Source organism: Pseudolactococcus plantarum, from assembly GCF_002441715.1.
Lineage (GTDB): Bacteria > Bacillota > Bacilli > Lactobacillales > Streptococcaceae > Pseudolactococcus > Pseudolactococcus plantarum.
Genome location: NZ_JXJX01000004.1, coordinates 115,344 through 173,014, shown reverse-complemented (window position 1 = coordinate 173,014; position 57,671 = coordinate 115,344). Strand labels below are relative to the sequence as shown.

The window sequence follows — 57,671 nt, the reverse complement described above, 5'->3', positions numbered from 1 at the left end:
ATAACGGTGGAAACGGTAATCAAAAAGCAAAAGGATTATTAGAAGAATTTGGTTTTAATGTAACGGAAAGTGCACGTAAAGGTGAGATAGATCCTGTTATTGGTCGAGATCAAGAAATCACTCGTGTGATTGAAATTTTAAATCGACGGACCAAAAATAATCCTGTACTTATCGGAGAACCCGGTGTTGGTAAAACAGCAGTTGTAGAAGGATTAGCACAAAAAATTGTCGATGGTGATGTGCCACAAAAACTTCAAAATAAAGAAGTCATCAGACTAGATGTTGTCAGCTTAGTCCAAGGTACGGGTATCCGAGGTCAGTTTGAAGAACGGATGCAAAAATTAATGAAGGAAATCTCAAGCCGTAAGGATGTGATTTTATTCATTGATGAAATACATGAACTTGTTGGTGCTGGTGCTGCTGGCGACGGTAATATGGATGCTGGTAATATTTTAAAACCGGCACTTGCACGAGGAGAACTACAACTCGTTGGTGCGACAACCTTAACTGAATATCGTATTATCGAAAAAGATGCAGCATTAGAACGTCGGATGCAACCTGTTAAAGTAGATGAGCCATCTGTTGAAGAGACAATCACTATTTTAAAAGGGATTCAAAAACGTTATGAAGACTATCATCATGTGACCTATACAGATGAGGCTATCGAACAAGCTGCTATCCTGTCAAATCGTTACATTCAAGATCGATTTTTACCAGATAAAGCGATTGACTTGTTGGATGAATCTGGCTCAAAGAAAAATTTAACCTTAAAATTTATCGACCCAGAAGATATCATGAAACGCATCCAAGCATCTGAGGATGCCAAAAATGAAGCGTTACGTTCTGAGGATTTTGAGAAAGCTGCTTATTTCCGTGATCAAATTACGAAATTACGTGAGCTATCTAAACAAGAGTTAGCAGATGAAGAAACACCGCTAATCACAGAAAAAGATATTGAAGCGATCATAGAAGAGAAAACGCATATACCAGTTGGTGATCTGAAAGAAAAAGAGCAAACACAGTTAATCAACTTAGCAGATGACCTTAAACGTCATGTGATTGGGCAAAATGAAGCGATTGATAAAATTGCCAAAGCAGTCCGTCGTAATCGTATTGGTTTAGGTAAGGCAAATCGTCCGATTGGTAGTTTTATGTTTGTTGGCCCAACTGGTGTTGGGAAGACAGAACTGGCCAAACAACTTGCAGTGGAACTATTTGGTAGTGAAGATAGCATGATTCGTTTTGATATGAGCGAATACATGGAAAAACATAGTGTGGCAAAATTAATTGGTGCGCCTCCTGGATACGTGGGTTATGATGAAGCTGGTCAATTAACAGAAAAAGTACGTCGTAACCCATACTCGTTAGTCCTACTAGATGAAATTGAAAAAGCACATCCTGATGTGATGCATATGTTTTTACAAATTTTAGAAGATGGTCGTTTGACGGATGCACAAGGTCGTACCATTAGTTTTAAAGATACGATTATTATCATGACATCAAATGCTGGTACAGGAAAAGTAGAAGCAAACGTTGGATTTGGTGCGGCACGTGAAGGCTTAACAAACTCTGTTTTAGGCCAATTAGGTGATTTCTTTAGTCCTGAATTTATGAATCGATTTGATGGGATTGTTGAGTTTAAAACACTTAGCAAAGAAAATTTACTTAAGATAGTTGATTTAATGTTATCTGATGTAAATGCACAAATTGCACGAAATGAGATTCATTTAGATGTAACAGCTGCTGTGAAAGAAAAGTTAGTAGAACTAGGTTATGATCCTAAGATGGGTGCACGACCATTGCGTCGGACAATTCAAGAACATATCGAAGATAAGATCGCTGATTTCTATCTTGAACATCCTGAATACAAAACACTCTTAGCAGATTTAGTTGATGATGAAATCGTCATTTCAGTTCAAGAAAAAACTGATACACCAGAGTCAGAAAATCATGAGACATCAGTGGTGGATCATGATGCTGAATAAAAAAAGGCTTGAGGGGTTCCTCAAGCCTTTTTCTTATTCAATAATTAGCATACCTTCTTTAATGGCAAAAGGATTTTTTTCATTGATGTGGTCATAAAACATAATCCCATTTGTATGGTCGATCTCATGTTGTACAACCATGGCATCATAGCCTCTTAGTTTAAGACGTTGTTTTTGACCATCTTTGTCAAAGTAGTCGACAGTGACACGTGCATGACGTACAACATAACCAGGAACTTCACGATCGACTGATAAACAGCCTTCACCGTCTGCAAGCGCAGCGTCCTGAACAGAATGTGCAACGATTTTTGCATTGTACATAATCGTTGCTATACTGTATGCTTCGGGTGCTTTTTGTGTATCTTCTTCAGTTTCAAGGTCTTTTGGAACCAAGCAAGCTAGGATTTTTTTAGAAATATCAAGTTGTGGCGCTGCGATACCAACACCCCCACGTAATCCCATTTTTTCAGCCATGACTGGATCTTGAGAATGACGTAAAAATTGGAGCATTTTTTCTCCGAGAATGATATCCTCATCAGAGAGTGGTAAAGATACCTCTTCACCAACTTGGCGTAAGGTTGGATTGCCCTCACGAATGATATCATCCATATCAATCAAGTGGCTGGCTTTTATTAAACGTTCTTGTGCTGTCATTATTGCCTCTTTTTATAAATTTAGATTTGCTTGTAATCACGATACATACTCTGAGACGATGTCAAAAAGTCATAGATAATCAATGATTATAATGTGTTGCAGTTGATTCTATTATATCACAATTTGATGATCAAAAATGGTAAAATGAACCTATGATAGAAAAAGACATAACAAAGAAATTTGAATTGATTTCAAAATATAATCCATCAGGAGATCAGCCCACTGCGATTGAAGCGTTATGTGAGGGGATTGAAAACGGTGAGAAAGCACAGATTTTACTCGGAGCTACAGGAACGGGTAAAACGTATACGATGAGTCAGGTGATTGCTAGGGAAAATAAACCTACCTTGGTCATCGCACATAATAAGACACTTGCAGGTCAGTTATATGGAGAGTTTAAGGAGTTTTTCCCGAATAATGCGGTAGAGTACTTCGTCTCTTACTATGATTATTACCAACCAGAAGCTTATGTACCGTCTAGTGATACTTATATAGAAAAGGATTCATCTGTTAACGATGAGATCGATAAACTACGTCACAGTGCGACAAGTTCTCTTTTAGAGCGTAATGATGTCATTGTTGTCGCATCTGTCAGCTGTATTTATGGATTGGGTAATCCTAAAGAATACGCGGATAATGTCGTCAGCCTACGACCGGGGTTAGAAATTTCACGAGATCATCTGCTCAATAGTCTTGTAGATATTCAGTTTGAACGTAATGATATCGACTTTCAGCGTGGTAAGTTTCGTGTACGTGGCGATGTTGTCGAAATTTTTCCAGCATCACGTGACGAGAATGCTTTTCGTGTCGAATTTTTTGGAGATGAGATTGAAAGGATTCGTGAAATAGAGGCTTTGACAGGTCATGTACTTGGTGAAGTAGAGCATTTAGCAATTTTTCCAGCGACTCACTTTGTCACAAATGACGAACATATGGAAGACTCTATCGCTAAAATAGAGGCAGAACTTGAAGAGCAACTCAAAAAATTCAATGCAGAAGGCAAGCTCCTTGAAGCACAACGTCTAAAACAAAGAACTAACTATGATATTGAGATGTTGCGTGAGATGGGTTATACAAATGGTGTTGAGAATTATTCTAGACATATGGATGGCCGTAGCGAAGGTGAACCACCGTATACGCTATTAGATTTCTTCCCAGACGATTTTTTGATTATGATTGATGAAAGTCATATGACAATGGGACAAATCAAGGGCATGTATAACGGCGATAGATCTCGAAAAGAAATGTTGGTAGATTATGGTTTTCGATTACCTAGTGCCTTGGACAACAGACCCTTAAGACGAGAAGAATTTGAAAGTCATGTACATCAGATTGTTTATGTTTCGGCGACACCTGGTGATTATGAATTAGAACAGACAGATACAATCGTTGAACAAATCATACGACCGACAGGGTTGCTCGACCCAATCGTTGATGTGCGTCCTAGTATGGGACAGATTGATGATTTGTTAGGTGAAATTAATGAACGCGTGGAACGTCATGAGCGTACCTTTGTCACAACCATGACCAAAAAAATGGCTGAGGATTTAACCAATTATTTTAAAGAAATGGGAGTAAAGGTTAAATACATGCACTCAGATATCAAAACCTTAGAGAGAACAGAGATTCTGCGTGATTTGAGATTAGGGGTATTTGATGTGTTAGTCGGTATTAATCTCTTACGTGAAGGGATAGATGTACCTGAAGTTTCTTTGGTTGCGATTTTAGATGCTGATAAGGAAGGTTTTTTGAGAAATGCAAGGGGACTCGTTCAAACGATAGGCCGTGCTGCACGTAATTCAGATGGGCGTGTGATCATGTATGCCGACAAAATGACCGAGTCTATGCGTATTGCAATCGAAGAAACAGCCAGACGTCGTGAGATACAGATGACTTATAATGCAGAGCACGGTATTATACCTACAACGATTATCAAAGAAATACGCGATAAGATTGGCATCACTAAAGTCGCTGATGATGGACAAGAGGTTGAAGTTGACTACAGCACATTAAATCGTAAAGAACGCGCAGCAGCTATTAAAACACTTACTGAGCAGATGAATGAAGCAGCAGGAAACTTAGACTATGAATTAGCAGCGCAAATTCGAGACACGATTTTGGAGATTAAGGCGATTGATTAAACAATTATATAATCGATTGATGTCGTATTTGATTGGACAAGCTGAATGTCCTCATGGCGTATTAGGACGTTTCATTACCTTGATTTGGACTGTCTATTTTAAAAAGTTATCACTATGGACGCTATCTCATACAGTGTTAGAGGATCATAGCAAAGTATTAGAAATTGGTTATGGTGGTGGTGCCACGATTAAAAGACTTGTAGCGTATCAAAAGAAATTGAAAATTTATGGTATTGATCCATCTTATAATGCTTATCAAAGAACATTAAAAAATAATAAGAAAGCTATCAAATCAAAAGAGGTCAAACTATCAATAGGTAAGGTTGAAGATTTAACTTATGAAACGATGAGTTTTGATACTGTTTTTGCTATTCAAACACATATTTTTTGGTCTAATTTGTCTCAAGGAATAAGTGAAATTTATCGTGTTATACGAGATGGGGGACAGCTGATTATCTCTTGTGAAATAAGTAAAATCGCTTATCATCAAGGCCAATATGCTGATCCCAGTATATTTATTGAGCTATTAGAGACTATTGGCTTTAAAAAAGTAACTGTTTTGAAAACACCAATGTGGGTTTATTATTGTGCACTAAAATAAGTGTCATATTAATAAAGAAATGACAAGCACAATCATTTGACTTTGGTCATGAAATAGGTATAATTAGCAGTGTTGTGATAATTGAAATCATGAATAATGATAGGTGAAAGAAGAAAAAAATGAAATTAAAAAAATTAGCATTAATGACGATGGCTTTTGGGTTACTTGTGACACTTGCTGCATGTGGTAGCTCTAACAAAAATCAGTTAACTAAGATTAAAGATAAAGGGACTTTGACAGTTGCGGTGAGTCCAGATTATGCACCATTTGAATTTCAAATGTTAAAAGATGGCAAAAATACAGTTGTCGGCTCAGATATTGACTTAGCTAACGAAATTGGTAAAGCTTTAGGTGTTAAAGTAAACACTCAAGCTATGGATTTTAATAATGTGCTTGCCAGCGTAACAAGTGGTAAAGCAGATATCGCTATTTCAGGAATTTCTGCTGATGAAGATCGTAAAAAAGCGTATGATTTTTCTGATAGTTACTACTCTGCTCAAAATGTGATTGTCGTTAAAAAAAATAATCAAGATAGCTTAGCAAAACTAGAGGCGTTCAAGGGTAAAAAAATTGCAGCTCAAAAAGGGTCAGTACAAGAAAAAGTAGCTACTGACCAGATCAAAGATGCATCCTTAGTTGCTTTGATTAAAACTGGACAAGCCATTAATGAATTAAAAAATGGTACAGTTGAGGGTGTTGTACTTGAAGGACCAATCGCTAAATCTTATGTATCAGCAAACCCAGATTTAGTGATATCAGATATCAAATTAGATTCATCTGACACAGATAGTTATTGTGTCGCAATGACAAAAAAATCTGATGACCTTAGAACAGAAATTAACAAAGTCATCAAAAAATTAAAAGCAACTGATGCGATTAATAAATCTGTTGAAAAAAACTTCGAATTAGCACAAACAGCCAAATAAGATAGCTCGATTAATCTCTAACGCTTTTGTACTTTACAAGTGTATTAGAGATTTTTTAAAAGATGAGGGTGTGCTCAGGAAAAAATGATGAATAGTCATACATTTTATTTATAAAATTAAGCAAAACACTTGATTTTGTGACTAAAAAGTGTATAATTATACCTATAAACTAATAAATATACAAATCAGGAGAGATGAAATGAAAGTTAAGAAAATAGTACTTGGTGCAATCGCAATGACAGCTGTGTTAGCATTGACAGCATGTGGATCAGGTAAACAAGCTAATGCTGATAAAAGTTTAAGTAAGGTTAAAGATAAAGGAACGCTTACAGTAGCACTAAACCCTGAGTTTGCACCATTCGAGTTTCAAACAATTGAAAATGGTAAAAATAAAATTGTCGGATCAGATATTGATTTAGCTAATGAAATCGGTAAAGCGTTAGGTGTTAAAGTAAAATTTGAGGCTATGGACTTTAATAATGTTTTAGCATCTGTACAATCAGGAAAATCTGATATTGGTATCTCTGGTATTTCTGCTACTGCTGAAAGAAAAAAAGCGTATGATTTTTCGACTCCTTACTACACAGCTAAAAATGTCATGATTGTCAAAAAATCAGAAGTTGATAAATTTACAAAACTATCAGATTTTGATGGTGTAAAAGTGGCTGCACAAAAAGCTTCTATTCAGGAAAATATTTTAACAGATCAAATCAAAGGTGTAAAAGTTGTGAGTCTAGTTAAAAATGGTCAAATGATCAACGAATTGAATAACGGCACAGTATCAGGCGTTATCTTTGAAGAACCAATCGCTAAAGCTTATGTCGCAGCAAATCCTGATTTAACGATTGCAACAAGTGTTAAATTTGATAGTTCAAAATCAGATAGTTATGCGATTGCATTGCCTAAAGGATCAACAAAACTAAAAGATGAAATCGATAAAGTGGTTGATAAACTGAAATCAGAAGGAAAAATTGATCAGTTTGTAGAAAATAACTTTAAGTTATCCCTAGAAACTGCAAAATAAGCATCTACTAAATCATCAGTAGATGAAAACCGAACATTTATAAAAACACGATGGGGGTGATACATCGTGTTTTTTTGCTATCAAACGTAAGTACTGTATGTATTCATACCGTAGTTACTAATGTTCATCAAGTCGATTATTATCACGATAAAACCTGATCATTAGCAGTTATTTATGTTAAGCATAGTGGCAATTGTGTTTTTGAGGGGAAATCAAATACATACATTGATGAAAGGATGAGCCAAATACAGTAAAAGACGTACATTTAAAAAAAGAGTTAATCTTTATTGGTTCAGATACTATCAAAAAAAATAATAAGTATGATATAATAATATCAATATTTAGTCAATTCTAAATGTTACGGCAATCTTAATCTTAAGATAAATAGTAATCTAATAATGGAGGGTTCACCAGAATGACAGTTTACAACTTTTCAGCAGGTCCTGCTGTATTACCAAAACCAGTGCTAGAGCTGGCACAAAAAGAAATGCTTGATTACCGCGAAAGTGGTATGAGTGTGATGGAGCTGTCCCATCGTTCGTCTGAGTTTGATGAAATCATTAAATCGGCTGAGTCACGTTTACGTGAATTAATGGCGATTCCAGACAATTATAAAGTCTTGTTTTTACAAGGTGGTGCATCCTTACAATTTTCAATGATTCCACTTAATCTTGCACAAAAAAAGAAAAAGGCATATTATGTTGTCGGTGGATCTTGGGGTAAAAAAGCTTATACTGAAGCTGTTAAATTATCAAAAACGATTGATTTTCAACCAGAACTATTAGCTTCTTCAGAAGATAGCGTCTTTAATCATATTCCAACCTTTGATGCAAGTACAATCGATAAAGATGCTGCTTATGTGCATTTAACGACAAATAATACAATTGAAGGCACAACTGTTTATGAGTTACCAGATACAAATGGTGTCCCTATTGTTGCTGATATGAGTTCAAATATCCTTGCTGTTCGTTACAACGTCGCTGATTTTGGTTTGATTTATGCAGGAGCTCAAAAAAATATTGGCCCAGCAGGTGTCACGATTGTTATCGTGCGTGAAGATTTATTAAATGATGAGCCTGTTTTATCATCAATGTTAGACTATCGTATTCAATCTGATAACGACTCGCTTTACAACACACCACCAACATATGGTATTTATATGGCGCGTTTGGTATTCGATTATGTCGCTAGTCTTGGTGGCGTTGATGCAATGGAAACTAGAAATGTTGAAAAAGCAAATCTATTGTATGACTTCATAGATCAATCTGAATTTTACTCAAATCCTGTATCAGTTAAAGCTGACCGTAGTATTTGTAACATTCCTTTTGTTACACCAACTGATGAGTTAGATAAACTGTTCAATAAAGAAGCATTAGCGCATGAGTTTAAAAATATCAAAGGCCATAGATCAGTTGGTGGTATGCGTGCCTCAATCTATAACGCCTTTCCACTCGAAGGTGTAGAAGCATTGGTAGCCTTTATGAAGGCATTTGAAGAAAAGAATAAAGGATAATAAGATAAAAATGGTTTATACAGTAAAAACTTACAATAATATTAATCAAGTTGGGCTTCGTGAACTTGGAAACGGCTTCCAGATTGATGGGGATCAAAAAGAGAATCCAGATGCTTATATCATTCGTTCTGAAAACCTTCATGGTGTAGATTTTCCTGATAACTTGAAAGTCATTGCGCGTGCTGGTGCTGGAACTAACAATATTCCTATTGATGTCGCAACTGATCATGGTATTGTTGTCTTTAATACACCAGGTGCTAATGCTAATGCGGTGAAAGAAGCAGTTATCGCCTCAACACTTTTAAGTGCGCGTGATTACCTCGGTGCTAACAAATGGGTTAACACATTGACAGGTGATGATGTACCTAGTCAAGTTGAAGCAGGGAAAAAACAATTCGCTGGTACTGAAATTGCAGGCAAAACACTTGGTGTCATTGGTCTTGGCGCTATCGGTGCTAGAATCGCAAATGATGCTGTTCGTTTGGGTATGAACGTGATTGGCTATGATCCTTACGTGAGTGTTGAAACTGCTTGGGGACTTAATCGTGCGATTATCCGTGCGACTGAAATTCAAGAAATCTTTAAAAACTCTGATTACATCACGATTCATGTACCATTAACTCCTGAAACGAAAGAAACTTTTAATCGTGAAGCCTTTGATTTAATGGGTAAAGATGTGACAATCATCAACTTTGCACGTGGTGAACTAGTTGATAATAAAGCCTTGTTTGATGCCATTGAAACAGGCGTTGTGAAGCGTTACATCACTGACTTTGGTACAGAAGAGCTACTTAATAAAGATAAAATTATCGTGTTACCACACGTTGGTGGCTCAACCGAAGAAGCAGAGTTAAACTGTGCGATTATGGCCAGCCAAACGATTCGTCGCTTTTTAGAAACAGGCGAAATTATTAATTCTGTCAACTTTCCAAATGTTAAGCAAGTGTTGACAACACCGTTTAGAATTACCTTAGTTAACCACAATGTACCAAATATCGTGGCTCGTATCTCTACGCGTGTTTCTGATGCTGGTATCAATATTTCAAATATTATTAACCGCTCAAAAAATGACCATGCTTATACATTGATAGACTTAGATGAATCAGATGAAGAAAAAGTAAAAGCACTTGCTGCTGGTTTTGAAAGCTCAGAGCATATCATTAAAGTTAGGATTATCAAAAAATAATGAAGATATTTTATTGGTATCCAAAATGTTCGACTTGTCAGAAAGCTGCTAAAGAGCTGGCAGATTTATCTGAGGATGTCGAAAAAATTGATTTGAAAACAACGCCACCAAAAGCAGATGTGATTTTATCTTGGTTGAAAAATTCAGGACTGGATAAAAAGAAATTCTTTAACACATCAGGGATGCGTTACCGAGAACTTGAGTTAAAAGATAAAGTCGCTGATTTAACACCAGAAGCTGCTGCGGACTTGCTTGCATCTGATGGTATGTTGATCAAACGCCCTATCTTAGTTGATGAAAAAGGTCATATTTTACAAGTAGGTTATAGAACAGCTTATGCAACATTGCTAGATTAATTTAGACAAAATAAAAAACGAGCCAGACACGATATGTGTTTAGCTCGTTTTTTTATTGGTTATAAGTCAATTTCAAGTAAGATAGGGGTGTGATCTTGTCGACTACCTGAATCAATCATCTCAGATTTTTGGATAGCATCAGCAATACGTTGTGAGGTAATGAAGTAATCAATACGCCACCCTGAATTGTTCAGTTTACTTGTTTTAGAGCGTTGTGCCCACCAAGAATAGACATGGGGTACTTGACCATGAACATATCTAAAAGTATCAATAAATCCAGCAGACAGTAGGTTAGTAAATCCTTGGCGTTCTTCATCTGTAAAGCCAGCTGAATTGCGATTGTTATTTGGATGTGCTAGGTCAATCTCGTGATGTGCGACATTGTAGTCTCCAGTTGCGATGACTGGTTTTTGAGCATCTAGCGAGAGGAGATACGCTTGGTATTTGGTATCCCATAGTTGACGATCAGACAAACGTCTAAGTCCATCACCAGCATTTGGTGTGTAGACTTGTGTTAAGAAGAAGTTATCAAACTCTAGTGTGATAATACGTCCTTCGTTATCCATCGTTGATGGTGCATCTATTTCTGGCATAGTCGCTGTGACGTTAAGGTCTTTTTTATAGAGAAACATGGTACCGGCATAGCCTTTTCGAGCAGGTTCTACAGAAGAATTCCAAACGATCGTATATCTTGGAAAACGTTCTGTCAAAATATCTATATGTTTTTTTGTAGGTCCTTTAGCAGATAATTTCGTTTCCTGTAAGGCAATCACATCAGCATCAAGGACAGCAAGCTTGTCTAAAACAGCTTGTGACAATTGAGCACGTGCTGAATCACTGGTTAAAGCAGCATTAAGGGAATCGATATTCCACGAGATAAATTTCATATTCATAACCCTTATTATAACAAAAAACTAGCATTAACTAACAACAAATGTCTGAGAAGTCAGATGAGTAACCTGTTAAGGAATGAAACTGTCAAGAAATTCCTTAACAGCGTGTAGCATGAGTCATTTTTTAATGTGAGTTATCTAAGTCACGTATCAGTTTAGACTCAAGGAGGTATGTGATTTGATAACGAAATGTCATCGTTTTTAAAAAAGGTCCCAGCTCATCATGATCAGGATCTAGACTGGCTAATTTATTTAAATATGCATCCTTTTCCTCAACTGTGCATATTTTTTTAAAATAACCCCAAACATGCTGATAAGCAGTTGTTAAAGTTTTAACCGTAGGCTGTTTCTGCGCAGCTTCTTGCAGTAATTGCTCGAATTGTGCTGTTTTATCAGGTGTCCATTGGTTATATTTGAAAAGCTCTCTAATTTGATTATAATGTTGCTGGGAATGCGCCATGACCCAATATTTATGTTCTGCCCACTTACTTTGGCAAGTTCTCATGTTAGACTCCTTATGAATACTGTTAATTGTGCTTACTAGATGATACCCAGTTTAAATTATATCAAATCAGGTGTTAAACAGTATAAAATAATTACACGGAAAGTTCAGTGTTTTTGATAAATAAAACGATAGTTGTAGTGCGAATGTCTTATTAAAATGTGGTATAATATGTATGATTACGGCATCTCATCTGATGCCTTGAAAGAGGAAATTTTTTTGACTGAAACTACCCAAACAACTCCCAAAGAAACTTTTTATATCACAACACCGATTTACTATCCATCTGGTAAACTCCATATCGGTAATTCTTATACAACCATAGCTTGTGACGTTATGGCACGTTATAAACGTTTGATGGATTTTGACGTGTTTTATCTGACAGGTACAGATGAGCATGGGTTAAAAATTGAACAAAAAGCTAACGAACTTGGTATTTCACCCCAAGCCTATGTTGATGGTATGGCTGCCGACATGAAAAAATTGTGGGGAACACTCGATATTTCATATGATAAATTTATCAGAACGACTGATGATTATCATGAAAAAGCGATTGCTGATATGTTTGAGCGTTTGATTGAACAAGATGATATTTATCTTGGTGAATATGATGGTTGGTATTCAGTTTCAGATGAAGAATACTTTACAGAGTCTCAGTTAGCTGAGGTCTATCGTGATGAAAATGGTGTCATGATTGGTGGTAAAGCACCAAGTGGACATGAAGTTGAACGTGTGAAAGAAGAATCTTATTTCTTTCGTATGGGCAAATATGCCGATCGCTTGCTAGCTTATTATGAGTCACATCCTGACTTCATTCAACCTGAGTCTCGTAAAAATGAGATGATTAATAATTTTATCAAGCCAGGATTAGAAGATCTATCTTTATCACGGACTACTTTCACTTGGGGTATCCCAGTTAAATCTAATCCTAAACATGTGGTTTATGTTTGGTTTGACGCACTTGCAAACTATATTACAGCCTTAGGGTATGGCTCGGATGACTCGACTAACTTTGACAAATTCTGGCCAGCAAATGTGCATATGGTTGGAAAAGAAATCGTGCGTTTCCATACGATTTATTGGCCAATTATGCTAATGGCACTTGGGTTGCCATTACCTAAACAAGTATTTGGTCATGGCTGGTTGTTGATGAAAGACGGTAAAATGTCTAAATCTAAGGGAAATGTTGTTTATCCTGAGATTTTAGTTGAACGCTATGGTTTGGATGCTTTGCGTTACTATCTCATGCGTGCAGTACCATTTGGTAGTGATGGTATCTTCACACCAGAAGATTTTGTGAATCGCGTCAATTATGATTTGGCAAATGATTTAGGTAACTTACTTAACCGAACTATTGCCATGATTAATAAATATCAAGGTGGTTTGATTCAAACACCAGAAACACAGACTGAGTTTGATGACAGTTTAGAAGCCGTTATTCAAACGGCAATTACAAATTATCATCATGCTATGGATAAGATGGAATTTAACGTTGCTTTAAGTGAAGTGTGGACGATTATCTCTAGAAGTAATAAATATATTGACGAGACTACACCGTGGATTTTAGCTAAAGATGAGGAAAAATCTGGTGAATTAGCTAGTGTCATGTATCATTTGGCAGAAAGCCTTCGCATGACTGCGGTCCTATTACAACCATTTATGCGTACGACGTCGCAAGCGATTTTGACACAGCTTGGGTTATCCGCAACTGAGATTAATTTAGCATCTGCAACGTTTGGTATGATATATACAGCACCAGTTGTGACTAAAGGTGAGCCGATATTCCCACGTTTAGATGCAGAAGATGAAGTTGCCTATATCCAAGAACAAATGCAAGGGAATACACCTGTCGTGCAAGATACAGGCTTTGACCCAGCAAAAACAACGCTTAAGTCTGATAAAAAAGCAATTAAATTTGATGATTTCGAAAAACTAGAGATTAAAGTCGCAGAAGTCATTCATGTTGAAAAAGTAGAAGGATCTGATAAACTTTTGAAATTTGAACTTGATGCTGGTGATGATGGACATCGTCAAATCCTGTCTGGTATTGCAAAATTCTATCCAAATCCAGAAAGCTTAATTGGCTTAAAATTACAGATTGTCGCGAACTTGAAACCACGTAAAATGATGGGCTTGTTATCTCAAGGGATGATTTTATCTGCGGAATCCGAAGGTAAATTGACACTCTTAACAGTAGCGCCAGAAGTTGCCAATGGTAGTCTTGTCGGTTAAGTCATATGAAAATAATCACTGAAATTTGTGAGTTGCTGATTTTGTTCATGAGTTCTGTTGCTGTTTTAGTCTTAATCTGCGGTGTTGTGAAATCATCAGTTAAGTTCGTTAAAAATGAACTTAGTCATGCTGATAAAGCGAGTGTTTTACGTACGATTAAAAACGAACTTGGCGCTTATGTACTTTTCGCCTTAGAGCTGTTGATTGCGGCAGATATAGTTGAAAGTATTATCAAACCGACCTTTGACGATATTGCCAAGTTGGCAGCTTTGGTCGTGATTCGGACAATCATTTCTTACTTCTTAGGTAAGGAAATTGATCAGGAAATAGAGAATAAATAAAAATTAAGGAGGAGATGCCTTATTTTTTATCGAGTGTGATGACATCATGATGGGGTAAAAATCATTTTTCTTGGCCCTTATACTAGATACTGATCTAGGTTAGTCAAGTGAGTCAGGTATCTGTTGCCCCTCACGAAACTTTGTCTATAGAGACATCAGCTGTTGCGCTAACTAACATGACTCTAGCATCAAATAAGTTAACCGTATGGACATGACGACAACTGTTATGTTCGTACGGTTTTTTAATACGTTTGAAACGATTAGACCATTTTGATACCTAGCTAATTTATAGACCTATATTCATTCAAAATGGTCTAGACTTGATATTTTTGGTATAATAGAGCTAATGGAAAATTTACAAGACAAATTAAAAGCATATCATATCACCTTTAATAAACCTGAGCTTTTAGCAGAAGCTTTTACACATAAATCTTATTATTTTGAGCATAAGTCATCAAGTGTTTTTCATAATGAGCGCTTGGAATTTTTAGGTGATGCAGCCTTAGGCTTTATCATCGTTGAATATTTATATAAAGCCTATCCCGATGAGCGTGAAGGTGTATTAACTGAGAAAAAAATTTCCATCGTTCGCCGTGAATCTTTGGCTGATTTTTCTCGTCAACTTGGTTTTGACCAATTTCTGAAGCTAGGCAATGGTGAAGAAAAAAATGGTGGCCGTGAAAATGAGGCTAACTTAGAAAATTTATTTGAAGCATTTTTAGGTGCAGTTCTGATGGATCAAGGATTTAACGCCGTCAAGAACTTTATTTATGAGGTCATGATTCCTAAAATTGAAGATGGGTCTTATGATAAAGTGACGGATTATAAATCAGCACTGCAAGAAATTTTTTATACAGCAGGACATATTGATACGAATAATAAAATTCCACTTGAGTATGTCGTTGTAGGTCAGAGTGGTCCAGTACATGCGCCTATCTTCGAAGTAAATGTCGAGTTTGAAGGTCAGGTAATCGGGCAAGGTAAGGGCAAGTCCAAAAAAATAGCAGAGCAAGATGCTGCACGAGATGCCTTTGTCAATCAAAAAAAGCAACAAGAGGATAGATAAGCATGTATTTAAAGCAAATCGAGATGGTAGGCTTCAAGTCTTTTGCTGATCGTACGAAAATAACCTTCGATACAGGTGTGACTGCTATCGTGGGTCCAAATGGTTCTGGAAAATCCAATGTTACTGAGAGTCTGCGTTGGGCACTTGGTGAACAATCAGCCAAAAGTTTGCGTGGGGCTAAGATGCCTGATATTATTTTTGCTGGTACGCAAAAACGTCGTGCGCTTAATTATGCAGAGGTCATCGTCACATTTGATAACAGTGATCAGTATCTAGCTAGTGATAAAACAGTTGTTGTGACACGTAGACTTTATCGAAATGGTGATAGTGAGTTTTTGATTAACGATCGAAAAGTCCGCCTCAAAGATGTGCATGAATTGTTTATGGACACAGGACTTGGTCGTGATAGTTTTTCGATTATCTCTCAAGGTAAAATTGAGTCAATTTTCAATAGTAAACCAGAAGAGCGCCGTTTGATTTTTGAAGAAGCGGCAGGCGTATTAAAATATAAAACACGAAAAAAGGAAACAGAAAGTAAGCTTGCGAGTACGCAAGAAAATATGGATCGTCTTGACGATATTATTTATGAGTTAGATGGTCAATTAACCCCTTTACGTGCACAACGTGATGTTGCATTGAAATTTCGTGAATTAGATGAAAAGCGTGAGCAACTTGGGTTATCTGTAATTGTAGCGCAGATTATCGCTGAAAAAGTGACTTATGAACAGACACAAGTGCAGCTTAAAGCTGTCACAGAAAATTTAGATGAGTTGGCACAGGTTGAAGCAGGTCTTGAGGACCAATTAGTAGACTTGAAACAAAAACGCAGAGAAGTTGAGCGGACTCAAGAAACTTTGCAAGAAGCGTTGCTTAACCTAACGACAGCTAAATCTGATTTTCAATCCAAGATAGATATCTATAAAAATCAAGAAGAGATGTCACAAAAGTCTGTCGCAGAACGTTCAGAGCGAATTGAGCTACTCTCTCATAAACTCAATAACCTAGAAGATGAACTTGAACAACTAACGACTAAACTGTCGGAGAATCAGGCACTAAAAACGTCATTATCAGAACAGATACAGTCGCTTCAAACGAAACTAGATGGGTTAAGTGAAAATCCAGAAGAGGCGATAGAGCGTCTGCGTACTGAGTATGTTAGGTTAGTAAATGAAGAAGCACAGTTGTCTAATAAGATGACTAAGCAAACTTCTGAGTTAACTAATTTAGTCGCAAATGCTGCAAGTAGATCAGATGAACAACAGGAATTATCAGAAAAATATAACAGCTTAAAAGCTGAATTAACCGAGACAAGTCAGCATGCTAACGCCTTAAAAGAAGAGATTGATCAACTTCTGCACGACTATCAAGAAATAGATGTCGCACTCAAACACTCAGAAATGGAAAATGAGCAGTTACAAACACGACTCTTTTCTGCCATGGATGATGTGCATAAAACAAAAGCACGTTTATCTAGTTTGGAAAATATACGTGCAACACACGCAAACTTTTATCAAGGCGTTAAAGCCGTTTTACAAGCTTCTGATAGATTACCAGGTGTAATTGGGGCGATTGCAGACCTTGTCAGCTTTGATAAAAAGTATGCGACCGCACTAGATATCGCTTTGGGTGCTGGTGCACAAAATATTGTTGTATCAGATGAACAGGCAGCAAAATCAGCGATTAACTTTTTAAGAGAACAACGCTTAGGGCGTGCGACTTTTCTACCGTTAACGACAATTAAGCCAAGACAGTTTAATCAGTTAACTAAAGTTGCAAATATGACTGGTTTTATCGATGTTGCACAACATCTCGTGACCTATGATGCGCACCTATCACCTGCTATCTCTAATCTATTAGGTAGTGTATTAATCGTCGATAATAACGATAATGCTACGAAAATTGCGCGTGCAGTGAATTTTACCGCACGAATTGTTGCCTTAGATGGGACAGAGATTAGACCTGGCGGTTCATTTTCAGGTGGTGCCAATAAAAAGAATGCGACGACGTTTACAACTGTCGAAATAGATGATCTAAAACAAAAAGTATCAGCTTATGAAGCAACTGTGCTCGAGTTAGAGCAGTCACTTAAAACTGTTCAAACAACTAAAACACAGTTAATGACTCAACTTGCCGAGTTAAGACAAGTTGGTGAAACGCGTCGTCTTGAACGACAAAAATATACACTAAAAGAGCAGACACTGCTTAGTGCACAACAAGATTTAGAAAGCCGATTGATCTTATCTAAAACAGTTGATGAGCAGAGCATGATCGACAGGCTTAACGCGGAAAATGAGAGTTGTCAACATAGTCTAGCGGCTATAGCAGATAAAAAAGATCAAATTAATCGTGATATTACGCAACTTAAGAGTAGTCAAACCGAAATCAATACCTTGCTTGATACGGTGAGAAAAGAGCTACAAGCAACACAATTAACTTACTCTGAGATTATCTCTGAATTGAAACATCAGACGAGTGAGTCAACGCGTTTAATGCAAGAAAAAAACGCATTAAGTCAAGAAATGGCAGCACTAACTGCACAAAACGAGACTAGTGATGCTGAAGTCGACAAAACTCGCTTAGCGCAGTTAACAGAAAACTTAAAAAAAGTTAGCGAAAAACTTGATCAAACAAATATGCAACTTGTCAGTCTGAAGTTTGAACGTGAGGATTTAACTGCACAAATAGAAGAACTAGATGAGACACATGTAGCAGTGACGAAGGATAAACAAGAACAGTTAGCCCAGCAAACACGGTTAACACTTTCACTAGAATCGTCAGAGCAGATTTTAAGACAACGTCAGAACAAATTAACAGATGTTTATCAGATGAGTTTTGATGCTGCTAAAGCAGTAGCGCAAACTCTGACAAGTTTATCTGAAAGTGAACGTCAGCTTCAAAATCTAGAAAGTCAGATTCGTAAACTAGGACCTGTCAACTTAGCTGCTATCGAACAGTTTGATGAAGTCAATGAACGTCGTGAATTTTTAAATACACAAAAAGATGATTTACTTAAAGCGAAGTCTCTGTTGGAATCAACGATTAATGAGATGGACGACGAGGTGAAGGTTAAGTTTAAAACGACTTTTGAAGCGATCAGGCTAGCCTTCCAAACGAACTTTACGCAGATGTTTGGTGGTGGTCAAGCAGATTTAGTCTTGAATTCAGAAGATCTTTTGACGGCAGGTATCGATATCGATGTACAACCACCAGGTAAGAAACTTGCCAGTCTAAATTTAATGAGTGGTGGAGAAAAATCACTAACTGCATTAGCACTTTTGTTTGCAATTATTCGTGTGCGTACAGTACCGTTTGTCGTACTTGATGAAGTTGAGGCCGCACTTGACGAAGCTAATGTCAAACGGTTTGGTGATTACATGACGCGTTTCGATGAAAATAGTCAATTTATCGTGGTTACCCACAGAAAAGGGACGATGAAGGCTGCTAAAGTCATGTATGGGGTGACCATGCAAGAAGGTGGCGTATCCAAGATTGTCTCAGTTAAACTGAAAGATTTTGTAGCAGATGATGCGCAAGTATAAAATGACATGAAAGTTTTTCAACTAGTAAAAGCAAGTAGATCTATTGATCTACTTGCTTTTCTAATTTTGATCAGTATATCGATAATGATGCATCGGAAGATTATGCCACGATAATTGGCACATACATCAGCTGTTGTTTAGCTATAGTGATGCATTTTTATTGTAGGGATAAACTGTACCGAGTTTTGTTTCATATTCGACTATTTCTATTAGTTTATTACTCGCTTGACTGAATTTAATTTTTGACATCCCATCAAAAATATAAGATGCGTCAGCTTCTTTAGCTTGAAAAGTCCAAGTAACAAAGTAAAAAGGCTCAGTGACATGCATATCATGAATGTCCCATTTTAAGACATGTTGCTGTTTGAGCTGCTGCTTAAGCCATAGTTGTATCTGATCTATGCCTTGATAGCAAGCACCATAACATTCATGATAAAAAATATGTCTATCAAAAATAGTCTCTATTGCCGAAAACTCACGATCAAGCCACATTTGAAAATAATCTTGAATCAGTTGCTTTTGTTTGTCCATAACTCTCCCATTATAAAGAGGATTGATACTTCACAACATATTACTTCACAACTTAATATTTCAACCTGATACCTAAGACGGCATTTATTCGTGATTATCTGATGAAACAGGCATAGTATGGTATAGAATATAGTATCTTTTTTAGTTAATTGGTGTCAAGTATTGAAAGCAATACGATAAAGTATCATAAAGGCTAGCCGATTGTTGAGGCATATCCAAGCGTTGTGTTATAATGAACACATGACAAAAATAAAATTATTAGCGCTAGATTTAGACGGTACTTTATTAACACATGACAAAAAAATCTCAGATGAAAGCAAACGAGCGATAAAGGCTGCACAGGCAAAAGGTGTACATGTTGTCATTACGACAGGCCGCCCTTTACGTGCGATAGAACATATGTTAAGTGAATTAGATCTCTTGGTAGATACGGAATACTCGATTACCTTCAACGGAGGTTTGGTCCAACGTAATAACGGAGAAATTTTATCAAAGAAAACTTTCTCATATGACAATATCAAAGAAATCCATGAGGTATTTGCACAACTTGATTTACCGTTTGATGTTGTTTCTGAAGGACATTGTTATGAGACAAATCCTAACTCGCTTTATCAAAAATTCAGCCCTTTTCTTGATTTTACCATGGGAGAGTTTGACACAATCCCCAAAGATATCATCTATAATAAGGCTGTAAGTGCTATAGATGCTGATTATTTAGATCAACAGATGACTAAAATACCTGCTGAGTTAAAAGAAAAGTATGAGATTTTTAAATCACGAGATATTTTACTTGAGATTATGCCTAAAGGTGTTGTAAAATCGTTTGGACTTGAAAAACTGATCGGTATTTTAGGGATAGATAGAGAAAATGTCATGGCGATGGGTGATGAAGAAAATGATATTGCCATGTTAACATGGGCTGGATTTGGTGTGGCGATGAAAAACGCAACTGATCAGGTTAAGGCGATTTCAGATATGACGACACCTCTGACAAATGACGAGCATGGTGTTGCCTGGGCAATCAACACATATATTTTGGAGGACTAAATGGGTTTATTTGATAAAATTTTTGGTAAAAAGATAGAGGAACAAATTGAAGAAAATCAGAGTGCAGATATCTTTAAATTTGATCTAGAAGACTTAGATGAATCGGCTGAAACAGTCGCGTTGGATGCTGAGCTACAATCTGAGGTTGAGATAGTGGAAGAGGTTTCTGAGCCAGTTCACGCGACCCTAGATGTAGCAGCAGAGCAGTCTATCATATCACCTGAGTTAGAGAAGTCTGTAGATCCAGTTGTCGCAGTACCAGACCTAACTGAGATAAGAGAAGTTGAGGAAATTGAACCTGTTGTTGTGGTTGAGGAAACACCTGAGGAGATCGAAACAAAGTACGAAAAGTCATTAAAGAAAACAAGTAAATCGTTTGGTGCACGCTTTAATGAATTTTTAGCTAACTTTAGATCTGTTGATGAAGAGTTCTTTGAAGACTTAGAAGATACCTTGATCATGAGTGATGTTGGTGTAGATGTCGCGACACAACTGACAGAAGACTTACGTCATGAAGTAAAACTACAAAATGCAAAATCTAAAGATGATGTGAAGCGTGTCATTATCGAGAGAATGGTAGATAATTTTGGAGAGTCTGGTTTAGCAACAGAATTACTCATGCATGACCCTTTGACTGTCATGATGTTTGTGGGCGTAAATGGTGTAGGTAAAACGACAACCATAGGTAAGTTAGCTAACCGATTTAACTTACAGGGTAAAAAAGTGTTATTGGCAGCTGCTGATACCTTTAGAGCAGGGGCAACAGATCAGTTAGTTGAGTGGTCACGTCGTAGTGGTGTTGAGATTGTTGTCGGTAAAGAAAAATCAGACCCAGCATCAGTTGTATTTGATGCGGTGAAGCGAGCGCAGACAGAGCAGTTTGATATCTTGTTGATTGATACTGCCGGACGCTTACAAAATAAGGATAATTTGATGAAAGAACTCGAAAAAATGGGTAAAATCATCAAAAGAGAAATTCCAGATGCACCACATGAAACTTTGTTAGCACTCGATGCGACGACAGGTCAAAATGCGATTTCACAAGCTAAAGAATTTTCAAAAGTAACATCGTTAACAGGGATTGTCCTTACAAAATTAGATGGTTCTGCCAAAGGTGGTATTATCTTAACAATCCAACAAGTATTAAAAATTCCTGTAAAATTAGTTGGTTTAGGTGAAGGGATGACTGACTTGGAAAACTTTGATGAAGCATTATTTGTTAAAGGCTTGTTCCAAGATTTGATTTGATCGACTGTGTCTAAAGAAATGTTAGACGAACCTCATGTCAAGTGAGGCATCACGCTTTATCAATCAAAGTCCCTTGGTGTGATCTAATCTGGGCCAGTCATTTACAAAAGGGCTAAAAAATAGTAAAATAGAAGTTAGAAAATCTTGGAGGATGACATGTCTTACGCTAACCTGAAGTTATTTGCACTCAGCTCAAATCAAGAATTGGCAAAAAAAATTGCCAATAATATGGAGCTAGACCTTGGAAAATGTACAGTTAAAACATTTAGTGATGGTGAAATTCAAATCAATATCGAGGAATCAGTTCGGGGTAGTCATGTCTTTTTAATTCAGTCTTCTTCTAGCCCTGTTAATGAAAACTTGATGGAATTGCTGATTATGGTTGATGCATTAAAACGCGCTTCAGTAGGCACGATTAACGTTGTGATGCCGTATTATGGCTATGCACGTCAAGACCGTAAAGCAAGACCACGCGAACCAATCACATCTAAATTAGTTGCAAATATGATTCAGATGGCAGGGGTTGATCGTATGGTTACAGTTGACCTTCACGCGTCTCAGATTCAAGGTTTCTTTGATATTCCTGTCGATCATTTGATGGGGGCCCCTTTGATCGCAGATTACTTTGAGCGCATTGGGTTAACTGGTAAAGATAACGATGTTGTTGTTGTGTCACCTGACCATGGTGGTGTGACACGTGCACGTAAGTTAGCTGACTTCTTAAAAACGTCAATCGCAATCATTGATAAACGTCGACCAAAAGCTAATGTTGCTGAAATTATGAATATCATCGGAGATGTCAAGGGAAAAAAATGTGTCTTGATTGATGATATGATCGATACAGCCGGGACAATCACACTTGCTGCAAATGCCTTAAAAGAACTAGGTGCAACGGATATCTACGCTTCATGTACACATGGCGTTTTGTCAGGACCAGCACTTGAGAGAATTGAAAGCTCAGCAATTACCAAGCTAGTCGTAACTGATACGATCGAGTTGCCAGATACCATTCGTCAATCTGAAAAGATTACTGAAATTTCGATTTCAGCATTGATTGCGGATGCGATTATCCGGATTCACGAAAATCGACCACTATCACCATTATTCCAAATGCGTGTCAAAGCAGAAGATATAGTTTAAACGCCATGGGGCGTTTTTTGGTAAAGTCATGAAAATAGAAGCTTTAGAAAAAGTTTATCCTATAAAACGAGGACCAAGTCCTCATACGGCATCTGTCTTTTCTTTTGAAAACGAGGGAGGGCAGTATTATATTGAAAAGAGCGAGCTGACGACAAGAGAACTCGAGCTCTTTACTGAGGTCTTGTTTTCAAACAAAGAGAGTGCTTTTGACACATTACCTTCAGGGAGTTACCGAATTATTCAGTTTAAAACAGCTGATTTTGATATAATAGCTGAACAACTCTCCTTAATCTTTCCTAATATTGTCAAGATAAAAAAACAGTCATCAGACTATGGGATTGCGATAGAACAACTGGCCATGGATCGCTTATATGATTCTGAAATGAAACAAACGCTTATGACCTTTTGTCAAGATTTAGGAGTCATGTGTACGTACTATATAGGGTTATTTTCTGATCAAGCAGAATTACATGATATCTACCAGACTGAAAAGAGAAACTTTGATCAAGGCTTAAGTTTTTCAGAAGCACTCATTAAAGAGGGACTGCGTCAGGTCACGAATCGTCAACTCAGCAAGATCAAACAAAGCCTATTGCTTGATTTAGAAGCGCAAGAATTGATCCAGCATCTTTACCAAAATGATGGGAATCAGCTGCAAACTGCTAAAACGCTGTTTATTCATCGCAATACGTTGACACAAAAAATGAAAAAATTTGAAGCTAAATATGGTCTTAGTTTAACCGGGAGTGATCTAGTGCTACTGTATAGTTTAATGGGCTATGCCCAAAGATAAGACTGGATAAATTTGAAAAAAGACCTAAATTAGCGTAAAATAAAATAGGCTTTAGCGCTGATAAATTTTGAAATAGATAGTCTACAGCAGTGATTGGACTACTCTCTTGATTCTCTTTCATCAGCCTATAACTATATCAATTAACTAGAAATATACTAAGATAAAGAAAGAATAATATGACTTTTAATCATCAAGATATTGAGAAAAAATGGCAAGCCTTTTGGCAAGAAAACCAGACGTTTAAAACAGGAACTGATAAAGATAAACCTAAGTTTTATGCACTAGATATGTTCCCATATCCTAGCGGTGCTGGTTTGCATGTTGGCCATCCAGAAGGCTATACTGCTACAGATATTTTAAGTCGTATGCGTCGGGCACAAGGCTATAATGTGTTACACCCGATGGGATGGGATGCTTTTGGGCTTCCAGCAGAGCAGTATGCGATGGATACTGGAAATGATCCAGCAGAATTTACAGCTCAAAACATCGAAACTTTTAAACGTCAAATCAATGCACTTGGTTTTTCATATGACTGGGATCGTGAAATCAATACGACAGATCCAGATTATTATAAGTGGACACAGTGGATTTTCACTAAACTATATGAAAAAGGCTTAGCCTATGAAGCAGAAGTTGCGGTTAACTGGGTTGAAGAACTTGGGACTGCTATTTCAAATGAAGAAGTATTACCAGATGGGACTTCAGAGCGTGGCGGTTATCCTGTCGTTCGTAAACCAATGCGTCAGTGGATGTTAAAAATTACAGCATATGCTGAGCGACTACTGAATGATTTAGAAGAAGTAGATTGGCCAGAATCTGTAAAAGATATGCAACGTAACTGGATTGGTAAATCAGTTGGTGCAAATGTTGACTTTAAAATTAAAGATACTGATGAAACATTTACCGTATTTACAACACGTCCTGATACACTTTTCGGAGCTACTTACGCAGTATTAGCACCTGAGCATGAATTGGTATCACAGATTAAGAGTCATGAACAAGCAGATGCAGTCAAAGCGTATCAACATCAAGCTAGCCTTAAATCTGATCTAGCTAGAACAGATTTAGCTAAAGACAAAACAGGTGTCTGGACGGGTGCATATGCGATCAACCCAGTAAATGGTGCTGAGTTACCAATCTGGATTTCTGACTATGTTCTTGCTAGTTATGGTACAGGTGCAATCATGGCTGTGCCAGCACACGATCAACGTGACTGGGATTTTGCTAAAGCATTTGATTTAGCTATCTTGCCTGTTATAGAGGGTGGAGATGTAACTAAAGAAGCCTATACAGAAGATGGCTTACATATCAATTCTGATTTTTTAGATGGGCTTGATAAACAAACAGCGATTCACGACATGATTAATTGGTTATCAGAAAAAGGATGCGGCCAAGAAAAAGTAACTTATCGCTTAAGAGATTGGTTGTTTAGTCGCCAACGTTATTGGGGTGAGCCGATTCCGATTGTGCACTGGGAAGATGGCACAACGACGGCACTTTCTGAGTCTGAGTTACCACTTATCTTGCCTAAAACAACTGATATCAAACCATCTGGTACTGGTGAATCACCACTTGCTAACCTAACAGATTGGTTGAGTGTTGTCAGAGAAGATGGTGTTAAGGGACGACGCGAAACAAATACGATGCCACAGTGGGCTGGGTCTAGCTGGTATTTCCTACGTTACATAGATCCTAAGAATCAGCAAGCATTAGCAGATCCTGAGTTATTAAAAGAATGGTTACCAGTTGATATCTATATCGGTGGTGCTGAACATGCGGTCTTGCACTTACTTTATGCACGTTTCTGGCATAAATTCTTATACGATATCGGTGTGGTGCCAACAAAAGAACCCTTCCAGAAATTGTATAATCAAGGTATGATTTTAGGGACGAGCTATCGCGATAGTCGTGGCGCTTTAGTTGCATCTGATAAGGTAGAAGCAAGAGACGGTCAGTTCTATAACATAGAAAATGGTGAACTGCTCGAACAAGGTCCTGCCAAGATGTCTAAATCATTGAAAAACGTGATTAACCCTGATGATGTCGTTGACCAATATGGCGCTGACACATTAAGATTATATGAGATGTTTATGGGGCCACTAGATGCGAGTATTGCATGGTCTGCTGAAGGTCTGGAAGGCTCACGTAAATTCTTAGAGCGTGTTTATCGTTTGTTCACTGAGAAAACAATTACAGCTGAAAATGATGGACAACTCAGTCGTGTTTACCATGAAACAGTTAAATTTGTGACAGAACATCTGGAAGCACTTAAATTCAATACAGCTATTTCACAATTGATGATATTTGTTAATGCTGCTAATAAATGCTCTGAAATTCCTGAAGCATATGCTAAAGGATTCATCCAGCTGCTTGCACCATTTGCACCACATTTGGGAGAAGAACTCTGGGAAACAATAACAGGTGAAAAAGGCATTTCTTATGTTGCCTGGCCAACATTTGATGAGAGTAAACTCGTTGATGATGAAGTTGAAATCGTGCTTCAAGTTTTAGGTAAAAATAAAGCTAAGCTTATGGTACCAACAGGATCTAGCAAGGCTGATCTTGAAAAACTTGCATTAGAAAATGACGTGATCCAGTCATTAATTGCTGGAAAAACAGTTAGAAAAGTCATCGCTGTGCCTGACAAATTAGTCAACATCGTGGCAAATTAATATAAAAAAAGCAAGAGTCATTATGATGTGTACGACATCATAATGACTCTTGCTTTTTTATATGTGATAGTTTGTTGGTATTAAGGTTTACTTGTCCTTAAATCTACAATTTGGACATTGCTATCGATCAAGGCACCGGCATCTTTTAACTGAATGCGAAAATCTGCGGCTTGCGTTAGTGTCATATCTTTTGTTAAAAACATTTCGCCATCTTTCTTAAAATAGATGGGGCCAAGATTTGAGTCGATAATGACTGCAAATATATCTGGAACTGAATTTTGGTCAATGGCAACAAGTCTAAAGCGTGTACCAATCGCACACCCATCTACAGGTCTGCCATTTTCACCTAGCGTTTGATCGTAATCTAAAACGATATCAGCTTTTTCCCAATCATTTAAGCGATTTAAGACAGCTTCATCAACTGTGAGTTTCATGAGCTTACCTCCTTACTAATAGTATACGCTTTGCTGCTGATATTTACAAAGTACTCGTTTATAGAATTTAACACGTTTCATCTGATTTAACTTATCGAGATTTGATACTAAAAATCAGGAAAATGCTTACTAATTAAATGGCAAATTTTAGCTTTCAATTGGTATTTACCAAATGTATATCAAACTGTTATCAAAAATAATGAATTTTCAGAAAACTTGCTTGTCAATTTCTTGATTTTTTGGTAGAATTGTCTTATATCTTTTGTCAGACAACCTCATAAAAGTAAAAGGTTTTTGACATTATCTGTGAGAGGATGAACTAATGGATAAATTACAAGCTAGACAGCAAACTTTGTGGGACCAGACTTTCGAGTCTGATGCCTGCGGTATGGGCTTTATTGCCCAAATAGATGGTAAAGCAACACATGAATTAGTAGACTATGCGATGACGATTCTTGAACGGATGAATCATCGTGGTGGTACAGGGGCAGAGCCTGATACTGGTGATGGTGCAGGGGCACTTTTTGCCATGCCTCATGAATTTTTTGTTAAAGTAACTTCAGAAGAATTGATCGATTTGCCTAAAGCAGGCGACTATGCAGTTGGTCAATTTTTCTTACCTAAAGAAACAGATAAAAAAGTTGAACTTTGCAAATCGATAGTGAATGAATTGCAAGCAGATGGCTACCAAGTCCTCTTAACGCGTGATGTGCCATTCAATTTTGATAATTGTGGACCGGCAGCACAAGAGATCATGCCTGCCTTTGTCCAGTTTATTATTTCTAAACCTAGCGACAGCGAAAGTGGTCGTGATTTTGAAGATAGACTTTATCGCCTGCGTCGTAAACTTGAGAAAACATTTGCCACTTCTGAGTTATTTATCTGTTCTTTATCAAGCAAAACGATTGTTTACAAAGGGATGCTTCATGCCTTTCAAGTTCGGACCTTCTATCCTGATTTATCAGATCCTGATTTTAAATCAACGATTGCGTTGACACACTCACGTTTTTCTACGAATACATTTCCATCATGGGATCGTGCACAACCGTTTCGTTATCTTGCACACAATGGTGAAATCAATACATTGCGCGGTGCTGAAAACTGGATGACGTCGCACAAAATTGAAATTTATAACGAAGAAAATTCAGATTCAGCTAAACTTGAAAACTGTATGGAATATCTTTACCGTAATGGTCGTGATATGTCACATGCGCTCCTCATGATGATCCCTGAAGCTTGGGGTGAAGAGGCTGCATTATCTCCTGAGTTGACATCATTTTATGAGTATACGTCATCATTTATGGCACCTTGGGATGGTCCAGCAGCATTAGTCTTTACAGATGGAGATACAGTTGGTGCGCGTCTTGACCGTAACGGTTTACGTCCAAGTCGTTATAGCATTACTGAAGATAACTTTATCGTCTGTTCTTCAGAGTCTGGTGTTGTTGATTTTGCCCCTAGTCGTGTTGTGGAAAAAGGTGTACTTGGACCTGGTAACATGATGTTAGTGGATACAGTTAACGGAAAAATTCTACGTAATGAAGAAGTTAAAAAACATTATGCAGCTCAGTATCCATATGAAAAATGGTTAGCTAAAAACTTAAGTCATATCGATGAGATTAAAGAAGATAAGAAACTGCCAGAGATGACTGAGTCTCAACTCAACACCATGCATAAATTGTTCGGTTACACTGATGAGGTAATCAGAACAGTTATTGTACCGATGGCTGACTATGGTCAAGAACCTGTTATTTCGATGGGATATGACAGCCCACTTGCTGTTTTATCTCAACAAAATCAGTCTCTCTTTACTTATTTCAAACAACAATTCGCACAAGTTACTAATCCACCAATCGATGCGATTCGTGAAAAAATCGTTGTCGGAACAGAAGTGTACCTTGGTCGTGATGGAGATTTACGTGTTGATGGCGCTGATAACTGTGTCAAACTGAAACTAGATAGTCCTGTTTTATCTACACAAGATTTTGAAAAAATCCTCTTTAACAAAGATAAAAAGCATAAAGCACAGCTGGTGACAACGCTTTATGACGTTACTAAAGATGTTCCTAATCGTTTAGAAAATGCTTTAGTTGATATGTTCAAAGTGGCTGAGGAAGCTGTTGATAAAGGCACTAGCATTATTATTTTGAGCGATCGTGATCAAGCAGAAGGCCGTATGCCGATTCCTATCTTACTTGCGACATCTGGCTTGTACAACTACATGGTCGAAAAAGGCAAAGGAAGCCAATTCTCGATTGTAGTAGACACTGCTGAAGTCAACGAAGTCCATCATTTTGCAACACTTATCGGCTATGGTGCAAGTGCCATTCACCCATATGGTGCTTATGCAACATTAACCGACTATAAAAAAGGTGATAAGATCGAATCATTCCTACATGCTGCTGAAAAAGGCATCATCAAGGTCATGAGTCGTATGGGTATCTCAACGATTTCAGGGTATAAAGGTGCACAGCTCTTTGAAGCGGTTGGGCTATCAACTGATGTTGTTAACAAATATTTCCGTGGCACTGTGACACGTATTGGTGGGCTATCACTTCACCAAATCGAAACAGAATACCTAGAACGCTATGCGTTTGCTTACGGTCCACGTAGCCATGAAACTTTACCATCAGGAGGTTCTTATCAGTTCAAAACCGATGGTGAACATCATATTTATAACCCATTAACAATTTATAATTTCCAAAAAGCAGTTCGTCAAGGTAATTATGACTTGTATAAAGCATATGCTGAAGAGTTACATGTTGAAGCTGATGAAACACCAACAAACCTTCGTCATATCTGGGAATTTAAACACAAGAGAACACCTGTTGCGCTTTCAGAAGTGGAACCTGTTGAAAATATCGTGACACGCTTTAAAGTTGGTGCCATGAGTTTTGGCTCTCTTTCTAAAGAAGCACATGAAACAATTGCGGAAGCCATGAATTCGATTGGTGCAAAATCCAACTCTGGTGAGGGTGGAGAAAATCGTGCGCGTTATTATAAACAAGCAGATGGTACAAATCTTAATTCAAAAATTAAACAAATCGCATCTGGTCGTTTTGGTGTTAATGCCGAATATGTCATGAGTGCTGAAGAGTTACAAATTAAGCTTGCCCAAGGTGCTAAACCTGGTGAAGGTGGACAACTACCAGGTGGTAAAGCCTTCCCATGGGTAGCAGAAATTCGTGGATCTACGCCAGGTGTTACCCTAATTTCACCACCACCACATCATGATATTTACTCTATCGAAGATTTGGCACAGTTGATCTATGATCTTAAAACAGTCAACCCATATGCTAAAGTGAATGTGAAACTTGTATCGTCTACTGGTGTTGGGACAATCGCAACAGGTTGTGTTAAAGCTGGTGCAGATAAAGTTGTTATCGCAGGGTATGACGGTGGTACAGGAGCATCTCCTCGTAACTCAGTTCGTGATGCCGGATTACCTTGGGAAATGGGATTAGCTGAAGCGCACCAAACGTTAACGCTAAATAATTTGAGACAACGCATGACGCTTGAAACTGATGGTAAATTAATGACAGGACGTGATATTGCAGTAGCAGCACTCTTAGGTGCTGAGGAGTATTCATTTGCGTCTCTTGCTCTAGTTGCTGTTGGGTGTGTCATGATGCGTGTATGTTCATTAAATACTTGTCCAGTTGGTGTAGCAACGCAAGATCCTAAACTTCGCGCTCACTTTGTTGGGAAACCTGAACATGTCGTGAATGCCATGAAATTCTTAGCGCAAGATCTCCGTGAAATTATGGCTGAATTAGGCTTCCGTTCAGTAGATGAAATGATCGGTCATGCAGAAGTGTTAAAACCTAAATTTATCGCAAAAGGTAAATCAAAATCACTTGATTTCAGCCGTATTCTTGGCACAACAATGCCAATTGAACGTAAAGTTATCGATCCGTTTATCGAGGAACGTCAGTGGAAAGAACTCGATGGATTTGCTCAAGCTGCTATTGATAACGGTACTGGTGTGACAATCAAATCACCAATTAATAACGTAACACGTACAGCCGGTGCACGTATGGCAGGATGGATTGCAGAACGTTATGGTAACTATGCGTTAACACCTGGATTGATTAAATATGAATACACAGGTATTGCAGGTCAATCATTTGGATCCTTTGCAACACAAGGGATGGAAATTACATTGATTGGTGAAGCCAATGACTATATTGGTAAGTCTTTATCAGGTGGTCGTATCATCGTTAAGCCACCAGTAGATGCTGGCTTTAATGTAGAAGCTTCTCCTATTGTAGGTAACGTATCATTATTTGGTGCTGTTCGTGGTGAAGCATACTTCCGTGGGCGTGCAGGTGAACGTTTCTGTGTCCGTAACTCAGGTGCCAAAGTTGTTGTTGAAGGTGTTGGAGAACATGGTTGTGAGTACATGACTGGTGGCCTAGCTGTTATCCTTGGTAGTACTGGTCAAAACTTTGGTGCAGGTATGAGTGGCGGTGTCGCTTATGTCTATGACAGCAAAGGTGACTTCTCATCTAAAGTTAACATGGAAATGGTTGATCTTTATAAAGTTGGCCAAACACGTGGAGATGAAGTCTTGAAAGAAATGGTTGAAAACCATGCAACTTATACAGGATCTGAAAAAGCAAAAGCCTTGCTAGCAGATTGGGACAATGCAGTTGACAAATTTGTCAAAGTTTATCCAACAGAGTACCATGAAATTAAAGAAATTGAGCATTTACTAAGTGAAGATGGCTTGACTGGTGCTGAACTTGAGATGGCGACATTTGAAAAAGCAATGAGTACTCCTGCAGAGGAAAAGGCTGAGTTAATTAAAGTAGGGGGACAATAATATGGCAGATCCATTTGGTTTTTTGAAATACAAACGTAAGGATAACCCTTATCGTTCTGTTGCTGAACGCGTGTTAGACTTTAAAGAATTACAAGTGCCACTTGATGTGGAAGAACGACAAGAGCAAGCAGCTCGCTGTATGGGCTGTGGGATTCCTTTCTGTCATGAAGGTGATTTTTATGGCGGAGGCCGTGCAGTATCTGGTTGTCCAAATGATAATCTTATCCCAGAGTGGAATGACTTAGTCTATCGTGGAGAATTTAAAAAAGCATTCGAAAGATTAGCTAGAACTAACCCAATTCCTGAGATGACGGGTCGAGTTTGTCCAGCACCTTGTGAAAAAAGTTGTACGGAAGCTTTAAATGGTGAGGGTGTGACTATTCATGATAATGAACGGTTTATCATCGATAATGCTTTTGAAAATGGCTGGGTTGCTGACAGCGGTCGTCCTAAAGAACGTACAGACTTTAGAGTTGCGATCGTAGGTTCAGGACCTGCCGGGTTATCTGCAGCTTGGAGATTAAACCAATTAGGACATAACGTGACGATTTTTGAACGTGCTGATCGTTTTGGTGGTTTACTCATGTACGGTATCCCTAATATGAAATTAGACAAAGATATCGTTGAGCGACGTATCGATGTTATGAAAGAAATCGGTATTGAATTTGTTGCAAATACTGAAATTGGCCGTGATATCGCTTATGAAACATTAACGGCAGATTATGACCGTGTGATCGTTGCAACTGGTGCTAGCGTGCCACGTGATCTACAAATACCAGGTCGTGAGTTAAACGGCGTTAAGTTTGCAGTTGATTTCTTAACAGATGTCACAAAAGTTGTACTAGCTAATGGCGACAAAAAAATGCGCCAATCACTAAAAGGCAAACATGTTGTTGTCATTGGTGGTGGTGATACAGGTAATGACTGTATCGGTACTGCTGTCCGCTTAGGTGCTGCTAGTGTAACACAATTAGAAATCACACCTCAACTTCCTAACCAACGGACAGAGTCAAATCCGTGGCCTGAGTATCCGATGGTTGGTCGTGAAGGCTATGGTCAAGAAGAAGCGATTGCTGCAGGTAACATCAACTTGACACGTTATGCGACGTCAACAACTGAATTTATCGGTGCAGAACGTGGTCAGCTAATTGCGATCAATACTGTCAAAGTAGGTCCTGATTTTAAACCAGTTGAAGGTACTGAAGAAACTTTGAAAGCAGATTTAGTCTTGCTAGCAATGGGCTTCACTGGTGCTGAACAATCAGTTTTCCAAGGATTTGGCGTCAATCAAATTTTTGATGACAATACAACAGATAATGAAAAAGTATACGTTTCAGGCGATGCTAAACGTGGACCATCTCTCGTTATTTGGGCGATTCGTGAAGGTCGTAAGACTGCTGAAAAAATAGATGAAACATTACGTGTGTTAGTGACACAGTAATCACAGTAAAAAATGGTATCTGTAGGGTACCATTTTTGTGTCATTAGTCAAATAAGTTTGTCAAAAATAAATTTTTTTGATAGAATAAAGCTATTAAGCGATGAATAATGGAAGGTTGAAAATATATGGCAACTTATACAACTGAAGAAGTTGAGAAAATCAAAGATAGAATCCTATCAGCACTAGAAGGTGTTATCGACCCTGAATTAGGTGTTGATATCATTAACTTAGGACTTGTTTATGCGATTGAATTTGAAGACTCTGGTAGAACAGAAATTCAAATGACACTCACAACGATGGGTTGTCCATTAGCGGATCTTTTGACTGAACAAATCCACGATGCCCTAAAAGAAGTACCAGAAGTCTCTGAGGTTGATGTGAAACTTGTTTGGTATCCAGCATGGAGCGTCGACAAAATGAGCCGTTATGCTCGTATTGCACTTGGGATTAGATAAGGGAAATATGCTATATCTGTTACCTGTTTTCATGATGTTTTGAAGATAAGATACAGATTTGAAATCAGTCTAATGGCTGATTTTTTTTGATACTAAAATGGTAAAATAGACCTATGAATAAATTTAAATTTTTTATGATTATCGAAGTCATTATACTTGTGCTTTTGGGAGTATCTCTCCTTAAAAATCGCATGTTTTTAATAGTGGTTGGCTTAGGGTTATTATTAACTTTCTTGTCGACTCGTGTTACCTCTAGACAACTGCAACGTGTGTTAAAACAATTTGCAATTGCTTTAGGCGTTGTTGCCTTAATCATTTTTGTAGCCAACGGCTATACTTGGATTGCCTTGATTTTCCCAATTATCATAGGGATTCTCTTTTGGAAATCATCTGGTATCCGCTACACCTCTGTACATGGTCAAAATACGTATGACGAAAATGAAAATAATTTTCAACGTCGTGGTATTTTTGAATCGAAAGACGATCATACAGTGTCACGATTATCTGGAAATGATGTGATTGATTTAGCAACAACAGTTTTTCAACCAGCGGGAAATGAATTAAACATCAAGAAAGCATCTGGTAATACGACAATTATCGTGCCTGATGATGTTGCTGTCGTATTAGATGTTACCGCAATCTCTGGTGTCGTAAAGATTTTCGATGAGATTACAAAAGTGAATGCGGAACATGTGAGATATATGACGCCTGATTTTGGTACGTCTGAAAAACGCATTAGAATTACGATTCATGTTGGTCGTGGTAGTGTAGAAATAGTTAAAGGATAGGCAGACCAAATGATATTAAAAAGAAATATAGTAACGACATTTACAAGTTGCTTTTTAATAAATGTTGGCGCCTTAATCGCGTTACTTAGTTTACTAGATATTAATTTGGTTGACTTGAAAGCCACATGGCTCATCATCACTGTCTCAGCTATATTAACCTTGTTTTATGTCTTGTTCTTTTTAATGACTTATAGTGAGAAAAAGCATGAGTTGCATCAAGATATCGACAGAATTCTCAATAACGAGATGCCAGAGTTTGAGTCATTACAAGTTTTAGCCATACGCCAGCAAGAGATGTCTTCTGAGTTGCAAAATTTATCTGTCACCCAAAATACTGAACAAGCCTCTATAGTGGAAGCTGAACGTATTAGAATATCTAGAGAGTTACATGACTCGGTAAGCCAAGAATTATTTGCTGCGACTATGATTTTATCGTCTGTCGTAGATAATCCTAATCTAAGTTCAAAACAAGTCATGAGTCAGGCAAGCTTAACGCTAAAAATTTTGCATGAAGCACAAGATGAAATGCGTGCACTTTTATTACATCTAAGGCCTGCAGAGTTAGCAGATAAACCATTGAGCGATGGCTTAAATATCTTAGTAGCTGAACTACAGGCAAAAATATCAGCTAAAATAACAGCAAGTGTTGCAGAAATAACAGCTGATAAAAATATTGAAAATAATATTTTTAGGATGACACAAGAGCTCTTATCAAATACGTTACGGCATGCTAAGGCGAAACATATTGAGATTTCTTTTTCTCAAACAAAAGGAACTTTGGTATTGGTTGTGAAAGATGATGGTGTTGGATTTGATACCTCAATCGAAATGACAGCAAGTCAAGGTGTGAAAAATATCAAGGAGAGAACACTTTCTTTAGGTGGGACAGTTGAGTGGCAGTCAGCACCTGGGTTAGGCACGACCGTGAAGATTGTTATTCCAAAGACTGCAAAGTCATATTGATTAGTGTTTAGAAACAAGTAGCTTATAAATTGATAGCAAATAGTTGTGTAATAGTATAGGAATGATTAGTAAGGAAAAATTATGGGAAAAATAGCATTGATGCTAGTAGATGATCATGAAATGGTGCGGTTGGGATTGTCAAGCTATCTTAATATGCAAGATGATCTTGAGGTGGTTGCTGAGGCAGTAGATGGTCTTGACGGGGTACTCAAAGCAAAGCAGTACCAACCAGATGTTATCTTGATGGATTTGGTGATGGATAAGATGGATGGTATAGAGGCATCTAAAACAATACTGCAAGACAATCCAGAGATGAAAATTTTGATTTTAACTAGCTTTTTAGATGATGAAAAAATATTTCCCGCACTTGAAGCTGGTGTGAAAGGCTATATTTTAAAAACCTCTCAAGCTGTAGAGATTGCTGACTCTGTTCGCAAAATCGCTCAAGGTCAAGATGTGATTTCCGAAAGTGTTAGACAAAAAATTTATGAAAAACAGCATGCACAACCAACTTTACATGATGGGTTAACTGCGCGTGAATCAGAAGTCCTTAAAGAAATTGCTAAAGGTTTATCAAATCAAGAAATAAGTGACGCTTTATTTATTTCGCTAAAGACAGTTAAGACACATGTCTCTAACATCTTAGCGAAGTTACAAGTAGAAGATCGAACTCAGGCAGCAATATATGCAATTAAGCATAAAATTAGTTGAAATGGTATAATATAATTATGAAGGACTTACTAAACAAAGCTAAGCAAACCAAAATAATTTTTTTTGATATTGACGATACGTTACGTGTTAAAAATACAGGATATATGCCAGACTCTATCCCACGTGTTTTTGAGCTGCTTCGTAAAAAAGGTATCCTAACTGGTATTGCTACTGGTAGGAATTTTTATGGTGTTTTACCTGAGATTAAGGCACTTAACCCTGATTTTTTTGTCACTGCGAATGGTGCCTACGTTATTGATAGCTCTGATCAGTTAATCTACAATAATCCATTACCTAAAAGTACGGTAGCAAGTATTTTAAGTTGGCTAAAGAATTGTGATAGTGATTATGTTTTTTATGGGTCAGATAATGTCGTTGCCTCATCCTGGAACGAAGTTGTTGCACAAGCTATATCACCAATTTATGGTGAATTATCAGTCAACCCTGACTATCATGACATACATGACATCTATCAAGTGTTATCACTATCAGATCATGATGATCAGCTCGTCTTACCAGATGAATTAGTAAACAAAGTTAGACAAGTCAGATGGCATCCTCATTCCTCAGATATTGTGCCGATAGCTGGTAGTAAGGCAGATGGGGTTAGTCGAGTTTTAAAACAACTCGGACTTAGTCCAGAAAATGTCATGAATTTTGGTGATGAACTCAATGATCTGGAACTATTTGAATTTGGCGGGATATCTGTTGCGATGAAAGTATCACATCCTGCTATCTTGGCCAGTGCAGACTATGTGACAGATTCAGTTGAAAATGATGGTATTGAGAAAGCTTTAAAAACGTTGGCGTTGATCTAATATACGCAAACATTCTGTTCGCGTAGTCGTAATCATGCACACATGTGCGTAAACAAATATAATTAAAAAAGGAAGAAAAAAATGACAATTACATATCCACAAGCAGATATTGCGAACTATAACGGTACGATTGCAACGATTCACACAAATTTAGGAGACCTTAAAGTCAAATTATTTGATGACATAGCACCAAAAACAGTTGCTAACTTTATCGAATTAGCTGAAACTGGGTATTATAATGGTGTTATTTTCCACCGTATTATCCGTGATTTCATGATCCAGGGTGGTGATCCGACTGGTACAGGTATGGGTGGTGCTTCCATCTATGGTGAAAAGTTTGAAGATGAATTTTCTGATAAAGCGTTTAATATCAGAGGTGCGTTATCGATGGCAAACGCTGGACCAAATACAAATGGTAGCCAATTTTTCATCGTACAAAATGAAAACTTACCTTACGACAAATCTGCTCTTGTAAAAGGTGGATGGCCTGAGGAAATCGCTGAAATTTATACTGCTGGCGGCACACCACATCTTGATGGCCGTCATACTGTCTTTGGCCAATTACTTGATGGTGAAAGCTTTGAAACACTTGATCGGATTGCTAAAGCACCAACAGGTGCCCAAGATAAACCGCAAGACGACATTGAAATTCTCAGCATTGAATTAGAGAAAAAAATAGATGAAGCATAATCAAACTGTTAAAATTGGTGATATTCTAGCTGTTGAAGTGACCGGCTTACAAAAGTACGGTGCTTTTGTGAAGTTTGGTGAACACAGAGGGTTGATTCATATCTCTGAAATCAAATCTAGCTACGTAGCTGACATCCATGCACTTGTTGAGGTGGGTCAGGTTTGTGATGCCCAAGTCATCGACATAGATGAGTATAATGGTAAAGTGTCTTTGAGTTTTAGAACATTAGAAACGCATCCTAAAACACACCACATGCAACGCAGATTTCATTTTAATAATCCCACAAACAAGATTGGCTTTCGTCCCTTTAAAGAACAATTAGGTGAGTGGACTAAAGAACAATTGACTTATTTAAAAGAAGTAAAAGGGTTGCATAAGCATTAATTGATGCATGACCATCGAGGATAACTGTGTCATGGCGAGATGTGAAAAATTTATGTTTGACTTAACACCCGCAAGTCACGTCGTTTTTAGTGTGGAATAAAAGTAGTGTAATAGGATATGAATGTATGAATGAAAAGGTCTTAAAAATTATCCAAATTATTTTTAATATTATATCGATTGCTGGGATGATTGCCTGTGTGGTGGGGGGATATTTTCTTTATCGAATCGGTATTCTACAAGATCCTAAAGCACTTTCTGAGTTAGTACTAGCCCATAATTTATTAGGTCCGTTTATTTTTATTGGTTTACAAATCATACAAGTTGTCGTACCGATTATCCCTGGAGGGATTACCACTGCGGCAGGAGTGATGATTTTTGGCCCCTATAAAGGATTTATTTATAATTATGTCGGTATCGTCATTGGGTCAATCATTTTATTTCACCTGGGTCGCGTTTATGGCGGCGCACTGGTTAAAACATTTATCAAGGAAAAAAATTATAACAAATACATGTCTTGGGTAAATAAGGGGCAAAAAAAATTCGATTGGATTTTTTTTGGTATTATTTTACTGCCTATAGCCCCAGATGATGCTTTAGTTTTGGTCTCTAGTCAAACAAAGATGTCGTGGAAATTCTTTCTATTTACCATATTTTTGGGTAAACCACTACCGATATTTTTGTATTCTTACCTCTTAATTCATGGTGGTAGCGCATTGACCCACTTCTTAACATGAAAAAAGAATTCGTGCTATTTTCTAGCACGAATTCTTTTTTTTAGGTACCGATCATAACTGAGGAAAAGGACGATAGCAGATATAAAACAGATGATCCCTATCTTAAGACCTTGGGGGATAAAACTTAAGACAATCGTATGAGGGCCTTTGGAAACTGGAACAGTCATAAAACCTGTTTGTGCCTGTTTTATTTTAACTGCTTGCCCATCTACTTTAGCAGACCAGCCTTTATCATAAGGGATGGTAAAAAATAAATCACCTTTACTTTGTGCAGATACTGTTGCTTTTAAGCCGTTTTTAATGGCTGTTGCGGTCACTTTATTCGCTTTAAGTGTATGGATGGTTGCGGTGTAGGCACCAGTATCTAAGCCCCAAAACTCTGTTGTATCAAAGTTGACGTAGGTGTTGCTTGGAAAGCTAAGCTTGATATTTAAAACCGTTGGTTGTGTATAATAGCCTAAATTAATCAGTGAACCTGTATCATTTGTATTGATATAGCTAATACGATCATTAAGACTTAGTTTAACATATTCAGCATCTTGATTTTGATAGGTAGCATTAGCAAATTTAAGATAGCTTTGTTTGCCAGCTGGGGCAGTCACAGTATACTGAATATCAATTGCATCATTACCTTTTTTAGTTAGCGTGACGCGATTTTGACTGCCAGTAATGGTTGCGTTAGTTGTCTCGTGGTCTACATAGAATTGAGAGTAGAATGTCGTATATTGTCCAGAAAGTTGGTTCACAAATTGTGTTTGATTGGCAATGATGTGATCTGGTTTGAGTTTGACATCAGCATAGCCATTTTTGACAAATATAGCTGGAGGTAGCGCATAGGTATTTGAAGTTAATTTTGGAAAATCTTTATTTAATGGATTAAAGCCAAATTTACTAGGTTCAGAATCATTGATATTATAGCGAATGTTAAAAATTGAATCCATTAAAATAGTATTTAAGGGATAGCGTAAATTAAGATTTGTTCCAGTTGATTTAAAGCCTAAAAGATTAAGTGTTGAAGCAGACTTACGATTACGGACGGAAGAAAATTGACTTAAAGATTTGAAATTATACTTCATGCCATCATTGCCAGTATCAGGATTTGTTTGCTCTAGTCGATAAAAGTCAGTATCAGATGCGACAGCTTTGGCTATAGGCTGTATTTTTGACGTATTCTCATCATAATTTGCACGTGAGGCATAATGCCACTCATCAGAGATACCATTTAATTGATAATAGGTATTGATACCGAGTTCAGAAAAGACAAAGATAGTGATCAAAATAGAGAAATAACGCGGAAGTAGCCATTTTCTTTGATAGCTAATGAGTAACGTTAAATAGGCAATGCCAAATAATAGCGTGAGTGAGATATTTATAAATTTAACATAATGATAATGCTTACTCAGTACTGTGGCTGTGAAGCCTATGAGCAAAAGTATGGCTATACTGATAATCCAGCGAATACGAATTTCTTTAAGTCGTTTTAGCGTTTCAGCTGCCATGATGATGATTAACAAACTAAATACAAAACTATAGCGATGTAAAAACATATTTGGGGTATGCATCCCTTGCCAAAAAAGATCCAATGCTCTTAAGTAAAATGATGCAATAATAAACCCTAATAAGGTAAGGAAAGCAAGTTTAGTACGTAGTTTGATGGATGTTGTTGCAAAGAAAAGACAGGCTAGGATTAAGGTAAAAAGGCCAATATAAATCGTAGGTACAGCACCATACTGTGTTGTATCGTAACTGGCAACGAAATTTTTGGCAAATAAATCGAAATACCATGATTTTTCGGTAAAAAGAGAGGTTACTTTTGTAAAGGACTCACCATTAGCTCGCAAATCTAAATACATAGGTAAAACCATGAGCATACTCGCTAATCCTGATAATAAAGAAGTGATCGAAAAATCGACTAATTTTTTAAATGACCAGCCATCATAGGTTAAACGGACTAAAAAGTAGCCGAGTAAGAAGAGTGCTATCATAAAGCCAAAATAATAATTTTGAGTGAAAAGTATTGTTAATGAAACAAAATATAAGCGACACTTACGCTGGTCTATCATACGATGTAAGCCGCATATAATTAAAGGTAGCCAGATGAAAACATCAAGCCACATGATGATTTCAGATTGATTGACGATAAAGCTCATCAGCGTATAAGTTGTGGATAAGCTGACAATCAACCACTTGGAGAGGGAGTGATACATGAGTTTAAACGATATAAAAGCTGATAAACCAATGCAGCCAAATTTTAACAAAGTCAGTAAATAAAGCCCGTCAGGCATGGTTGCTGCATTAAAAAAATAAGTCAATGGCATCAAAAAACTGCCTAAATAATAGGAAGAAAAGCTTAGAAAATTAAGACCAAGCCCACTGGTAAAGGTATATAAAAATCCTGAACCAGTGTGCATGATAGTTGAAAATAAAGTATGAAAATTGACATACTGATGATAAGCATCACCAGCTAGAACTGTTTTTGTGCCACTCCAGGTAATCGTAAAAAAACTGAAGTTAAGGGCCATAATGATTAAAGGGAGAAAAAAACTGATAATAAGTGCAACTTTATTGTGTTTAATGAACGTTATCATAAGCATATTGTACCATCTTTTTATAAAATGGTACGAGCACAACAAGCAAATATAAGTTGATTATAGTTAAAAATAAACGGGGATAATTCATGTGACACGTATAAAAGCTAGTTGTAATCTTGTCATTTCTATCTATTTTTGATAAAATGACAGTATATGAGAAAAACAAAATCAAGTCAAGACCAAGCTACAAGTAAGGCCGCCATTTTAGGCCTTGTTTTAGCAATCATTCCAATCACAGCCCTTCCAGGACTGATTTTTAGTTTGACAGCGTTTGAGCATATCGATGCTCATGATTTAAAGGGCAAGCAATTGGCTAAAATTGGGACGATTATAGCTATTTTATGGATGGTTGTCTTTATCATTGCTGGGTTCTTCCTATTCAGATATTTTGGCTAATCTTTAGCCATTTTTTTTTGTTTAGTTTTTAGTGATCATGCGCATATGCTGTTAGACTTTGTCTAGATGATGAGTATGTATCACAAAATATAAACGTAATTACTTTTTAGATTGGCATATACCAATTTTTTTGTTATAATAAAATAAAGCGGTTACATTTTGTTAAACTGATATAAAATTTGTGTTAAAAGTAATTGCTAGATACTAATTAATCATAAGCTAAAGTGGCGATTTACGCCAGATGGGAGTTATCACATGGGAAAACTTGGTATTTCTATATATCCAGAACGTAGTACATATGCACAAGATAAGGCATATCTTGATTTAGCGCATCAATATGGCTTCAAACGTGTCTTTACAAGTCTACTTGAAATTAATGGCGATAAAGATGAGGTACTTACTGGATTTAAAAAACCAGTCGATTATGCGAATGCATTAGGCATGGAGGTTATGGTCGATATTAATCCAGGTCTGTTTGAGCAGCTTGGCGTTTCCTATGATGATTTATCATTCTTTAAAGACATGGGGGCATCAGGTGTACGTTTAGATCTTGGGTTTACCGGAGCTGAAGAGGCTAAGATGACTCGAAATCCTTATGGAATTAAGGTTGAAATTAATATGAGTCAAGGCACTGATTATGTAGATAACATTATGAGTTATTCTCCAAATCCAGATAACTTGTTAGGTAGCCATAATTTTTATCCAATGCGCTATTCTGGTTTAGCTTTAGACCATTTTATTTATTGTACAAAAAAATTCAATCGCTATAATTTGAATACAATGGCTTTTGTGAATTCACATGATGCAACATTTGGACCATGGCCCTATAGTAATGGTTTAGCAAGTTTAGAATTACATCGTGACTTATCTATTGAAACACAAGTAAAACATATGAAACTATTAGGTGGGATTAATGACATTACCATTGGTAACGCATACGCTAGTGAAGCCGAATTAAAGGCGATGAGTCAGGCCTTCTTTGCAGCTGAACCTGCGATTAAGATTGTACCTGCTAGTGATATTACAGATAATGAACGCATTGTCCTATTTGAGAGTGAGCATAGTTATCGTGGCGATAGAAGTGACTACATCTTACGCTCTACTATGACACGTGTCTGGCATAAAGATAAAGCATTCCCTGCTCATGATACCAAAGCCATCCACCGTGGCGATATCTTGATAGGAAATGAAGCATTTGGTCAGTATAAGGGTGAAACACAGATTGCGTTAAAAGATATGCCAAATGACGGTCAAATTAATGTCGTCGGTCATATTGCAGAATCTGAACTGTTCTTACTTGACTATATTAAACCATGGAGTGGCTTTACTTTTGAGCCAGTCGATAAGTAAGACTGTTAACAGCTAGTTAAAGTTAAAAAAATAAAATCCATAAGGGTTTTATTTTTTTTGATTACCGTGATAAGTTTTTATGAAGATGAGCAAAAGGGTACCATGCTAAAATAAGAACATGTCTATGAAGGAGATGTGAAAGAAATGAAAGCATATAAAAAAATAATCTTATCTGTTGTGGCACTTACAACTCTAGGTGTTTTACAAGCTTGTGGGACGTCTGCTAAAACTAGCTCAGACAAAAAAACGAGTGAAAAAGTAACAACAATCACAGTTGCAACGGATGCAGACACTAAACCGTTTACCTACTCAGAAAATGGTAAGGCAACTGGTTATGACGTTGAAGTCGCGCGAGCAGTATTTAAAGAATTACCGGAGTACAAACTCAACATTGAAATTACAGATTTTGACAGTGTGATTGCGGGCGTCGATTCAGGACGTTACCAACTTGCGGCAAATGATATTGGATGGAAGAAAGAGCGAGCAGAAAAATATTACTTCTCTTCACCACTTTCTAAATCAAATAATGCAGTAGCAGTAAAATCTGATGTTAAGGTAAATGGTTTTGAGGATTTAGCAGGAAAAAGCACGGAAGTCTTGCCTTCTGCAAACTTCACGACGACTTTAAAAGCGTATAATGATAAAAATCCAGATAAAGCAAGTAAGTTAAACTATGTTGACGGGAATTATCCGATAGCTAGTCGACTGGCAGATGTGGACTCAGGTAAAATTGATTTTATTTTATATGATGCTATCTCTCTAAAAACGATTATAAAAGATAAGGGACTGACATCACTGAAGGTTGAAAATATCAAAGCAGATACTGTAGATGAGCATGATGGCTTAGAGTATTTCATATTTACAAAAGATAAAGCTGGTAAAGAATTACAAGGAAAAGTTGATAAAGTATTGAAAAAATTACAAGCAAATGGTACACTCAAAGAACTATCAGAAAAATATTTTGGTGGAGATTTTGTACCATCAGCGACAAAAAACTAGAAAGTTTTATACGATATGAAAAAAACGACAAAAATTGCGTTAGCCATATTGGCAATCATTATTATAATGGTTGCCTTTGTCGGTTTCGGGATAAAAGGGACTTACACATTCACTGAATTTTGGTCGATGTTTTTTGACAAAATTTTTAATTGGACGGCTTTTGTTCAAGCTTTTAAACCCATTATTAGTCGCGTACCGACATCTTTTATCATTACTTTAGTTGCCATGATAATCGGTTTGATTTTAGGCTTGTTTCTCGCATTAATTCGGATAAATAATATCCCGATTTTAAATCAAATCAGGATGGTCTTTGTGAGTTTCATCCGAGGGACGCCGATATATGTGCAACTTTTGTTGACTTATACTGGTATTCCTTTAATCTTAAAAGCGACCAACTTGAACTATGGGACAACTTATAATATCAATGATATCTCGCCGATGCTGTTTGTGATTTTGACGTTTGCGTTTAATGAAGCAGCTTATAATTCAGAAACGATACGTGCAGCGATAGAATCTGTTGATACAGGTCAAATCGAAGCAGCAAAATCTTTAGGAATGACAAATTTTCAAGTGTTTTGGCGCGTGACCCTACCAGAAGCGGCGACAGTAGCTGTTGCACCACTGGGTAATTCTTTGATGGGCTTATTAAAAGGGACATCTCTTGCCTTTGTAGCAGGTGTGATCGAGATGACAGCAGAAGCTAAAATCTTTGGTGGCTCTAATTTCCGTATCTTTGAGAGTTATTTAGCAGTTGCACTGGTCTATTGGGCTATCAATTTTGTTTTTGAAAATCTGATAAGATTATTGGAGAGAAAATTACAGATTAAACCAAAGCAACAACATAAGAATCGCTTGTTTCAAAGTGGTAATCCTTTTGATCATGGCATGTCTACAGGAGGTAGTGTATGACAATCAACCTATCCAATCTGTCTAAAAAGTTTGGTGACTCAGTTGTATTAGATGATGTATCTCTTGAGGTTAATCCAGGAGATGTCATTGCCCTAATCGGTGCATCTGGTGCAGGCAAGTCAACATTTTTAAGATCTATTAATTATTTGGAAGCTCCTGATTCAGGTCGCATCCAAATTGATGACTTAGCTGTAGACTACGCCACGATTAGTAAAAAAGACATTTTAGCACTGCGTCGTAAAACAGCAATGGTTTTTCAGCAGTTTAATCTTTTTGAGCGTCGGACAGCACTTGAAAACGTCATGGAAGGGTTAATTCAAGTCAAAAAACTTGATAAAAAAGCTGCAGCCGAAATTGCAACTGTTGCGTTACAAAAGGTTGGGTTATCTGATCGTGTCGATTATTACCCTAAATTTTTATCAGGCGGTCAAAAACAACGTGTTGGTATTGCACGAGCACTTGCTATGAAACCGGCACTTTTGTTACTAGATGAACCGACATCAGCTCTCGATCCTGAGCTGGTGAGTGAAGTACAAGACTCAATCATCAATACGGCTAAATCAGGACAAACGATGATCATCGTCAGTCATGAGATGGATTTCGTCTATAATGTTGCCACAAAAGTTATCTTTCTTGATCAAGGCAAGATCATAGAGGCAGGAACACCAGAAGATTTGTTTTATGCGCCAAAACAAGCGAGAACCAAAGCCTTTTTAGCACGACATACAAAAAATCTGGAACTAGGGAGTTTTCTTTAATGCAAGTCATCTTAGCAATTTATCTTAAATCACTATTCATTTCTGCTGTTTTAGTTGGCATCATTAGTGGACTTTATATGTTGGGAACGATTTCTCGTAACTACGATAAGCCTAAAATAATACGTCAAAATAAATTGTTTGATGTGCTATTAATTGACATACTCACGATACCTGTCTTAAGTTTTGCTGTTTTATCTGTTATTGTAGTATTAAAGTCACGCTAAAGATATCAGTACTAGGTATGGTCTTGTTTATGTATGAATAGTTTAAAAAGCTAACGACGTCAGTAGAGATTAGCGATAAAATGCATTTTGCAAGAAGATAAACTTTATATCAGAAAAAAAAGATAGTTTCAGTTATAATGGAACTATTCTTTTATTTTGATTTTTTGAAGATTAATTAAATGTATACAAAAAGTGAGGAAAAGTTATGACTTTATATGACACAATTATCATCGGGGCGGGTCCTGGTGGCATGACTGCAGCGATGTATGCTGCACGTAGTGAACTCAAGGTGTTATTGCTTGAACGTGGTGCGCCAGGTGGTCAGATGAATAATACGGCTGAAATCGAGAATTATCCTGGATTTGACTCTATCATGGGACCAGATTTATCGATGAAGATGTATGAGCCGCTCGAAAAATTAGGTGTAGAAAATGCCTATGGGATTGTACAAAGTGTTACTGTAACAGCAGACGGTACAAAACAAGTTACGGTAGAAGATGGCGTCTACACTGCTAAAACCGTTATCATAGCAACAGGTGCCAACCATCGTCATCTTGGTGTACCTGGTGAGGATGAGTATGGCTCGCGTGGCGTATCTTACTGTGCTGTTTGTGATGGTGCATTTTTCCGTAATCAAGATATCTTAGTCGTTGGTGGTGGAGATTCAGCGGTTGAAGAAGCGTTGTTTTTAACTCGTTTTGGAAAAACAGTTACGGTGTTACATCGTCGTGATACGTTACGTGCACAAAAAATTATTCAAGAGCGCGCTTTTGAAAACGACAAGATTTCGTTTATCTGGGATTCAGCAGTTGAAGAGATTTTAGGTGATGATGTTAAAATCACTGGTGTTCGTATTAAAAACCTTAAAACTGGTGACGTGACAACAAAAGATTTTGGCGGTTTATTCATCTATGTTGGGCTTGATCCGATGACAGAAACAGTTGCCGATTTAGGCATTACTGATGAATCTGGCTGGATTATAACAGATGAAAATATGGCAACAAATGTGCCAGGTATTTTTGCGATAGGTGATGTCCGTCAAAAAGATTTGCGCCAAATTACAACTGCAGTTGGTGATGGCGCTATTGCTGGTCAAGGCGTTTACCAATATTTGGTAGATAATAGCTAAGAGTAGAGAGTTAACAAAAGCGCTTGGGGGCTTCATACTATAGCTAGCAAATCATAAGGTCAAGCTTGTGGCCTAAATAGAAAAGAACGTAGTCGTTCTTTTTTTGTTTTGTTAGTAAATTTTATATTTTTATGTTATAATTAAGTCACTATAGTTGCTTTTAATCAACCATTAATTGACAGCTAAATGATACTGTAGAAAGTCGGGAACATGACAAAAATTTTTTATGATATTTTAATCGCAGTTTTGCTCATATTATCAGCGATCTTGATTGTAGCCATCTTAATTCAACCTTCTAAACAAGATAGTGCAGCGAGTGCCTTCACTGGTGGTGGAGATGAATTGTTTGAACGTAGAAAAGCACGTGGATTTGAAGCAGTGATGCAACGTTTCACTGGTGTGATGATTGGCCTTTGGCTACTTGTGGGATTTGCACTTGTTGTATTATCAACCAGATAATATCGGATGCCGTCAGCTACTATGTTGACATATTAAAAATAGGGATATCAGCTGAGTTTAGGGGTCTCGATTGTAATATGTTTAGCATTATGAGCATATCCGGGACCCTTAAAAAAAGCTGGGATATTCTATCTCAGTTTTTTATGTTACAAGACAACACGATAACGACATAAAAAGTATCAACACCTAAATTATCAAAAAATAGAAAGCATACATGAATTTAAATAAAAAAGTAATGAGTTATTTGGCAGAAATGCCTTCAAAATCAATTTCACCAAAAATGTTGGCAACGAATTTAGGATTGGCTGATGATGCAACTACTTATAAAGAGTTGTTAAAGACAATTGCACATTTAGAAGCAACAAAAGCTATAGAGGTAACAACTGGCGGTAATATCATGTTGCCACAACCAGAAGCAGCAGTCTTAAGTGGGACATTTTCAGCTAACCCTCGTGGGTTTGGATTTGTCAGAATTGGTGATAATGAACCAGATGTTTTTGTGAAACGTGGTAATACAAAATTTGCCATGAACGAAGATATTGTAGATGTAAAAATTACCTCACCTGCAAATCCACTTAAAGGAAATGAAGCAGAAGGTAAAGTTGTTGCGATCAAAACACGTGCGATAACTAACTTAGTCGGTGAATTTTACGAGTTTACTGAAGAAGAGAAACAAGAGAGTGGCTCTCTTTTAGGCTATGTTGTAAATAAAAATAAGAAAATTCCATTTCGAACAAACATCTCTAAAAAAGGCTTACATCCTGAGGTAGGCGACATTGTCCGTGTAGATATCACACATTATCCTGATCGTGATTTTCCAGATATTTTACAAGGTATCGTCGTTGAAATCATCGGGAAATCGACTGATACTGGTATCGATGTATTAGAGGTTCTTGAATCGATGGGGATCCCATCTGAATTTCCTGAGGATGTGATTGCTGAAGCAAACGCTGTACCAGAAGAAATTTTAGAATCAGATATTGTTGATCGTGTGGATTATCGAGATGAGATTACCTTCACGATCGATGGTGCTGATGCCAAAGACTTGGATGACGCGGTACACGTGAAAGCTTTAGCTAATGGGAATATCGAACTGGGTGTACACATCGCAGATGTTAGCTATTATGTAACAGAAGGATCTGCACTTGACCGTGAAGCCTTAAATCGTGGAACGTCTACCTACGTTACCGATCGTGTTGTGCCTATGTTACCAGAACGATTATCAAACGGTATCTGCTCATTAAATCCACGCGTGAATCGGTTTACACAATCATGTGTAATGGAAATTAATGCAGCAGGTCAGGTCGTGAATTATAACATATCTCAGTCAGTCATTAAGACTACTGAACGTATGACCTACTCAGATGTCAACAAAATGTTAGCTGGTAAACCTGAGTTTTTAGAAAAATATGCTGCCATCACTGAATCAGTTGAACAGATGGCTAAATTGCATGACATCTTAGTTGCCATGCGTTCACGTCGTGGGGCGATCGATTTTGAAACACAAGAATCTAAAATCATCGTTGATAAACTAGGGAAACCAACAGATATCTTAGTTCGAAAACGTGGGATTGCAGAGATGATGATCGAATCATTTATGTTGATCGCCAACGAAACTGTGGCAAGAAGTTTTGCAACTCGTGAACTACCGTTCATCTATCGTGTGCATGAGCATCCAAAATCAGATAAGTTAACACGATTTATTGATTTTGCATCAGTGTTTGGTATTGCCTTACAAGGTACACCAGAAAAAATGGCATCTAAAGATTTACAAGAGTTTATGCTGAAGATAAAAGGTCAACCAGGTGAACTTGTGCTTGCGACGATGCTTTTACGCTCGATGCAACAAGCACGTTATGATGAGGACAACTTAGGTCACTTCGGATTAGCAGCAGAGTATTACACGCATTTCACTTCGCCAATTCGTCGTTATCCTGATTTACTCGTTCACCGCTTAATACGCGCTGAAAGTAAACCAACGAGTGAGGTTATCGATCATTTTGAGGAAATTATTCCTGAAATTGCACAACAAACATCATCAAGAGAACGTCGGGCTATAGATGCTGAACGTGCTGTTGAAGCGATGAAAAAAGCTGAATATATGGAAAGCTATGTTGGCACTGAATATGAGGTGACTATCTCTTCTATCACACGTTTCGGCTTCTTTGTCTCTTTACCTAACACGATTGAAGGATTAGTGCATATGTCTACTTTAGGCGATGATTTTTATAACTTCAATGAGCGTGATTTAACGCTAAAAGGTGAGCGTACAGGAAAAGTTTTCCGTATGGGACAAGTGATTAAAGTAAAATTAATCAAGTCGGATAAAATTACGGGAGATATCGATTTTGAACATGTTAACAGCGAGTTAGATGTTGTAGAGGCTGTTGAAAAAGGCAGACGTTCAGATCGGAATGGCCGTGATAGTAGAGATAAACGTCCTGATTGGAAAAAAAATAAAGATAAAAAACCATTTTATAAAAATGGAAAAAAATCAAATAGTAAGAAATCATAGACGTATTAAGCTTTATGTGTAAGCTGTAATCACAAACCTCTCTTACTATACTTTGTTAATGCGTCAGATTTATCGAGTAGGAGGAGTGTGTAAACATGGTAAAAAATAACAACAAAGATAATGTTGTGGCACAAAATAAAAAAGCACATTTTGATTATGAAATCATCGAAACCTTTGAAGCAGGCATCGTTTTGACAGGGACTGAGATTAAGTCAATCAGACGGGCAAGAATTAATATTCGTGATGGATTTGCACGCGTGAGAAATGGAGAGGTATGGCTAAGCAATGTCCATATTTCACCATTTGATGAGGGCAATATTTGGAATGTTGATCCGACACGTAGTCGAAAATTATTGTTACATAAGAAACAGATCAATAAAATTGCCGCTGAAATTTCACAATCTGGCATGAGTTTTGTGCCATTGCGTGTTTATATTAAAGATGGATTTGCAAAAGTGTTGATGGGACTTGCTAAAGGTAAGAAAAATTATGACAAGCGAGAAACAATCAAACGTAAAGAACAAAATCGTGATATTGCAAAGCAACTCAAAGCGTTTAATCGTTAAATAAAACAAAACCAAGACATACCCTGATAGTCATTCAGTTTACTATCAGGGTATTTTTGTGTTGTCTAATCCGATCAGGTTCATGGGCAATCAATCTATAAGATAAGGCGATGATGTAAAACACTATTTGCATTTAAGGTAAAATCAGTTATACTTAAATAGTGACATCATTATGAAAATTTTATTAAGGAGATAAATGTTTGCTTTAAAGTATCAACGCAAAATCCCAATTGGGTTATGGGTTATTTTCTTTTTATTCATCATCGCCATGTCAGTGGTCATCTCTGTCAGTAACGGACAAGCTAATATTTCATTTTTTGATGTGATTCAAATTTTGATACACAAAATTAGCCATGGTATGTTCGGTGATATCAAAGGATTACCAATGTCCTCTGTCAATATCATTTGGTTTATCAGAATGCCTAGAATTTTACTCGCAATCTTTGTCGGTCTAGGCTTGGCATTATGTGGCACGGTGATGCAGGCAGTGGTGCAAAATCCACTTGCAGATCCTTATATTCTGGGTGTATCGTCAGGCTCTTCCTTAGGGGCAACTTTTGCCATATTAGTTGGTTTTGGATCCAGTTCAATAGTATCTCAATTTGGCCTTGGGATAGGTGCTTTTATGGGTGCCATGATTGCGACGATAGCTGTTCTTACCTTATCAAGTATTGGTGGGCGTATGACTAGTGTTAAACTTGTGTTATCAGGGTCTGTTGTCAGCAGCTTCCTGATTGCTATATCTAATCTAGTTGTCTATCTAGCAGCGAATTCAGAGGGCATTAAAAATGTGCAGTTTTGGCTGATGGGGAGTTTAGCATCAGCTAGCTGGTCAAAATTAGCCTTAGTGATTTTACCTGTTTTAGTCGTTTTTGTTTTTTTCTTAACACAATCACGCGTCCTAAATGTCATGTTGTTAGGCGATGAAGCAGCGATTACTTTAGGCATTTCACTAGGCAGATATAGACAATTATATATGGCCTTGACAGCTTTAGTTACAGGTCTTCTCGTTGCTAACTCAGGTATGATTGGGTTTGTAGGCTTAATTATTCCGCATATCGTACGTGGGTTATTTGGTAGTGATCATAAAGTGATATTACCGTTAACAGCAGTATGTGGTGCCTTGTTTATGGTTTGGGCAGATCTAGTCTCTAGAGTTTTGATAAGAGATGTTGAACTCCCGATTGGTATTATTACCGCAATGATTGGTGCACCTTTATTCATCTATATAATTGTGAAGAAAGGCTATAGCTTTGGGAGTTAACTATGGAATTAACAGTTGAACATATTACAATAGAAGTCGCGCGTAAGCCAATTGTTAAAGACTTAACCTTACACGTACCTGACAAGCAAACTGTTGGTTTGATTGGTGCAAATGGGTCTGGGAAATCAACTTTGTTAAAAAGTATTTATAAAAGTATTTCACCGATAAAAGGCACGATTTTTTTAGATGATCTTGATGTTGTCAAAGCCTCAAATAGACGTGTTGCCAAACAGCTAGGTGTCGTTGGACAGTTTAATGAGTTAAACTTTGATTTAACTGTCGAACAAGTGGTGTTATTGGGTAGAACACCCCATAAAAAACTGATGGAATCTGATAATCTGTATGATTATCAACGTGTACAAGAAGCACTACTTCGTACTAATTTAATGAACTATAGACATAGAAGCTTTTTGTCCTTATCAGGAGGTGAAAAGCAACGTGTGATTTTAGCCAGAACGATTGCACAAGAACCACAAATCATGATTCTAGATGAACCAACTAATCATCTAGATATTCGCTATCAACTAGAGATTTTGACGGCGGTCAAGCAGTTAAATATTACAACGTTTGTTGCGCTACATGATTTGGAGTTGACAGCATCTTATTGTGATTATATCTATGCGTTAAAAGATGGTGAGTTAGTGGCGCAGGGAACACCTGAGGAGGTACTAACAGAGTCACTGATTAATGAGATCTTCCAAGTCAACTGTCAAATTTATGAAAATCCGATTACTAAAAAGTTAGGATTTCACTATTCGATTTAATTACAATAAAACTATTTCAAAAAGCGTATCGTTACGTGACAAATGGTATTAATAAGGAGAAAACATGAAAAAGAAAAAAATAATCGCTACAGTCCTTTTAAGTGTATCTGTTTTTGCATTAGCAGCTTGTGGTAATCATCAAGCAAGCAAAACTAAAGAGACAAGTAGTCAATCAGCAAAAACGGTTTATCCACTGAAAATTAAAAATTATAAAAAAGTGGCAGCAAGTGGCGCAACAGGTGATCCAACATGGCCAGAAAGCACACAAACGTTTACCCATGCACCTAAAAAAGTAGTCGTAAATACCAGACCTATGGCAGAATTATTGCTACATCTAGGACTAGAGAAGTCAATTGCTGGTGTCGGGGCGACATTTGGAGATAAAGATACAAGCGTTGAAAAAGAATTTAATCACCTGAAAAATTTAGGTGATAAATATATCACACAAGAAACTGCGCTATCAGTGAATCCTGATTTTGTATTTGGTCGAGGTGGCTTATTTGAAAAATCAGAATGGGGCGTGGGAACAGTCGATTCATTAAACGAGATGCAAATCCCAACCTATATCATGAAATCGTCTACTACAGGTGGTACTTTTGATTCTATTTATGGAGATATCGATAATCTTGGTAAAATTTTTAACGTCAAACAAGCGGCAGATGCCTTTAAAACAAAGATAAAAACGCAAGAAACAGCCTTAAAAGACCGATTAAAATCTGTTGATAAACCTCAAACATTTGCCTATCTTATCTCAAATGATCCCAATGACCTCACAGGATACTCAATAACAGGAGAGACATTTGCTGTGAGCTTGTTTAATATGCTTAAACTGAAACAGGCCTACGATGTGCCAACAGGAGCAGTGAGTATTGAAAAAATTATCGAATCTAATCCAGATATGATCATTATTTCTAAGTGGGATAATACAGACAATGCTGAAAAAATGGTTAAAGCACTCTATAAGAGTGATAAAGTATCAAATCTAAAAGCCATTAAAAATAAGAAAGTTTATATCTTAAATTATAATGATCTGTTTGGTTACAGTTATCAATCTTTAGCAGGTATGGATGCATTTGCCAAACAAGTTTACCCTGATCTTAAAGATAAATAATAAATTTGATAGATAGTGCGTGTAGAAGAGGATTAGCGATGCGTGATGAAAAGTATGATGTTGTAATAGTAGGCGGCGGTCCTTCTGGTTTATATAGTAGTTTCTCTTGTGGGGTACGAAAGTTAAAAATAAAGTTACTTGAAGCAAGAGCAACACTTGGTGGTCGGATACCCTTGTATCAAGAGCAATTAATTTGGGATGTAGCAGGGTCTCAAGGCAAACTAGGGAGTGAGATAGCAAATAATCTCGTGGCCGGTGCGAAACACTTTCCTGCAGATATTACACTTAATCAGAGCGTTACAAAAATTAGTAAAACAAGTTCAGAGTTTGTGCTCACAACGCAAGATGATACGATATATCTAGCAAAAACAGTAATTTTAGCCGCATCTTCTGGTATCATTCATCCTAGAAAGCTCAAACTTAAGGAAAATGATGGCTTTGATAATTTGCACTATATTGCAACTGAACTCATTAAGTTTGACGCGTATGTCAACAAAACAGTACTAATTTATGGTAATCCTGAAAGTCTTACTGAATATGCCATATTGTTACAAAAAATAGCAAAAACGGTTATTTTAGTGACCAAAAAAGCACATTTTAGTGATGTTTCCGTCTTTTTAGATAATGTGATTATCTATACGAATACTGATATTGATGCGTTTAAAAGTACAGAATCTGTGATATCAGAGGTTGCCTTATCAAATGGTTCAAGACTTGAAGTTTCTGAAATTTTGGTACATCTTGGCACCAAATATGAATCTAAAGCTATCACGTTTGAAAATTTTGATGTCACAATGTTAGATCAAAATGGCCATAGCTTCATCCAAAATAATCCAGATACCTCAACCAATATAGCAGGCTTGTTTGTAGTAGGAAGTTTAGGTGCGTATGAAGGCAAACACTATAATTTAGCGGCGTGTTTGTCAGAAGCAACAAAAGCAGCTACTCAGGTTGCAGTATATCTCGATGATACAGTTGTAGAGCAGTTAAGCGTATCAACGCATAATGAGGTGTTTAAAGCTAAAAGCCAAGCAATAAAAGCCAACTATTTCAACTAAAACACGCTAATAAAAGCGTGTTTTTTGTTTGTTTTTACCTTTTTTTTACAAAAACAAAAGGTAATTTTTACATGTGTTTAGTCAATTCAGCGGTATAATTATTTTGTAAGGTAATTGTGCCTACAAAATAAATAATACTTGAAAACTACAGGACTAATCAGCTAAGTATCCAAAATCATTCAAAAAGATACATTAGGACATAGTGAGTAAGGTACAGTATAAGGAAAACTTTATGAAAAAAACACTTTTGTTATCAGTAGCAGCCGCTTCAATTTTCGCACTTGCAGCTTGTGGACAAAAATCAGGGGATGCCGCTAAAGATTCATCATCAGCTAAAACAGAAAAAATTACTGTTGCAGGATCAACTGCGCTACAACCTTTAGTTGAAGCAAATGTTGAAGGATTTACACAAGACAACACTAACTTACAAATTACTGTTCAAGGTGGTGGATCTGGTCTTGGGTTATCACAAGTTTCAACTGGCGCAATTCAAATCGGTAATTCAGATTTATTTGCTGAAGAAAAAAGTAAAGACATCGCACCTAAAGTCAAAGATCATAAAGTTGCAGTTGTTGGGTTTGCACCAATTGTAAATAAAGAAACTAAAGTTGATGGCTTAACAAAAGCACAGCTTAAAGATATCTTCTCTGGTAAAATTACTAACTGGAAAGAAGTTGGCGGTCAAGATCAAAAAATCACAGTTATCAACCGTGCAGAAGGTTCTGGTACACGTTTTAACTTTGAAAAATATGGTTTAGACAATACACAAGTAGTTAAAGCAAGTGAACAAGATTCATCTGGTGCAGTTGTTCAAATGGTTTCACAAACACCAGGCGCAATCAGCTACGTAGCATTTTCAAATATCAAAGATACAATCAAAGCACTTGAGATCGACGATGTAAAACCAACAGAAGCAAATGTTGCTAAAAATGAGTGGAAAATCTGGTCTTATGAGCATATGTATACACAAAAAGACAATACAACTGAAGGTCAAGAAAAATTCATCAAAGCAGTTACAAGTAATAAAACACTCCTTGAAAAATTAGGATACCTTGCAATTGATGACATGAAAGTAACACGTGACCAAGACGGTAACGTTAAATAATATTAAAAAAAATGTTACTCAGTATTAATCAACTTAGCCTTTGCTGAGTTTGATCTTAACTATAAAAAGATACCTCTGTTTGTTTCATATATCGAATGTGAGGTATCTTTTTTAATCAAAAAATAAATAACATCCTCACCAGTCTCTCGATCCCCAAAATTTTTACATAAAATTTACATTTAACAGATACTTAAATGTTAAAATAGGAGTAATGAATGATTTTGGAGGAATTATGAGAAGAAAGTTATTTCTTTTTGCATCACTCTTGGCTGTCATGGTAACTGTATCAGGTTGTGCCAAGTGGATCAACAAAGGTGAATCAATAACGGCTGTAGGTTCTAGTGCCTTACAGCCTTTAGTGGAGTCTGCGGCGGAAACATTTGCACAAAAACACCCCGGTAAGTTTATTAATGTGCAGGGTGGCGGATCAGGAACCGGATTATCTCAAGTACAATCTGGTGCAGTTCAAATCGGTAATTCTGATTTGTTTGCTGAAGAAAAAGACGGGATTGATCCGAAAAAATTAGTTGACCATAAAGTTGCCGTCGTGGGGATTACGCCAATCGTCAACAAGTCAGTTGGGATAGACGCTTTAACGTCAGAGCAATTACGTCAGATTTTCACAGGTGAGATTAGTAACTGGCAAGCAGTTGGCGGTAAAGATCAAAAAATTGTTTTGATCAATCGTGCGACTGGTTCAGGAACAAGATCAACCTTTGAACGTTGGATTATGAATGGTAAACAATCCAAAAATTCTCAGGAACAAGATTCCTCTGGTATGGTTAAATCGATTGTTGCACAAACACCGGGTGCAATCAGTTATCTAGCATTTTCAAATGTTGATAATTCTGTAACTAAAGTTAAACTCAATGGTTACGCACCGACAGTAGCAAATGTCGCAACAAACAAATGGCCAATCTGGGCATATGAACATATGTATACCAAAGGGCAACCCTCTAGTTTGACGAAAGCGTTCATAGAAGATATCTTATCTGATGATGTTCAAAAAACGTTAGTTAAAAAAATGGGTTATATATCGATTTCTGAGATGAAAATTGACCGTGATGCACATGGTCAAGTCACTAAAAAGTAGAGCTTAGTTTTAATTGTCATGATGATAAGTGTGTATCATAGAAGCATCAGTTATGAATATACTCAAAATCATGATAGGTTAAAACATTATAAATAGAAATTAAAACCACATGGAAAAACAAAATATTCAAGAAAAGTTACTTTCTAAATCAAAAAACTCTCAACTAGAAAAATTTGGCAAAACAATTACCTTTCTTTGTATCGCATTAATTGTCTTTGTTGTTGCCATGATTTTCTTCTTTGTCGCACAAAAAGGGTTATCAACCTTCTTTGTTAATAAAATTAATCCATTTAAATTCTTATTTGGGACAACATGGAACCCGTCACAACTCGGTCCTGATGGCAAACCTTTAGTGGGTGCGCTACCTATGATCGCAGGGTCTTTAATCGTGACACTTTTGTCTGCTATTTTAGCAACACCATTTGCAATTGGTGCAGCAGTATTTATGACTGAAATCTCACCAAATCGTGGTGCAAAAATATTACAACCAGTTATTGAACTCTTAGTTGGTATTCCGTCAGTTGTTTACGGATTTATCGGGTTAACTGTTGTTGTACCTTTTATTCGCGGTATCTTCGGCGGGACTGGTTTTGGTCTTTTATCAGGTGTGTTTGTTTTATTTGTCATGATTTTACCAACAGTAACATCGATGAGTGTTGATGCATTAAAGGCTGTGCCGAACTTCTATAAAGAAGCATCACTTGGTCTTGGTGCCACAAGATGGCAAACGATTTCTCGTGTTTTAC

At 37.2% G+C, this 57,671-nt stretch carries 50 protein-coding genes (2 of these 50 cut by a window edge); 44 read left to right on the top strand and 6 right to left on the bottom strand.

All coding sequences use genetic code 11. From position 1 onward, the window contains the following. Nucleotides 1–1,985 carry the 3' portion of an ATP-dependent Clp protease ATP-binding subunit gene (locus tag RU87_RS03640; RefSeq protein ID WP_068161036.1) on the top strand. 277 nt of this gene lie to the left of the window's left edge, so the window shows 1,985 of its 2,262 coding nt (coding positions 278–2,262); its start codon lies beyond the left edge, outside the window; the stop codon is at nucleotides 1,983–1,985. 33 nt (nucleotides 1,986–2,018) lie between these two features. Here the strand turns inward: RU87_RS03640 and def are convergent, their stop codons facing one another. After that, nucleotides 2,019–2,639 (bottom strand): peptide deformylase, encoded by a 621-nt coding sequence (gene def / locus RU87_RS03635; protein WP_068161032.1) that lies wholly within the window; start codon nucleotides 2,637–2,639, stop codon nucleotides 2,019–2,021. 152 nt (nucleotides 2,640–2,791) lie between these two features. Here def and uvrB point away from each other — a divergent pair, with 152 nt between their 5' ends. The 7 genes from uvrB (at nucleotide 2,792) to RU87_RS03600 (ending at nucleotide 10,386) form a co-directional block, all read left to right on the top strand. Further along, nucleotides 2,792–4,780 (top strand): excinuclease ABC subunit UvrB, encoded by a 1,989-nt coding sequence (uvrB, locus tag RU87_RS03630; protein ID WP_068161029.1) that lies wholly within the window; start codon nucleotides 2,792–2,794, stop codon nucleotides 4,778–4,780. Further along, nucleotides 4,773–5,381 carry a class I SAM-dependent methyltransferase gene (locus tag RU87_RS03625; protein WP_068161027.1) on the top strand — a complete coding sequence of 203 codons (609 nt, stop codon included), beginning with the start codon at nucleotides 4,773–4,775 and terminating at the stop codon, nucleotides 5,379–5,381. Before uvrB ends, RU87_RS03625 begins: the two co-directional genes overlap by 8 nt. Nucleotides 5,382–5,500: 119 nt before the next feature. After that, complete coding sequence (locus RU87_RS03620; protein WP_068161024.1) at nucleotides 5,501–6,307, top strand: transporter substrate-binding domain-containing protein; 807 nt, start codon at nucleotides 5,501–5,503, stop codon at nucleotides 6,305–6,307. A 199-nt stretch (nucleotides 6,308–6,506) separates the two neighbouring features. Then, nucleotides 6,507–7,331: a transporter substrate-binding domain-containing protein gene (locus RU87_RS03615; protein ID WP_068161022.1), complete on the top strand. Its 825-nt coding sequence runs from the start codon at nucleotides 6,507–6,509 to the stop codon at nucleotides 7,329–7,331. 415 nt (nucleotides 7,332–7,746) lie between these two features. Beyond that, nucleotides 7,747–8,844 (top strand): 3-phosphoserine/phosphohydroxythreonine transaminase, encoded by a 1,098-nt coding sequence (gene serC, locus RU87_RS03610; protein WP_068161019.1) that lies wholly within the window; start codon nucleotides 7,747–7,749, stop codon nucleotides 8,842–8,844. A 10-nt stretch (nucleotides 8,845–8,854) separates the two neighbouring features. Next, nucleotides 8,855–10,030 (top strand): 3-phosphoglycerate dehydrogenase family protein, encoded by a 1,176-nt coding sequence (locus RU87_RS03605; protein ID WP_068161015.1) that lies wholly within the window; start codon nucleotides 8,855–8,857, stop codon nucleotides 10,028–10,030. Continuing rightward, nucleotides 10,030–10,386 (top strand): Spx/MgsR family RNA polymerase-binding regulatory protein, encoded by a 357-nt coding sequence (locus tag RU87_RS03600; RefSeq protein ID WP_068161013.1) that lies wholly within the window; start codon nucleotides 10,030–10,032, stop codon nucleotides 10,384–10,386. Before RU87_RS03605 ends, RU87_RS03600 begins: the two co-directional genes overlap by 1 nt. 59 nt (nucleotides 10,387–10,445) lie before the next feature. Here the strand turns inward: RU87_RS03600 and RU87_RS03595 are convergent, their stop codons facing one another. Together RU87_RS03595 and RU87_RS03590 are read right to left on the bottom strand one after the other, a co-directional pair. Next, complete coding sequence (locus RU87_RS03595; RefSeq protein ID WP_068161010.1) at nucleotides 10,446–11,273, bottom strand: exodeoxyribonuclease III; 828 nt, start codon at nucleotides 11,271–11,273, stop codon at nucleotides 10,446–10,448. A 130-nt stretch (nucleotides 11,274–11,403) separates the two neighbouring features. After that, a complete protein-coding gene (locus RU87_RS03590) occupies nucleotides 11,404–11,784 on the bottom strand; it encodes a YbgA family protein (RefSeq protein ID WP_068161007.1) in 381 nt (126 codons plus the stop codon). 168 nt (nucleotides 11,785–11,952) lie between these two features. Here RU87_RS03590 and metG point away from each other — a divergent pair, with 168 nt between their 5' ends. From metG to smc, 4 genes are all read left to right on the top strand, one after another. After that, on the top strand, nucleotides 11,953–14,013 hold the full coding sequence (gene metG, locus RU87_RS03585; protein ID WP_082782135.1) for a methionine--tRNA ligase: 2,061 nt from the start codon (nucleotides 11,953–11,955) through the stop codon (nucleotides 14,011–14,013). A 5-nt stretch (nucleotides 14,014–14,018) separates the two neighbouring features. Further along, the gene (locus RU87_RS03580; protein WP_068161003.1) at nucleotides 14,019–14,354 is read left to right on the top strand and encodes a DUF1622 domain-containing protein; all 336 of its coding nucleotides are present in this window, start codon (nucleotides 14,019–14,021) and stop codon (nucleotides 14,352–14,354) included. Between the two features lie 346 nt (nucleotides 14,355–14,700). After that, nucleotides 14,701–15,420 carry a ribonuclease III gene (gene rnc, locus RU87_RS03575; RefSeq protein WP_068161001.1) on the top strand — a complete coding sequence of 240 codons (720 nt, stop codon included), beginning with the start codon at nucleotides 14,701–14,703 and terminating at the stop codon, nucleotides 15,418–15,420. A gap of 2 nt (nucleotides 15,421–15,422) precedes the next feature. Beyond that, nucleotides 15,423–18,959 carry a chromosome segregation protein SMC gene (smc, locus tag RU87_RS03570; protein WP_068160995.1) on the top strand — a complete coding sequence of 1,179 codons (3,537 nt, stop codon included), beginning with the start codon at nucleotides 15,423–15,425 and terminating at the stop codon, nucleotides 18,957–18,959. Between the two features lie 141 nt (nucleotides 18,960–19,100). On the opposite strand, the gene RU87_RS03565 is transcribed toward smc, so the two are convergent. Next, nucleotides 19,101–19,490, bottom strand: coding sequence for a nuclear transport factor 2 family protein (locus RU87_RS03565; RefSeq protein WP_068160992.1), 390 nt, complete (start codon nucleotides 19,488–19,490; stop codon nucleotides 19,101–19,103). A 240-nt stretch (nucleotides 19,491–19,730) separates the two neighbouring features. On the opposite strand from RU87_RS03565, the gene RU87_RS03560 reads away from it, so the two are divergent. The 5 genes from RU87_RS03560 (at nucleotide 19,731) to leuS (ending at nucleotide 26,390) form a co-directional block, all read left to right on the top strand. Continuing rightward, nucleotides 19,731–20,537: a Cof-type HAD-IIB family hydrolase gene (locus tag RU87_RS03560; protein ID WP_068160991.1), complete on the top strand. Its 807-nt coding sequence runs from the start codon at nucleotides 19,731–19,733 to the stop codon at nucleotides 20,535–20,537. Then, nucleotides 20,538–21,785 (top strand): signal recognition particle-docking protein FtsY, encoded by a 1,248-nt coding sequence (gene ftsY, locus RU87_RS03555; protein ID WP_068160989.1) that lies wholly within the window; start codon nucleotides 20,538–20,540, stop codon nucleotides 21,783–21,785. A 156-nt stretch (nucleotides 21,786–21,941) separates the two neighbouring features. Further along, nucleotides 21,942–22,925 (top strand): ribose-phosphate diphosphokinase, encoded by a 984-nt coding sequence (locus RU87_RS03550; RefSeq protein WP_068160985.1) that lies wholly within the window; start codon nucleotides 21,942–21,944, stop codon nucleotides 22,923–22,925. Nucleotides 22,926–22,953: 28 nt separating this feature from the next. Continuing rightward, entirely contained in the window at nucleotides 22,954–23,718 is a 765-nt protein-coding gene (locus tag RU87_RS03545; RefSeq protein ID WP_068160981.1) for a helix-turn-helix domain-containing protein, read from the top strand. Nucleotides 23,719–23,894: 176 nt separating this feature from the next. Further along, nucleotides 23,895–26,390 carry a leucine--tRNA ligase gene (gene leuS / locus RU87_RS03540; protein ID WP_068160977.1) on the top strand — a complete coding sequence of 832 codons (2,496 nt, stop codon included), beginning with the start codon at nucleotides 23,895–23,897 and terminating at the stop codon, nucleotides 26,388–26,390. 80 nt (nucleotides 26,391–26,470) lie between these two features. On the opposite strand, the gene RU87_RS03535 is transcribed toward leuS, so the two are convergent. Next, nucleotides 26,471–26,824: an iron-sulfur cluster biosynthesis family protein gene (locus RU87_RS03535; protein ID WP_068160973.1), complete on the bottom strand. Its 354-nt coding sequence runs from the start codon at nucleotides 26,822–26,824 to the stop codon at nucleotides 26,471–26,473. Between the two features lie 322 nt (nucleotides 26,825–27,146). On the opposite strand from RU87_RS03535, the gene gltB reads away from it, so the two are divergent. From gltB to RU87_RS03490, 10 genes are all read left to right on the top strand, one after another. After that, nucleotides 27,147–31,649: a glutamate synthase large subunit gene (gltB, locus tag RU87_RS03530; RefSeq protein ID WP_068160971.1), complete on the top strand. Its 4,503-nt coding sequence runs from the start codon at nucleotides 27,147–27,149 to the stop codon at nucleotides 31,647–31,649. Nucleotide 31,650: 1 nt separating this feature from the next. Then, nucleotides 31,651–33,090, top strand: a complete 1,440-nt coding sequence (locus RU87_RS03525; RefSeq protein WP_068160968.1) for a glutamate synthase subunit beta — start codon at nucleotides 31,651–31,653, stop codon at nucleotides 33,088–33,090. Between the two features lie 125 nt (nucleotides 33,091–33,215). After that, the gene (locus RU87_RS03520; protein WP_068160965.1) at nucleotides 33,216–33,545 is read left to right on the top strand and encodes a metal-sulfur cluster assembly factor; all 330 of its coding nucleotides are present in this window, start codon (nucleotides 33,216–33,218) and stop codon (nucleotides 33,543–33,545) included. Nucleotides 33,546–33,658: 113 nt separating this feature from the next. Then, nucleotides 33,659–34,333 carry a cell wall-active antibiotics response protein LiaF gene (liaF, locus tag RU87_RS03515; protein ID WP_068160962.1) on the top strand — a complete coding sequence of 225 codons (675 nt, stop codon included), beginning with the start codon at nucleotides 33,659–33,661 and terminating at the stop codon, nucleotides 34,331–34,333. Nucleotides 34,334–34,342: 9 nt separating this feature from the next. Beyond that, a complete protein-coding gene (locus RU87_RS03510) occupies nucleotides 34,343–35,296 on the top strand; it encodes a sensor histidine kinase (protein ID WP_068160959.1) in 954 nt (317 codons plus the stop codon). Nucleotides 35,297–35,377: 81 nt separating this feature from the next. Next, nucleotides 35,378–36,007 carry a response regulator gene (locus RU87_RS03505; RefSeq protein WP_068160955.1) on the top strand — a complete coding sequence of 210 codons (630 nt, stop codon included), beginning with the start codon at nucleotides 35,378–35,380 and terminating at the stop codon, nucleotides 36,005–36,007. 17 nt (nucleotides 36,008–36,024) lie between these two features. Then, entirely contained in the window at nucleotides 36,025–36,825 is an 801-nt protein-coding gene (locus RU87_RS09790) for a Cof-type HAD-IIB family hydrolase (RefSeq protein ID WP_068160953.1), read from the top strand. A gap of 87 nt (nucleotides 36,826–36,912) precedes the next feature. After that, nucleotides 36,913–37,515 (top strand): peptidylprolyl isomerase, encoded by a 603-nt coding sequence (locus tag RU87_RS09785; protein WP_068161081.1) that lies wholly within the window; start codon nucleotides 36,913–36,915, stop codon nucleotides 37,513–37,515. Next, nucleotides 37,505–37,900, top strand: coding sequence for a CvfD/Ygs/GSP13 family RNA-binding post-transcriptional regulator (locus RU87_RS03495; RefSeq protein ID WP_068160950.1), 396 nt, complete (start codon nucleotides 37,505–37,507; stop codon nucleotides 37,898–37,900). Before RU87_RS09785 ends, RU87_RS03495 begins: the two co-directional genes overlap by 11 nt. A gap of 125 nt (nucleotides 37,901–38,025) precedes the next feature. Next, nucleotides 38,026–38,634, top strand: a complete 609-nt coding sequence (locus tag RU87_RS03490) for a TVP38/TMEM64 family protein (protein ID WP_068160945.1) — start codon at nucleotides 38,026–38,028, stop codon at nucleotides 38,632–38,634. 14 nt (nucleotides 38,635–38,648) lie between these two features. Here RU87_RS03490 and RU87_RS03485 read toward each other — a convergent pair whose 3' ends face one another. Then, nucleotides 38,649–41,222, bottom strand: coding sequence for a YfhO family protein (locus tag RU87_RS03485; protein ID WP_068161077.1), 2,574 nt, complete (start codon nucleotides 41,220–41,222; stop codon nucleotides 38,649–38,651). Between the two features lie 156 nt (nucleotides 41,223–41,378). Between RU87_RS03485 and RU87_RS03480 the strand changes: the two genes are divergently transcribed. From RU87_RS03480 to pstC, 17 genes are all read left to right on the top strand, one after another. Continuing rightward, nucleotides 41,379–41,621: a DUF4190 domain-containing protein gene (locus RU87_RS03480; RefSeq protein ID WP_068160941.1), complete on the top strand. Its 243-nt coding sequence runs from the start codon at nucleotides 41,379–41,381 to the stop codon at nucleotides 41,619–41,621. Nucleotides 41,622–41,876: 255 nt separating this feature from the next. Continuing rightward, nucleotides 41,877–42,971, top strand: a complete 1,095-nt coding sequence (locus RU87_RS03475; RefSeq protein WP_068160938.1) for a DUF871 domain-containing protein — start codon at nucleotides 41,877–41,879, stop codon at nucleotides 42,969–42,971. Nucleotides 42,972–43,115: 144 nt separating this feature from the next. Then, nucleotides 43,116–43,970: a transporter substrate-binding domain-containing protein gene (locus RU87_RS03470; RefSeq protein ID WP_068160935.1), complete on the top strand. Its 855-nt coding sequence runs from the start codon at nucleotides 43,116–43,118 to the stop codon at nucleotides 43,968–43,970. A gap of 15 nt (nucleotides 43,971–43,985) precedes the next feature. After that, nucleotides 43,986–44,879 carry an amino acid ABC transporter permease gene (locus RU87_RS03465; RefSeq protein WP_068160931.1) on the top strand — a complete coding sequence of 298 codons (894 nt, stop codon included), beginning with the start codon at nucleotides 43,986–43,988 and terminating at the stop codon, nucleotides 44,877–44,879. Further along, nucleotides 44,876–45,637 (top strand): amino acid ABC transporter ATP-binding protein, encoded by a 762-nt coding sequence (locus RU87_RS03460; RefSeq protein ID WP_068160929.1) that lies wholly within the window; start codon nucleotides 44,876–44,878, stop codon nucleotides 45,635–45,637. The genes RU87_RS03465 and RU87_RS03460 overlap by 4 nt, the downstream gene beginning before the upstream one ends. After that, the gene (locus RU87_RS03455) at nucleotides 45,637–45,861 is read left to right on the top strand and encodes a DUF4059 family protein (protein ID WP_068160928.1); all 225 of its coding nucleotides are present in this window, start codon (nucleotides 45,637–45,639) and stop codon (nucleotides 45,859–45,861) included. The genes RU87_RS03460 and RU87_RS03455 overlap by 1 nt, the downstream gene beginning before the upstream one ends. Before the next feature lie 205 nt (nucleotides 45,862–46,066). Further along, entirely contained in the window at nucleotides 46,067–46,990 is a 924-nt protein-coding gene (gene trxB, locus RU87_RS03450) for a thioredoxin-disulfide reductase (protein ID WP_068160927.1), read from the top strand. A gap of 210 nt (nucleotides 46,991–47,200) precedes the next feature. Further along, a complete protein-coding gene (gene secG / locus RU87_RS03445; RefSeq protein ID WP_068160922.1) occupies nucleotides 47,201–47,449 on the top strand; it encodes a preprotein translocase subunit SecG in 249 nt (82 codons plus the stop codon). 214 nt (nucleotides 47,450–47,663) lie between these two features. Next, nucleotides 47,664–49,964: a ribonuclease R gene (rnr, locus tag RU87_RS03440; RefSeq protein ID WP_068160919.1), complete on the top strand. Its 2,301-nt coding sequence runs from the start codon at nucleotides 47,664–47,666 to the stop codon at nucleotides 49,962–49,964. Nucleotides 49,965–50,059: 95 nt separating this feature from the next. Next, on the top strand, nucleotides 50,060–50,530 hold the full coding sequence (gene smpB, locus RU87_RS03435; protein ID WP_068160916.1) for an SsrA-binding protein SmpB: 471 nt from the start codon (nucleotides 50,060–50,062) through the stop codon (nucleotides 50,528–50,530). Nucleotides 50,531–50,798: 268 nt separating this feature from the next. Further along, nucleotides 50,799–51,794, top strand: a complete 996-nt coding sequence (locus RU87_RS03430; protein ID WP_425268481.1) for a FecCD family ABC transporter permease — start codon at nucleotides 50,799–50,801, stop codon at nucleotides 51,792–51,794. Between the two features lie 2 nt (nucleotides 51,795–51,796). After that, entirely contained in the window at nucleotides 51,797–52,558 is a 762-nt protein-coding gene (locus RU87_RS03425; RefSeq protein ID WP_068160909.1) for an ABC transporter ATP-binding protein, read from the top strand. 64 nt (nucleotides 52,559–52,622) lie between these two features. Then, nucleotides 52,623–53,669 carry an ABC transporter substrate-binding protein gene (locus RU87_RS03420; protein WP_068160905.1) on the top strand — a complete coding sequence of 349 codons (1,047 nt, stop codon included), beginning with the start codon at nucleotides 52,623–52,625 and terminating at the stop codon, nucleotides 53,667–53,669. A gap of 38 nt (nucleotides 53,670–53,707) precedes the next feature. Beyond that, nucleotides 53,708–54,727 carry an NAD(P)/FAD-dependent oxidoreductase gene (locus RU87_RS03415; RefSeq protein ID WP_068160902.1) on the top strand — a complete coding sequence of 340 codons (1,020 nt, stop codon included), beginning with the start codon at nucleotides 53,708–53,710 and terminating at the stop codon, nucleotides 54,725–54,727. A 232-nt stretch (nucleotides 54,728–54,959) separates the two neighbouring features. Further along, a complete protein-coding gene (locus RU87_RS03410; RefSeq protein ID WP_068160899.1) occupies nucleotides 54,960–55,832 on the top strand; it encodes a phosphate ABC transporter substrate-binding protein in 873 nt (290 codons plus the stop codon). 232 nt (nucleotides 55,833–56,064) lie between these two features. Beyond that, on the top strand, nucleotides 56,065–56,925 hold the full coding sequence (locus RU87_RS03405) for a phosphate ABC transporter substrate-binding protein PstS (protein ID WP_068161075.1): 861 nt from the start codon (nucleotides 56,065–56,067) through the stop codon (nucleotides 56,923–56,925). Nucleotides 56,926–57,034: 109 nt separating this feature from the next. Next, nucleotides 57,035–57,671: the 5' portion of a phosphate ABC transporter permease subunit PstC gene (gene pstC, locus RU87_RS03400; RefSeq protein ID WP_068160896.1), read on the top strand. The gene runs 290 nt beyond the window's last position; the window shows 637 of its 927 coding nt (coding positions 1–637); its start codon is at nucleotides 57,035–57,037; the stop codon falls past the right edge of the window.

Bases quoted from the DNA above. Each gene is read 5' to 3' on its own strand.
- secG (WP_068160922.1), top strand. From the start codon at position 47,201: ATGACAAAAATTTTTTATGATATTTTAATCGCAGTTTTGCTCATATTA.
- RU87_RS03520 (WP_068160965.1), top strand. From the start codon at position 33,216: ATGGCAACTTATACAACTGAAGAAGTTGAGAAAATCAAAGATAGAATC.
- RU87_RS03490 (WP_068160945.1), top strand. From the start codon at position 38,026: ATGAATGAAAAGGTCTTAAAAATTATCCAAATTATTTTTAATATTATA.
- RU87_RS03590 (WP_068161007.1), bottom strand. From the start codon at position 11,784: ATGAGAACTTGCCAAAGTAAGTGGGCAGAACATAAATATTGGGTCATG.
- RU87_RS03430 (WP_425268481.1), top strand. From the start codon at position 50,799: ATGTCAGTGGTCATCTCTGTCAGTAACGGACAAGCTAATATTTCATTT.
- RU87_RS03475 (WP_068160938.1), top strand. From the start codon at position 41,877: ATGGGAAAACTTGGTATTTCTATATATCCAGAACGTAGTACATATGCA.
- RU87_RS03550 (WP_068160985.1), top strand. From the start codon at position 21,942: ATGTCTTACGCTAACCTGAAGTTATTTGCACTCAGCTCAAATCAAGAA.
- RU87_RS03620 (WP_068161024.1), top strand. From the start codon at position 5,501: ATGAAATTAAAAAAATTAGCATTAATGACGATGGCTTTTGGGTTACTT.
- RU87_RS03405 (WP_068161075.1), top strand. From the start codon at position 56,065: ATGAGAAGAAAGTTATTTCTTTTTGCATCACTCTTGGCTGTCATGGTA.
- RU87_RS03560 (WP_068160991.1), top strand. From the start codon at position 19,731: ATGACAAAAATAAAATTATTAGCGCTAGATTTAGACGGTACTTTATTA.
- RU87_RS03425 (WP_068160909.1), top strand. From the start codon at position 51,797: ATGGAATTAACAGTTGAACATATTACAATAGAAGTCGCGCGTAAGCCA.
- RU87_RS03410 (WP_068160899.1), top strand. From the start codon at position 54,960: ATGAAAAAAACACTTTTGTTATCAGTAGCAGCCGCTTCAATTTTCGCA.
- RU87_RS03535 (WP_068160973.1), bottom strand. From the start codon at position 26,824: ATGAAACTCACAGTTGATGAAGCTGTCTTAAATCGCTTAAATGATTGG.
- trxB (WP_068160927.1), top strand. From the start codon at position 46,067: ATGACTTTATATGACACAATTATCATCGGGGCGGGTCCTGGTGGCATG.
- RU87_RS03615 (WP_068161022.1), top strand. From the start codon at position 6,507: ATGAAAGTTAAGAAAATAGTACTTGGTGCAATCGCAATGACAGCTGTG.
- RU87_RS09790 (WP_068160953.1), top strand. From the start codon at position 36,025: ATGAAGGACTTACTAAACAAAGCTAAGCAAACCAAAATAATTTTTTTT.
- RU87_RS03605 (WP_068161015.1), top strand. From the start codon at position 8,855: ATGGTTTATACAGTAAAAACTTACAATAATATTAATCAAGTTGGGCTT.
- RU87_RS03455 (WP_068160928.1), top strand. From the start codon at position 45,637: ATGCAAGTCATCTTAGCAATTTATCTTAAATCACTATTCATTTCTGCT.
- RU87_RS03545 (WP_068160981.1), top strand. From the start codon at position 22,954: ATGAAAATAGAAGCTTTAGAAAAAGTTTATCCTATAAAACGAGGACCA.
- RU87_RS03465 (WP_068160931.1), top strand. From the start codon at position 43,986: ATGAAAAAAACGACAAAAATTGCGTTAGCCATATTGGCAATCATTATT.
- RU87_RS03510 (WP_068160959.1), top strand. From the start codon at position 34,343: ATGATATTAAAAAGAAATATAGTAACGACATTTACAAGTTGCTTTTTA.
- gltB (WP_068160971.1), top strand. From the start codon at position 27,147: ATGGATAAATTACAAGCTAGACAGCAAACTTTGTGGGACCAGACTTTC.
- rnc (WP_068161001.1), top strand. From the start codon at position 14,701: ATGGAAAATTTACAAGACAAATTAAAAGCATATCATATCACCTTTAAT.
- liaF (WP_068160962.1), top strand. From the start codon at position 33,659: ATGAATAAATTTAAATTTTTTATGATTATCGAAGTCATTATACTTGTG.
- def (WP_068161032.1), bottom strand. From the start codon at position 2,639: ATGACAGCACAAGAACGTTTAATAAAAGCCAGCCACTTGATTGATATG.
- RU87_RS03565 (WP_068160992.1), bottom strand. From the start codon at position 19,490: ATGGACAAACAAAAGCAACTGATTCAAGATTATTTTCAAATGTGGCTT.
- smc (WP_068160995.1), top strand. From the start codon at position 15,423: ATGTATTTAAAGCAAATCGAGATGGTAGGCTTCAAGTCTTTTGCTGAT.
- RU87_RS03580 (WP_068161003.1), top strand. From the start codon at position 14,019: ATGAAAATAATCACTGAAATTTGTGAGTTGCTGATTTTGTTCATGAGT.
- RU87_RS03470 (WP_068160935.1), top strand. From the start codon at position 43,116: ATGAAAGCATATAAAAAAATAATCTTATCTGTTGTGGCACTTACAACT.
- serC (WP_068161019.1), top strand. From the start codon at position 7,747: ATGACAGTTTACAACTTTTCAGCAGGTCCTGCTGTATTACCAAAACCA.
- rnr (WP_068160919.1), top strand. From the start codon at position 47,664: ATGAATTTAAATAAAAAAGTAATGAGTTATTTGGCAGAAATGCCTTCA.
- RU87_RS03485 (WP_068161077.1), bottom strand. From the start codon at position 41,222: ATGATAACGTTCATTAAACACAATAAAGTTGCACTTATTATCAGTTTT.
- RU87_RS03525 (WP_068160968.1), top strand. From the start codon at position 31,651: ATGGCAGATCCATTTGGTTTTTTGAAATACAAACGTAAGGATAACCCT.
- RU87_RS03415 (WP_068160902.1), top strand. From the start codon at position 53,708: ATGCGTGATGAAAAGTATGATGTTGTAATAGTAGGCGGCGGTCCTTCT.
- RU87_RS03505 (WP_068160955.1), top strand. From the start codon at position 35,378: ATGGGAAAAATAGCATTGATGCTAGTAGATGATCATGAAATGGTGCGG.
- RU87_RS03420 (WP_068160905.1), top strand. From the start codon at position 52,623: ATGAAAAAGAAAAAAATAATCGCTACAGTCCTTTTAAGTGTATCTGTT.
- metG (WP_082782135.1), top strand. From the start codon at position 11,953: ATGTATGATTACGGCATCTCATCTGATGCCTTGAAAGAGGAAATTTTT.
- ftsY (WP_068160989.1), top strand. From the start codon at position 20,538: ATGGGTTTATTTGATAAAATTTTTGGTAAAAAGATAGAGGAACAAATT.
- RU87_RS03595 (WP_068161010.1), bottom strand. From the start codon at position 11,273: ATGAAATTTATCTCGTGGAATATCGATTCCCTTAATGCTGCTTTAACC.
- leuS (WP_068160977.1), top strand. From the start codon at position 23,895: ATGACTTTTAATCATCAAGATATTGAGAAAAAATGGCAAGCCTTTTGG.
- uvrB (WP_068161029.1), top strand. From the start codon at position 2,792: ATGATAGAAAAAGACATAACAAAGAAATTTGAATTGATTTCAAAATAT.
- RU87_RS03495 (WP_068160950.1), top strand. From the start codon at position 37,505: ATGAAGCATAATCAAACTGTTAAAATTGGTGATATTCTAGCTGTTGAA.
- RU87_RS03460 (WP_068160929.1), top strand. From the start codon at position 44,876: ATGACAATCAACCTATCCAATCTGTCTAAAAAGTTTGGTGACTCAGTT.
- smpB (WP_068160916.1), top strand. From the start codon at position 50,060: ATGGTAAAAAATAACAACAAAGATAATGTTGTGGCACAAAATAAAAAA.
- RU87_RS03600 (WP_068161013.1), top strand. From the start codon at position 10,030: ATGAAGATATTTTATTGGTATCCAAAATGTTCGACTTGTCAGAAAGCT.
- RU87_RS03480 (WP_068160941.1), top strand. From the start codon at position 41,379: ATGAGAAAAACAAAATCAAGTCAAGACCAAGCTACAAGTAAGGCCGCC.